Raw genomic sequence first — 57,671 nt, 5'->3', positions numbered from 1 at the left:
ATATTCCTGCGGAACCACCCCTATGGTTTTCTTTATGGCAAAGCTATTGTCTTTGTATGTATGCCCTTCTATAGTAAAACTGCCCGATGATGGCTTTATCAATCCGCACAGCATAGAAATAAGTGTGGTCTTACCTGCACCGTTAGGCCCCAGCAAACCAAATATTTCCCCTTTATTTACAGCCAAAGACAAATTATTAACCGAAAAAAAGTCGGCTTCTTTGTACTTCTTCGAAAGGGATTTTATTTCTATAACAGGATTGCTCATTAATTAAATCGCTTTTTTTAATTTCTTAAAAAACGCCTCTTCTTTATCGGCAATTTCAATTAGCATATCGGCCAACATGTTATATACATCGGGCTTATTGCTTCGCTTTTTATAAACACGGGCGGCCTCTACGGCAAAATCGCGCCACAGGTCGCCAATACCCGTCATTTCAAACGACAGCTCTTTTAACTGCGGATTCTCAAGTATAACCGATGCTTCCTGTAAAAAAGCGGCATATATAAACCTGAAGCCTCCGCCTCCGGTGCCTATCTCTTCCTGCATGCGCACAATTTGTGCCAAATAGTGGTTGGCTTTTCTTACGCCGTGCTTTAATGGCCATTTGCGGATGTGGCGTGCCACAAAGCGCATACCCCTTACACCAACAATAGGCACAGGAGCAAGCATGTCTCGGCAGGTAGCCTTAATGGCAGTAGTAATGGCCTTTTTGAAATCCAGTTCTTTAGGAATGTGTATAGGATAATACATTTGCCCTTTGGGTGCAAAAGCCCCTTTGGCAAAACGCACTCTGTCCAATTCTTGTGTAGTAAGGGTGGTAACGGTTTCCATCACCGGGTCGCTAACCAAATAATTATCACCCTCTTTGCCATATACAACAAGGTTATGGGCGTTAAAGTGAAAGCGGTAATCGTCAGGAAAATAAGTAAGATTATACACTCCTACCTGCAACCCTGATGGTATATTATTATTAAGGTTGTCCTGCAATGCCTTTTCGGCTGCAGCCGAACCCGAAAACTTTTGTCTCTTTATTTTAATGCCAAGCCTTTTGGCCACTTTGCCAAAAATAGAGCCCGGCAACGGGCGATAGCTAATAGCCGGCGCATGGTTTACTTTTAAAAAAGGCAGGTACACAAAAAACAGCCCTGACCCTATGCCAAAAACCATAGGCTCGCTAATATTGAGCCCGTTGTGTTTTAATAAATTAGATGCTACACCATTTTCGCAGTGTGCGGCCTGGTGATGCTTAAAATCAGTCGTCATTATATCAGCCCTTAAATTTTTTAAGTTGTTCTGTGGTTATCAAAAAAGCATCGGCATATTTTTTAAGCACTTTATCGCTAAGCCCGGCAAATACCGATGGCTTAAAATGCCTTTTTATGCGCCATTGCCACATACCCACATATCCTGCAAGTATGCCCACATCCATCTTATTAAGCTCCATAAAATATACAATGGGGCTTGCTTCATTATTTATTACCTGTTGCCTTGCAGCTTCGGTACGTTCTTTTATCTCTTCAATAGAGTTACTAAGTGCTATGGTTTTAGGTTCCCACCCACTGCTAAGCGCGGTGGTGTAGTTGCCTTTATCATCAGTGGCGTAGCATAGCTCGCGCATGTTTGTGCTCTCTATGTTACTACTGTCCTGTGGTACTTCGCTCTTTTTCATCGTTCCTGAATAAATAAATTTATCTCTCCTTCTAAAAGCAGTTCTCCGTTGCAATAGCTGCTGCAACTCATCATGCAGGTAATATAAGTCCCTGTATCAAATCTTGATACCAGCTTTGCCTTTGTAACAACATCGCAGCCTGTTTTAGGCATTGCATGTATCTTTACCGTTTTTATAGAACTTATAAAACCAATCACGTTTGCATTTGGTTTATGATTTTCCTCATCATCAACAAAATAAGACCTCGCTACTATCGAAGAGCAGGTTTGCGCTGCATTCTCTATAAGCCCCGCCTCGCATAGCTTGCCATTATCTATAAAAATGTTATCTTCTTTTACAGTAAAAATAGTTTCTACACTTTCAGCGTCCATAACCACTATACGGTCTACCATTAGCATGGGCTCGTGGTGTGGCAGGTAAAGGTGTATATCTATATCTTCTATCATAAGCATTATTTTGCCAAAACAGTTTTCATCTGGCTTTTAGCTATCTCTGTATCATTAAGTTTAGTAACAATATTTACCAGCGTAATGCCCATAAATTCCTGCAAAACGCTCACTTCGGTCACCAGTTCATTACCCACAACAGGCAATTTTTCTACCGTGACCTCTTTTATAGAACCTATATATCCCGTAGGTGCAGGTTCTTTTTTTAAGTAAAACTGATAGCCTGTGTATAAAGCCACCGTTTGTGCCATGTGCTCTATTATGCCGGGTTCTGTAAACCTGCCATTTTGCACAAAAATATTGTCTTCATGAATGGTAAACCCTGCAACAACATTGTTTTCTGCAAAGTGCAACAGCTTGTCTACCATTACAAAAGGAGCTTTTTGCGGTATAAGACTTTCTACAAAATTTTTATCGGTAACGGCTTCCATTAGCAAACAGTTAAATACGCAACCGAATAGGTAAATCTGCCGCTCTCTGGTACTACAAGCAATAGCTTTTCACCTTTTTTAAGCCTGCCCGAATACAACAACTCTTCTACCATAAGGTAAATAGAGGCACTGCCCACATTGCCAACACGGCTAAGGTTTATAAACCATTTTTCTTCGGCTATTGCAATACCACGGCCTTCTAATTCGTCTTTAAGCTTCTTAGCAAAAAAGTTAGACGACACGTGTGGTAATAAATAATCTATATCATTAGGCGTAATGCCATGTTTATCAAGCGCCAGTTTAACACTTAACGAACCTTTTTCCATTACAAATTCATCCAACAGCTTTACATCCTGCTTTACAGAGAAAACCGATTGTTTAAGCCATTCTTCTGTAGGATAATCCTGCCATGGCCTGATGCTGCCGTCTTCAAGTTTATCACCACCGGCATACATGCAGGCTTCCAATTCGTGAGCATAGGAATACGATTCCATCCACTCAATTTTAAGAGACACTTCGCCCCTTGGCTTGTTCTCTAACAAAAATGCTCCTGCCCCATCTGAAAGCATCCATCGCAAAAAATCTTTTTTAAAAGCTATGATAGGCTGCTCTTCCAAATTTTTAAGGTTAATCACCTCATTATTAAACTTATCGGCTATCATCCATGTAGAAGAACGTTCGGAACCTGTACATATGGCATTGTTGGAATTACCCGACTTAATACTCATAAAGCCATACTTTAAAGCATTCATACCAGCACAACACACTCCCGACGATGAATTCAATTCTACCGACTGATTGTCCATAAGTCCATGAACCATAGATGCATGCGAAGGAAAGAGATTGTCTGGAGAAGATGTTCCGCATGAAAGCAACTCTACATCTTTTTTTGTAAAATCACCGTCATACAGTTGCTCTATAGCAAGATGGGTAAGCTGGGCATTGTTATGCGTAATATTGCCTTTTTTATCTATAGCATAATACCTTGAGGTAATACCATTATTTCTAAGTACTATCCTGCGGGCTTTAGAGGCAGTGTCATTAATCAGGCCAAGAATTCCTTCCATTTCATCATTAGTTACCACTTCATTTGGCAAAAATTTCCCGGCTCTTGTTATGTAAACATCAAACATAATTGTTTCAGTCCTTTTTTATGCGCTTTCTACGCCTTTATAATATTTTATAATCCTTTTATTCTTATTAAAGTTAAAAGGATACATAATGAGGTGCAATATATATACAATTGGCGAAATAACCCAAATTGCAAGTACCAAATAAACAACAAAAATTTTTAGTAATTTCTTACGTTTTTCGGGATTTTTTGAAATAAATGCAGACCATTTGCTAAATATATAGTTACCTTTTGTATCTACACCCACAAGGTACGTATTTACACGTACAGCACCCTGTACCAACAATTTATCCTGCAAGTTACTAAAATCATCCTGTAAAAGCGCATGGTGAATGGTTAGCCCAAATTTTTCAGACTCAGTTATATCTTTATCGGATACACCTGGCAAAGGAAAAATCCCTAAATGCCTTGTTTTTTTCCCGCTAAACATCCATTCGACAATGGTTATAACGCTTATTAAGTTACCTGCCCTGTCTGTCAGGGCAATATTTCCTTTTAGTAAAGCTCCGTTTTGTTTGAGTAATACTTTTATTTTTTCCTGAGCTAAAAACCACATATTCCTGCTTCCGCTTATGGTTACAACAGGCGTATTGTTTAGCAGCAGTTTTGCTTCGGGGCTTTTAAGGAATGAATTTATTGGGATCGATGGCGATAAGAACCAAACCTGATAATGAAACAACACAAGGTCATACTTTACGTCTAATACATGCTGTGGCACAGGTTTTAGTTTCGCCGGAATTTGTAAAAAAGATTCAGGAAAAGCATCAAAAAACTGTTCTTTATTCCATGGGAAAGGAAACGGCTGCTCCATTTCTATTCTATGAAACACCACATTTACCCCCGGATCTGCAATAAATGGAGCAGCTATATTCTGCGCTATATCATGCAATTGTCCCGATTGTGTAAAATAGATTACAAGAACGTTCTTCATACTATACTTCTCCCCTATTGCTGTTATGCTGTTATTTCTTTAAAATTCCTTACTTTATCTTCTCTCTTTTTATGTACCCAATCAGGCCACGTAGAGGCATCATCGGCATCAAATATCCTTATATTTTGATTATCGTCGGTTATTAAAAGGTCATCTCTTTTGCATTGCAAAATTTTTGCCGCAGTCTCTACCCCCGAATATGTTGCACCAGCCACACCGTGAGATAAAGTACTGGCTCCCGTTAAGTAAAGATTATTTATTTCGGCTTTGTTTTTATAAGCAAACGGGCCTACATATTTTAAAGTTTTCTCTGTTCCATAAACATTACCGTTAGTACTGTTTATATAAAACTGGTTGGTTTTTGGCGTGCCCAGTTCTGCCTGTACAATATGCTGCTTAGCCCCTGGTATTAAACGCTCAACAGTATTTAAAAACTTGGCTATGATTTTTTCTTTAAAGATTGCATATTCAGGGCTACGCTCATCTCCTTCTCCCATAAACTGTTTAAGGCAATCATATTCTATATAGGTAACTATTTCAAAACTATGATATCTGCCGTTAAAGCTCACCGGGTCTTTTAATGTAGTACAGCTCATAAACAACGCAGGAAACTCGTCACCTTCCGTGAGTTCTTGCGTAATCAGGTCGGCAAATTGGGCATCAACATCAGCATCTCTAAAAACCCAATTATTGCCGCTGTCTATGCCTGCTGCGGTTACATCCATATCCAAAGTCAGGAAAAGTATAAGCGATGTTACCGAATATTTAGTGCTGTCCAATCTTTTAAGCAACTTTTTGCTCAAATGTTCCCTGCCAATAAGATCAAGATATGTAATACCCGGATCGGCATTAGATATTATGTTTTTGGCAAATATCTTTTGGCCTCCTTCTATTTCTACACCTATAGCAGTGTTGTTTTCGATCAATATCTTATTAACTCCCGAGCTTACTTTTATTGTACCTCCATGGCGTTTTAAACAGTTGGTCATGGCTTTTACAATGCCACCTCCACCGCCCATTGGGTAAAATCCACCATCGGAATAATGCCCCATTACAGACGAATGTACTATAAAACTTGCCTTTCCCGGCGGCATACCATGGTCTCCGCACTGTACATTAAGTACCGCCTGAACTAGAGGATCTTTTACATGCCTGTTGATTATTTTTTTTAAGCTAAAAAAGGCATTATGCACAAAATCTTTGGTTTTAAACGGTGCCGTGATTATTTGTTTAAAACCCTTTATTTTGGGCATCATTTGCATTTGTGCGTTTACTTTAGCTACAAGTGTAAGGTAATTTGCTATTTGTTTTGCGCTCTCGGGAAAACGTTTGCCAAGGCTAACGGCAAAATTATCGAGTCCGGCAGGAATATCAAATATTTCCGATCCAATATGGCAATGCTCAAAAGCATCAGGATTCATTCTGAAAAAAACAAGATCGTTTGCAATTCCCAGCCCCTTATAAAGGTCGCTTGTGGCCTGTCCTTCGTTAATTAGTCCAATATAATGCACTCCAGGGCTAAACCGCTGCCCGTTTAAAGTAAAGCTATGGCACCAGCCACCAGGCACATAATGCTGTTCCAGCACCAATACCTTTTGCCCGGCACGTGCAAGACAAATTGCAGTTGCCAGCCCTCCCGGCCCTGAACCTATTATAATAGCGTCTAAATCCGGTGGTGCCTGCAGCATACTTTTATGGGTTTATAATACAGGAAAAATTGCCTGTTAAATTTTGTTTATTTTTTAAATGCCTGCCAAAAATCAAAATAGTTAAACCACTGTAGTGGGTATTTTTTCAACATAGATTCCACACTTTCCACATAGGTTTTAAGTAATGCCTTTTCGTCGCGATGTTTAACAACAGCCTCGCGGGCATACAAATGGTAGTGAAGTTTTTTCTCTTTCATTACATAGACAAACGCAACGGGCACCTTTAGCCTTGATGCAATAAGAAAAGGGCCGGCCGGAAAATTTGCCTCTTTACCTAAAAAAGGTTCTGCAAGACATTTTACCCCTTCAAAATAGCGGTCTCCGGTTAGGCATATAAGCTCGTTATTAGCCAGTGCCTCATTGATCTCATAAATATGAGAAAGGTCTTCCTTGATAATTATGAATTTAATAGCCGATTTAGATGAGATACTCTCCAGATATTCCTTAATTGCCCTATGCTCCATATCGGAAGTTAAAAGGTTGATCTGGAACTTACCTTCAAGTTCTCCTAAAAAAAACTCAGCAATTTCAAAGTTTCCAATATGGGCACTTATCAAAACACCACCTTTTTTGTTGGCAAGCATTTCGTTAAGCTTTTCTATACCGTCAAACTCGTAAGTAAAACGATCTCTCATTCCGGCAGATATTGCCGTTTTATCTATAAGCGTTTGCCCAAAGGTATAATAGCTCATAAAAACCATTCTTCTGGCTTTAGAGCGCGAATAGCCCATGCGGTTATGCAAATAATAGAAAGTAACCCTGTTGGTTTTCCTTAAAAACAAAAAGTAATAAGAAGCTACAAAGTATAAAACAAAATAAGACGCCCTAACCCCAAGGTATTTTATACAAAATACAAATATCTTGTATCCTAAAAGCCCTCCTTTGGATTTACCATCCCATTCGCTCATTACAATGCGGCATTTACCTTATTGTCTATAAGGTTATAAAAATCATTAAATGTGGCAATACCTACAAAATCAGCCTCGCCAAGTTTCACTTTAAAGTTAGATTCTACACTAACCACAAGGTCTACATAATCAAGACTATCTAATCCAAGCGTATCTTTTAAATTGGCATCCGGTTCTATCGCATCGGCATCTACCTCAAATTCATCAATTAAAAAATGGTTTATTTTTTCAATAATTTCTGCTTTGTCCATGTGTCAATTTTAAACTTTTTTTATTACTAAGGCAGAGTTTGTTCCTCCAAACCCGAAAGAATTCGACAAAAATATGTTAATTTCTTTATCAATCGTATTTCCTGCCAAATTTAATTTAGCCGAGTCTTCATCAGGTTCATCAAAGTTAATGTTGGGAGCTACAAACGAATTTTGCATCATCAATACAGAATATATAACCTCGCTCGCTCCGGCCATCCAGCACTCATGCCCTGTCATCGATTTGGTAGAACTCACCAAAGGTTTATCTCCAAATATTTGGTAAATAGCCTTCGCTTCGTTAGCATCGCCTACTGGAGTGGAAGTAGCATGAGCGTTAATATAATCAACCTCAGAAGGTTTAATACCTGCCTGATCTAATGCTTTTTGCATGGCGCTTGCGGGTCCCTCTACGTTTGGAGTAGAGATATGCCCACCATTGGAAGAAAAACCATAACCAATTATTTCGGCTAAAATGGGTGCGCCACGTTTTACCGCCGATTCATAACTTTCTAAAATAAGGGTCGCCCCGCCACCACTTGGCACAAGTCCGTTTCTTGAAGAATCAAAAGGTCGCGAAGCTTTTGCAGGGTCGCCATTATCGGGAGAAAATACTCCAAGGCCGTCGAAACTGCCCATAGCATATTTATTAATTTCCTGCGCTCCGCCACACACGATGGTTTCCTGAAGGCCGCTTTTAATTAAATAATATCCCATACCCAATGAATGCGATCCGCTTGCACAGGCCGCGCTAACCGTAAGGTTAATTCCCCTAAGCCTGAAAATGGTGCTAAGGTTCATGGTAACGGTAGAGTTCATAGACTTAAAAATAGCCCCCGAACCTATAAGTGCAGTATCTTTTTTCTCGCGAATAATATCGGTAGCATCTATAATGGCTTTGCTCACACTGTCATTGCCATACATAATACCTACCTCATTATTATCAAGAAAATCGTCGTCTATACCTGCCTGTTTTAAAGCCTGTATAGTGGCCATGTAGGCATACTCAGTTTCTTCGCCAATGCTAATGCGCTGTCTCCTGCTAAGCAGGTCTTTGAGTTCCGGTTTTGGCACCATCCCTGTTAAACATGACCTAAAACCAAACTCCCTCCTGTCTTCGTCAAACTTTATACCTGACACTCCGTTGTATAAAGACTCCTTAACCTCATCAAGCGATGTTCCTATACAGGAATAAATTCCCATACCGGTAATAACCACCCTTCTTTCCATTGTAAATATTTTGGTATTTGTATATTTTTTTTAGGAGTAAATACCCCCATTGATATTTATTACTTCTCCGGTAATGTATCCTGCTTTTTTAGAAGCAAGAAAACCTACCAGTTCTGCCACCTCTTCGGCCTCGCCAAAACGGTTTGCAGGCACAAGCTTTATAAGCTCTTTTTCATCTAACGCTCCGGTCATATCGGTCCTGATAAAGCCCGGTGCAACAGCATTAACAGTAATGTTGCGTTTAGCAACCTCTTGGGCCAATGCTTTAGTAGCAGCAACAACCGCGCCTTTTGCCGCACTGTAGTTTACCTGTCCAGCAGTACCTTTTACACCCGACACCGAAACCATGTTAATGATCCTGCCGTATTTGTTGCGCAACAACTTTTGTATAAAGAAATTTGTTACGTTATAAAATCCGTTAAGACTCGTGTTTATTACCTGAGACCAATCGTCCTGGCTCATCCACATAAAAAGTCCGTCGCGGGTAATACCGGCATTGTTAACAATAACCTCTACTACAGCATCAGGATTATTATCCTGCCATTGGCTCAACACGCTCTTTACCTCATCGGCAATAGCAACGTCAAACTTTAATATTTCTCCGGTCGCTCCGCTTTCCTTCACTTTTTGAAGGGTTTGCTGCGCTGCCTCTTCGTTATTTTGGTAGTTAATTAATATATGATAATTACCCTCGGCTGCCAGTTTTTGACAAATAGCACTGCCAATGCCCCTGGAGCCTCCTGTTACTAATGCACACTTCATGTAAAATAGATTGTCTTAATTAAATAGTTCGGCATTTTCATACCATTGGTCGCCAAGTACTTTTCCGGTTGCATCAAGAAATCCCCATTTCTTTTCAAACTTCACTCTTGCAACGCCACCAATAAATCCTTTAGGCTCGCTTGTAAAAAGAGAAAGGCCTCCGGCAGTAATACCATATTTAGCAGGAATTACAAGTGTTCCTTTTGCATCTATAAAACCCCAGCTGTCGCCCACCTTTACAGGAGCAAGGCCAGCTTCGCTAAATACTTCAGCATCATTAAACGTCGGTTCTATAGCAAAAGCACCTGTAGTATTTATATAACCCCATTTTTTGTTTTCATAAACAGGCGCAAGGTTTTTAGCAAACTCGCGCACTTTGTCAAATTTAGGCTCTATAACCCAATTGCCTTTAAGGTCTATAAAACCAATCTTTTTGGCTTTGCGGGCATACGTTATATCCTGAGTAGCAAAATCCCATATTTTATCGGCACCGTCTACCACTTTAAATTTTCCTGCAATTACAAGCCCAAAAGACTCTCCGCTTCTTGCCCATGCAACTCCTTTAAAATAATTACCTATTTCCTGGTATTCAGGCTCAATTATTATTTTTCCGGATTTATCTATAATACCCCACTTATCGGCATTTTTTACACGGGCATAGTTCCCTTCAAACGATTTTATAACATCAAATTTTGGTTCGGTAACAACTTCACCCTTAGCGTTTATAAGCCCAACTTTATTGCCGCGCTTTATAAAAGCCACACCGTTTTCAAAAGTATAAAGCTTATCAGACTGCGGCATTTTTACCGTTTCGCCTTTTTTATTGATGTAAAACTGTTCTTTATCTTTTTCAACAACGCAAAGTCCACTGTTAAATTCGTTTATACCATCAAACTGGGGTTTAACAGCCCACTCGCCTTTTGTGTTTATAAACCCCCATTTGCCATTTTCGTTTACGGCAGCGAGGCCATCGCTAAAACTTTTAGCCTTATCATATTGAGGTTTTACTGCAAAATCGCCTTTTTTGGTTATATAGCCAAACTTTCCGTTTTGCCTTACAAGAGCCAGCTCCTGCGCAAAACAAATGTTTACGCACAGCAATAAAAACAAAGTAATTTTTTTCATGACTGTATAATTTTAAATGTTGGTTACTTCATAAGATATTCCTTAATAGCCTGAACATACGGATACATTGCCTGGTCTTTTTCAAAAACAGGCAGTATCGCCCTTATATCATCATATATTTTTCGCGTACCCGAAGATACTTCATTTTTATAACTTAATGCATCTATTGCCTGAACAATTGCCATTGCCTGTATGGCAAGTACCTCAAAGGCATTCTCTATTACTTTGGCTGTAATAACTGCAGCGTTTGTTCCCATACTCACAATATCCTGATTATCATTATTATTAGGAATACTATGCACATACATAGAGTTGGAAAGCATTTGGTTTTCGGCAGTTGTAGAAACTGCTGTAAACTGTACACCCTGAAGCCCAAAATTAAAGCCTAACGTGCCTAAATTAGTAAACGGAGGCAGTATTTCGTTAATTTTAGCATTCATTAAATAGTTAAGCTGGCGCTCTGCAAGCATAGAAAGCTTGGTAACCCCCAGCTTTAGTTTATCCATTTCAAGCGAAATATAATCGCCATGAAAATTGCCGCCATGATACACATGCTGGTTCTTAACATCTACAATTGGGTTGTCGTTTGCCGAGTTAATTTCATTTTCAAGCACCAATGCTGCTGAATTAATGGTGTCCAACACCGGACCCAATATTTGCGGCACGCAACGCAATGAATAATATTCCTGCACCTTTTCTTTAAATACGGTCTCAGTATTATCTCCCGTATAAAGGTGGTCTTCTCTTTTGCGCACCAGTTTACTGTCGGCAAGATGCTCCCTCATTCGGGCTGCAACCTCCTGCTGGCCTTTGTGCAGTTTTGTATTATTAAGTTCAGGAGAGAAAGAATCGTCATAAGCTTTAACGATCTCATTTAACGCTGAAGAAAAACGGAGCGAAATATCTAAAAGTTTTTTGGCATTAACGGCGTTTACAATACCAATACCGGTCATTACACTGGTACCGTTCATTAACGCAAGCCCTTCCCTAATTTCAACACTTATTGCAGTAAGACCTTCAGCAGCAAAAACCTCCTGAGTAGCTTTTCTTTCTCCTTTATAAAACACTTCGCCTTCGCCTATAAGCACAAGTGCAAGATGGGCTAACTGTACAAGGTCTCCGCTGGCTCCTACCCCACCGTGTTCAAATATAAGTGGGTAAATATCGCGGTTTATAAGTTCCTGCATAAGGTTTATTACCGACGGATGAACGCCCGAATTACCTAACGACAACGTATTTAGCCTCGCCAATATAGCGGCTTTTACCATTTGTGGTGCCAATGGTTTGCCCGTACCCGATGCATGGCTGCGAATGAGGTTATATTGAAGCTGTATCCTGTCTTCATCCTTAATACGGTATTGAGCCATAGGACCAAAACCGGTATTAACACCATAGATAATTTTATTAGCCGAAAACTCTTTTAAAAAGTCAAAACTTTGTGCTACACGTTCTAAAACTTCATCACTAATTTTAACACTACTGTTATCAAAAACTACCGTTTTAAATTGTTCAAGGCTTAAATATTCGTTTATTGTGGTCATTTATATTTAATTGTATTTTTTGTTGGTGCAATAATAATGTTTTTTTTACTGCAATTTGTATAACTTTACCGCCTGCAAATGTAAAATAATTTTAAGATAATTTTAAGAACCTCAAAACTTATAATGTTAAAAGAAAATGTAGACGTCCTGATAATCGGGGCAGGCCCTTCCGGGTGTGTTGCAGCTTCCTATCTTCACAATAACGGGATAAATGTAAAAGTGGTCGAAAGATCTAAATTTCCGCGTTTTGTTATTGGCGAAAGCCTTATACCAAGGGTAATGGATCACTTTGAAGAAGCAGGACTTCTTGATGCCCTTAACGCTATGGATTTCGAAAAGAAATTTGGAGCTCGTTTTTTGAGAGGTAAAGAGCTTTGTCTTTTTGATTTTAGCCAAAAATTTGGCGAAGGATGGGACTGGACATGGCAGGTGCCGCGCGCCGACTTTGATAATACTCTTGCACAGGAAGTTATTAGAAAAGGGATAGACCTTGAATTTGAAACCGAAGTGCTTAATGTTGTTTTTGACGGATCTGACTCTGTTACTACCGTTAGAGGTAAAGATGGGGAGTCTCGCGAAATACATGCAAAATTTATTATAGACAGTAGCGGATACGGCCGTGTATTGCCTCGCATACTTAAGCTGGATGCTCCGTCGTCTATACCCGAAAACTCTTCAATGTTTAGTCATGTAAAAGATATTAAACGACCGGAAGGTGTAGAGGGCACACAAATTACATTTGATATTTTAGAAACTAAAGTATGGCTTTGGGTAATACCTTTCAGCAACGGAAATACCAGTATTGGAGTTGTAGGACCTACAAGCTACATAAAGTCGTTAGGTGAAAATACTACCGAAGCCCTCAAAGCGGTTATAAAAGAATCTGATTTTTATCGTGATCGCTTTGAAGGTGTAGACTTTTTATTTGAACCGCACAAAATAGAAAACTACTCATGCTCTGTAACCAGGCTGTGCGGACCAGGCTACACCTTAACAGGAAACAGCTCTGAGTTTTTAGACCCGGTATTTTCGTCGGGCGTATGCTTTGCTACAGAGTCGGGCATGCTTTCAGCTAAGTTGTTCCTAAAAGAACTTAAAGGCGAAAAAGTAGACTGGGATACAGAATATACTGCTTACATGAGGCGTGGTGTAGACGTTTTTGCTACTTATGTAAAAGAATGGTACACCGGAAACCTGCAAACCCTGTTTTTCCACAGACCCGAAAACCCGGATGTTAAAGAAAAAATATGCTCTGTACTGGCAGGCTACGTTTGGAATGAGGAAAACCCGTTCGTTAAAAAACACGACCGCGTAATAAAATCTATGGCATACATGCTACAAAACGGTCAAAACGAAGAAAGCGCCCAATAGGGCGCTTTTTGATTTTATGCAGAGAAGTAACTAAACGAAATTATTTAACTTTTTTCTCGATCATTTTAGCAAGAGATTTAGCCGTTTTAGCAAAACCCTCACCTACTCTTGTTTCATTACTAAAGTTGCTACCCCACTGGTCGCCGGGAGCTTCCTTACTATCTATTTCTAAAACTACATTGCTTTTGTTTGCAGTTTCAACAAAACGTAATACAGTACTTACTTTTGCAGGCTGTTTCATTACTGCTGCGTCCCATCCCGGATAGATCCAAACCACATCAACAATTAATGTGTATTTAGCCGAAGTAAGACCTTCTTCTACTGTTACATTTTTTTCGGCACCATAATATTTATTAAGCAGTTCCATAAATTTAGGATTCCATATCCCCTCTTTACTTCCTGCCCATTTTTTTGCCCAGGTTGTACCGGTACCTTTCGTTTTTTTGTTAAGATCTTCGGTTCTTTGGTTAATATATTCCTCTTCTGTAAGATTCTCTTTTAAAAGTTTAAGCTCGCTGTAGTTAAATTCAACGTTAAGCTCTTTTTGTCCGCTTAAAAATTTAAAGTCTCCTTTAGTAACTTTCATCTTTTGCGCAAAACCTACTGTACTAACACATAGGAATGCCAATAATAGAATTTTTTTCATTAATTGATTGGTTAAAGTTTTTTCAAATGTACATTTTTATTTAAAAAACGCAACATGTATTCAACAAAAGAATATTAAGTTTTTGAAAATTTATTTACAATTCTTATAACACATAAAAAACTGTAACTATTTTATTTACATTTTCAAATATACCGATTGGTATATCGGGAAAAACCGATACATTTGCAGTATGGAACAGGTAGAAATATTCAAGGCATTGTCCAACAAGTCACGTTTGCAAATACTGGAGTGGCTAAAAGACCCGGAAAAAAACTTCCCGGATCAAAAACCTTATGGCTATGAACACGGTGTTTGCGTTGGCCAAATACACGGCAAAGCCGGGCTTACCCAAAGCACCGTTTCAGAATATTTATCTACACTGCAACGCGCCGGGTTAATAACCTCTACCCGGGTGGGGCAATGGACCTATTATAAACGTAATGAAGAAGCTTTTAAGCAACTAAGCATATTAATAGAAAAGGCTATATAATTTAAAAACATATATTTATGAGTACAGCAGGTTTGTTTGCACCGTTTACACTAAAATCCCTAAACTTAAAGAACCGTATTGTTATGGCTCCCATGACGCGTTCTTTTTCGCCAAACGGCATACCGGGCAGCAATGTTGCCCAATATTACCAAAAAAGAGCCGAAGGAGAAGTAGGCCTTATACTTTCTGAAGGAACTGTTATCAACCGTCCATCGGCCAGTAACGATGCAAATGTTCCTCATTTTTATGGAGAACAATCCTTAGAAGGCTGGCAGCAGGTAATCAATAACGTTCATGCAGCAGGCGGCAAAATGGCTCCGCAAATATGGCACATGGGCATTATGGACAACCACCATTCAGGCTGGGTGCCACCAGTAGCTTTTGAAGGTCCTTCTGGACTGAACAGGCCCGGCAACACAAACGGCACAGCCATGACTGCTAAAGACATAGAAGACACTATCATTGCATTTGGTCAGGCCGCTGCCGATGCCAAACGTCTTGGTTTTGACACAATAGAACTCCATGGTGCGCACGGCTACCTTATAGATCAGTTTTTTTGGGAAGGCACCAACCAGCGCACCGATGTTTACGGAGGTAAAACCCTTGCCGAACGCACACGCTTTGCAACCGATGTTATAAAAGAAGTACGCAGACAGGTGGGCCACGACTTTGCCATCATCATAAGACTGTCTCAATTCAAACCATCAGCCTATGATTACAAACTGGCTGCCAACCCACAGGAAATGGAAGCATGGCTTACCCCTCTTGTAGAAGCCGGTGCAGATATTTTGCATTGCTCGCAACGCCGTTTTTGGGAACCTGAGTTTGAAGGTTCTGACCTTAATTTTGCAGGATGGGCTAAAAAGATAACTGGAGTTCCTACTATTACCGTAGGTTCAGTTGGCCTGAGTGGCGACTTTTTTGGAGCTTTTGCGGGCGAAAGTTCGCAGCCAAGTTCTTTAGACGAACTTACAAGGCGTTTAGACAGAGGCGATTTTGACCTTGTTGCAGTGGGCAGACCGCTGCTGGCTGACCCAAATTGGGTTAAAAAGATCAAAAACAACCAGACCGATCTTTTGAAAGGTTTTACAAAAGAAGCGTTAGCCGAACTGGTTTTATAATTTAAACATTAAAAATCAACACATTACAATAAACCCTCTTTAACTTTAAAGAGGATTTATTGCTATATTATATTAATCCAGTCCATTACTTTTTCTTAAATATATTTAATAAATTTGCACCTCTAAACAACAACACGCAACTACTACTTTTTTTATGGCAAAATATCTTAACGAAACATCAAGAACATTTAGCGAATTTTTGCTCATACCGGGTCTTACAACTAAAGAATGTACCCCCGATAATGTATCTTTAAAAACCCCTTTGGTTAAATACAAAAAGGGTGAAAACACAGCCATAGAGCTTAATGTTCCATTTGTATCGGCAATTATGCAGTCGGTATCAGATGATGGCATGGCAATAGCCCTTGCCAAGAACGGCGGACTATCTTTTATATACGGGTCGCAATCAATAACAGAGCAGGCCAACATGGTGCGCAGGGTAAAAAGCCATAAATCGGGCTTTGTTGTAAGTACTGCCAACCTAACTCCAAACGATTATTTAAAAGATGTTATAGCCCTTAAGGCAAAAATGGGGCATAGCACCATTGCCGTTACACACGACGGATCGGCACATGGCAAGCTTTTAGGAATAGTGACCAGCAGGGATTATCGCGTTAGCACCGACGACCCTAACAGCAAAGTGAGCGATTTTATGACTCCATTCGAAAAACTGGTTACCGCTCCGGCAGGCACTACACTTAAAGAGGCAAACGATATTATATGGCAGCACAAGCTTAACAGCCTGCCAATTGTAGATGACGAAGGCAACTTTAAATATTTTGTTTTCAGGAAAGACTACGCAAACCACAAGGATTTTCCTTTAGAATTATCTGACGACGACAAGAAACTTATTGTTGGTGCCGGTATTAATACTAAAGATTATAAAGAAAGGGTTCCTGCCCTTATAGAAGCCGGGGTAGACGTTTTGTGTATCGACTCGAGCGACGGGTTCTCTGAATGGCAAAAAGAAACACTACAGTACATAAAAACCACTTTTGGAGACCACGTTAAAGTGGGCGCAGGAAATGTGGTAGATAAAGACGGCTTTTTATATTTGGTTGAAGCTGGTGCCGATTTTATTAAAGTAGGCGTTGGCGGTGGCTCTATATGCATTACCCGCGAAATGAAAGGTATTGGCCGCGGACAGGCTACTGCACTTATAGAAGTGGCTGCAGCGCGCGATGAATATTTTGAAAAAACAGGTATTTACATTCCTCTATGTAGTGATGGCGGAATAGCACAAGATTATCATATGGTACTTGCACTTGCCATGGGTGCCGACTTTTTAATGATGGGCCGTTATTTTGCCCGTTTTGACGAAAGCCCTACAGAAAAACTGCTTATTAACGGCAGTTATGTAAAAGAATATTGGGGCGAAGGCAGCAACCGTGCCCGCAACTGGCAACGTTATGAAATGGGCGACAGCACCGGAGGATTAAAATTTGAGGAAGGTGTAGACAGCTATGTTCCTTATGCCGGAAGCCTGAAAGACAACCTGAACATTACGTTAGGTAAAATAAAATCTACTATGTGCAGCTGCGGTGTTATAACCTTAGACACCCTTAAAGAAAAAGCAAGCATAACCCTTGTATCATCGGTTAGTATTGTAGAAGGCGGCGCTCACGATGTTATTGTAAAAGAATAAGTTTAGCTAAACTTACAAGTAATAAAAAACTCCGTTATGGCAAACCATAACGGAGTTTTGTTTTTAGGTTATAAACTGAAAAACAACAGTCTCACCAGTTTATACTTTACTAATTTTTAATAACCTTGTGCGAGGTAACTGTACCATCTGCACCCTCTACCGAAAGCAAATAAATACCTGCCAATAGCGCATTTAGGTTTAGCTGATAGCTACTTGCCTCAGCTGCCGACTGCCTTAAAATTACTTTACCCTCCAGACTAAGAACCGTAAGCGTCTTTATAGAGGCTCCACCCGAAATTACAGTAAGCTCGCCACTTGTAGGGTTAGGATAGATGCCTATGGCACTGTTAGCTGTCCTTTCTATAAGGTCGATAGTAATTTCTTTAGGTTGCTCTACAGGTTTAGTCGGTGCGGCAGTGCGTGCTACATAGTTGTTTGTAGTACACCCCTCTATATGAAACCTGTCTTTAGTGCCATACAATGCATCAAAACCATCAAGTAATACTACCTCTTTACCAGCCCTATAAACCACTTCGGTACCTGTACCGCTAATAGTATTATCAGCGTTTATACAGGTATAAGCCTGCTGGTTATCTGTACCTGTTGTAACATCCGTAGTTATAGTCAAGCAATAAGGGCATGGTGGTGATGGGATGCAGTTGTTGAATATTGCATCCGGACCAATATTAGCAGAGGTGTCTTCTCCAATAACGGTTTCTGTACCTAGCAAAAAAGTTCCTATAGCCTGGTACTCATATGAACCCGAAACCGCGTTACCAAAATCAGACTGATCTAATTCAAAACAGAACTGATTACCATCTACTGTAAAAGTATTTACTGTACCAACTACACTCCCCTCTTGTAAAATATTTAGAGTCATTGTTGTTAGAGTTCCTTCAACTGGTGGGTTATCATTATTTATAGGCAGTTGGAATATTCCACATACCTGAATTGGAAAATCAGGACAGTTTGGTACATTTGGATTTACATCAAGATGTACCATAGGAAAAACAGATCTACAGCTTTCAGAAACACAAATATCATCAATGTAAACAGTTCCATAATGTCCCCCTTGTCCACAGTCAGTGATTATAAACTCAAGAGTAGCTTCCTCTCCATTTTCCATACCATCGGTAAATAATCTTCCACATTGCCACCCTGTATATAAAAGTGGTAAATTACCATAAACTACACTATCAAAAGTTTCTGTATCAGATACATCTGCAACAATACACAAATCACTAACAATCTCATGCTGTGCATCATACAATCTAACCATAAAATGAGGCTGATCAATTGGAGTGTGATTAGAAGGGTTCGGATTCTGAAGAATTAATGAGTAGGAAAATGTGATAAAATCACTGTTGACAGGAAATCTTTTTGTCATACGAGTTACACCATAACCTCCAATATTATTGTTCAATTTTATTGCATTAGTACCAGTATGAACTCTTGATATATTTAGATTGGGGTATCCAGATAATATAGGGTCTTCACCATCATTTACCGATATATCATTATTTACCAATGTAATTTGATTATTAAAATCATTAATTGGTATAATTGAATTGGGAATAAATGGGTTCAAATTTAGAGTCTCCAAAGTGATATCGCAATCAAAGTCTAAATTAAGTCCCACATCTCTGAATCTGAATAAATACTCATCCGTAATACCATTTTCGAATCCTCCATTATCACATATGTCAGCCAAAATTGGTATTTCTTCATGATGTAAAGTTGATTTAGTTGTAGCTGAATAATAAAGTTTTCTAAGCTCTCCCTTCTTTGCTTCAAGCAATAAATTACTTAATTCATAGTTCTGAGAATCACCATGAGCTTTCTTCTCATGCTCAAAATCTTCCCTCAACCTCGCCACCCTCTCCGGAGTTAAATCATATTTATTAATATTAGCATCAATAAATGCCTGTATTTCTTTTTCTAAAGCCTGTGCTTTTAGTGTACGTTCTTTTTTAGGCTTGTATTGCCTTGTTACCTGAGCCGATAACTGAAAAAACAACAATAAAAAAGCCACAAGCCATAAGTGCTTTGTGTACTTTCTCATGATTATTGTTTTTTAAGCAGTTGCTGCATTTGGGCTTTTAAGGTTTCTATTTCTTTGTTCTGAGCTTTTAAAAACTCTATCTGCTTGTCCTGTTCTATAAGGTGTAGTGTAAGCTCTTCAATTTTTTCCTGTTGCAGTTTTACAATATTTCCCAGCTCTACACCATCAGCCTCAACCTCTGCCGCCGATGGCATGTTAGGCAGGTGCCCATTATTGGCAATATATTTTTCCGTGTCTTTTAGAGACATCAGTTTATAATCTTTTGCAAAAACATAGTCTGCCCAGCCTGTTTCAATACGTACCCTCATTTGATAGGCTAAGATACCTCCCCTAACAAACAGCCTGTAGGAAGCCGCATCAGAAAAAGTTATTGCCGGAAAATTCCCGAAAACCCCATTACTATCATATCCAATACCCACTTTTTGAGCATTGAATTTTAATTGGGCTGGAGTGGACGATTTGAATTCCCCATAAATAAGTGTACTTGTAGCTGAATTGGCTATATGCAGTTTATCACTACCCGTTTCTAACATACCAGCCCGATATCCTAAAAGCACATTCCTGAAACCCAAATGGGTATTTACATCTCCCCCACCTGCATTAGGCCCTACACAAACATTATAATCTCCTGCTGCATTGTTTCCTGCAAAACGTCCCATGAATACATTATAATTCCCCACATTGGATTGCCCGGATGCTCCAATAAAAGTGTTGTAATTTCCTGTTGAATTTGCACCCGATCCAACACCTAAAAAAGTATTGCTAAGTCCATTAGCATTTTTACCCGATTCGTTCCCTATAAAAATATTATTAACAGCCGTTTCACCTGTAGTGTTTGTAAGGTTACTAAATCTACCAGAGTCAAATCCTAAAAAAATATTATTGGAACCATTTACCGGCGTGCCTTGTGCCCCCTGGCCAGCCTGATATCCTAAAAAAAGGTTAGTACTGCCAGTAGCATATTGCCCGGCACCAAACCCTAAAAAAGTATTATTATTTGTTGTTGTGGTAGTACCTGCATCGCTTCCCACAATAGTATTATGAGTCCCGGTATCTCCACTTCCCGCATTACGGCCTATGTGAACACCATTTATTCCCCCACCTGTACCAGCTCCTGTACCTAAAACCGTTTGCCCATAACTCATGGCAGAGAATAACAGCCCTGCACTTAAAAGAAATTTTGTTTTCATGATAATCTTTATAAACAATTATTTACTTTAATTACAGCAAAACAACACTAAGTTAATACCTCCATTCCCTTTGTTTATTCAATTCCTCTTCCGTTTCTAAAATATCAAGCGGTATAACCTTTAAAAAGCTTGGGTGCTGCTCTATGGCAAATTCTATTTGCTCTACAATTTGCTCTACACTGTCGTTTTCATAATCAATTTTAAGGGGTTCCTTAATTATAAACGACTGCAATATTCCCTTCTTTTTAGTGCGCAGGCCTTTTTTATCGAACGAGCGTCTAAAACCGTCTATAACAATAGGCACAACCAATGGTTTATGCTGTTTTATAATATGTGCCGTACCTTTACGAATAGGTTTAAAAGGCTTGGTAGTACCCTGCGGAAACGTAATTACCCAACCATCATTAAGGGCAATTTTAATATTTTCAGTATCGTTAGGGTTAACATCGCGCTTTACATCAGCGCCTTTAGCCCTCCAGGTTCGTTCTACGGTTATTGCTCCGGCATAAGAGAGTATGCGGGGCAACAATCCGGCTTTCATTGTCTCTTTTGCCGCTACATAATAAATATTAAGCTTGGGTTTCCAAAGGTAACCTACGTTGTTTATATTGTCTTCGCGGCCTTTAAGGCTTGCATTAAACACATGAAACATAGCCACCACATCGGCAAAATAGGTTTGGTGGTTAGAAATAAATAAAACATTGGTTGGTGGCAAATCTCTTATAATCTCAGAACCGTCTATTTTAAGCTGGTTGAAACCACGGTACCGACGATGAGTTAAAGCTCCAAAAAAGAATATTAGCCAACGTTTTAAAAAAAGTATATGCCCGAAAGGATTTCGTTTAAATAAACCCATTATAATTTAAGTGTATAAGTGACACAAAATTACAAAAACCCTGCTATTTTAACGCTATTTTTATGGTTTCTTTAAGTTCGCTTAAAATCATTGCGGTGGCTCCCCATACTATATGCCCTCCCACATTAAAAGCTGGCACCACCACATTGGGAAGATATGATGTTTTCATGTCTACATTTACTATTATGGAGTCATCGAGCAAATCCTTTAAAGGTAGCTCAATCAGACCATCTACCTCCATAGGGTTTATGGTAAATACAGGCTCTTCAGTGGTTATGCCTAAAAATGGGGTAACTAAAAAATTACTTGGCGGTATGTATATTTCGGTAAACTGCTTTACAATATCAATCTCAGTTTGGGCAATACCCACCTCCTCCCAGGTTTCGCGTAATGCAGTATGAGACAAGTCGATATCTTCGGGCTCAGCCTTTCCTCCGGGAAACGATATTTGTGCCGAGTGTATGCCGGGATACGTATTGCGTTTTATAAGCACCAATGTAGCCTCACCATTTTTAGGATAGCAAAGCATCATTACCGCCGAGCACCGTGGGTTGGCTCCTTCCCTGAAATGAGGGTCTAATGAGGGTATCCTTTCCTGTGGAGCCATTTTAATGTGTGCATCAAGTGCAGGTAACGGCTGAGTTGTTATCTTTGGCAGATATTTTGTAAATGTATCGAACAGCATGCTGTAAAATGTAATATAATCCCTAAAGATACTTTATATTAAAACACTATAAAAGCAAAAAGATGTTTAGTAAAGCCGAAGCTCAAAAAATAAAGCACGAATTTTGGGTTGCCTTTGCAGAGGCCTATCCACGTAAATGGCTGTTGTATGACACCAAGATTAAAGATGTATCGTTAAAATTTTATGCCGATAATAAAAAGGCACAGGTAATGTTGGAAATTGCACCTAAAGAAGACCACCTGCGCACTATTTATTATGAAAAAATAGAATCGCTAAAGGCTATTTTGCTGGAAGACTTTTTGCCGGAAGCAGTTTTTGAAAAAGATTTTTACCTGGACACCGGAAAAGCCGTGAGCCGAATATGGGTTGAACTAAATGGTATAAGTATTTTTAATCAGGCAAGCTGGGCAGCTATATTCAGGTTCTTTAACATCCACATGGACCTGTTAGAACGCTTTTTTTATGAATATGAAGATTATATAAAAGATCTTGAGATCAATACATAAGGCAATAAACTAAAAATCCCGATAAGGCTAACCTTATCGGGATTTTATATTGTATGCAAACAATATTATATATGTATAGCCCTGTTCTCTGTAGCAGCAAGTGCAGCTTCTTTTACAGCCTCGGCATATGTTGGATGTGCATGAGACGACCTTGCAATATCTTCGGCAGAAGCTTTAAATTCCATAGCAATTACAGCCTCAGCAATAAGGTCGGCAGTACGTGCACCAATCATGTGTATACCCAAAACCTCATCGGTAGTCGCATCTGCAAGAATTTTCACAAAACCGTCAGTATCCATACTGGCGCGGCTACGCCCTAATGCCTTGAATGGGAAACTACCCGATTTGTAAGCAATGCCGGCTTCTTTTAGTTGCTCTTCGGTTTTGCCCACAGCAGCTACTTCAGGCCATGTATAAACTACACCCGGAATAAGGTTATAATCAATGTGTGGTTTTTGTCCGGCAATAGTCTCGGCAACAAATACACCTTCTTCTTCAGCTTTGTGAGCAAGCATGGCACCTTTTACAACGTCGCCAATGGCATAAATGTTAGAAACGCTTGTTTGTAAATGGTCGTTTACCTCTATCTGGCCTCTTTCGGTAATTTTAACACCTGCTTTTTCGGCATTAAGACCGTCTGTGAATGGACGACGCCCTACTGACACTAATGCATAATCGCCATCAAGCGTAATAGTTTCGCCTTTTGCGTTCTCTGCCTGTACCTGTACATCGGCACCGTTGCGCTCTACCGATTTTACTTTGTGCGATGTATAGAACTTCATGCCCTGTTTTTTAAGCACTTTTGTAAGTTCTTTACTCAATCCGCCATCCATACCCGGAATAATGCGGTCTAAGTATTCTACAACGCTTACCTGTGCGCCAAGACGAAGGTAAACCTGGCCAAGTTCAAGGCCAATTACACCACCACCAATAACGATAAGGTGCTTAGGCACTTCGGTAAGTTTTAAAGCTTCAGTAGACGTGATTATTTTTTCTTTGTCTATTTTAATGAATGGAAGTGAAGATGGTTTAGAACCAGTAGCAATAATACTATATTTAGCTTCTATGGTCTCTTCGGCACCATCGTTTTTGGTAACCTTAATATGGGTAGCATCTTCAAAAGATCCAACGCCTTCAAAAACAGTAATTTTGTTTTTGTCCATAAGGTACTTAATACCGCTCACATTTTGGTCTACAACGCCCTGTTTGCGGGCAATCATTTGCTCAAAGTTTACTTTAATCTCTCCGGCAATATCAATTCCGTGGTCTTTAAAGTGAGACGTTGCATCGTGGTAATGGTGAGACGAGTCTAACAGCGCTTTGCTGGGAATACAGCCTACGTTAAGGCACGTACCGCCAAGGGTTGGATATTTTTCTATAATAGCAGTGTTAAAACCCAACTGTGCAGCGCGGATAGCAGCCACATATCCACCAGGGCCAGAACCTATAACGACAACGTCAAATGAACTCATAATATGTGTTTTTTGTAATATTGATTTTTGTATTGCAAATTTAGCGAAGTTTTTTGTTTAAAGCAGACATAATACCCCACGGTTTTACCGAATTAAAATAAATATAAAATAAAGCATACCTTATTTGCTTAAATGAATATTTAACTGCTTATAATTTGTTTTTATTTAAACTAAAAGCAGCATTTGAATTAAAACTACTAAACCGTTTTAGTAAATAGCAATAAAACAAGTAGGGCTGCCTCTCAGCAGCCCTACTTGTTATTTTTTAGAATTGTAATAGTTCTCTAAAAAAATATACCGCTTGGTATAATGGTTTTTTAACAACTTAAGCTCAGTATTTATATCCATAAGCAATAAATCATTACCGGGTATGCTTACAGGCCAATCAGGTAGGCCTTTTTCGTTTGGATTGCCTGTTTTTATAAAGTTTGAAAAATAGGTCTGTGCATTTTCCGATACTTTTATATCTTCAGGTGTCCATGCATAGACAGGATTTGTCATGAGGTTACCTAAAACATATTCAATATCTGATGCATGGGCAGCACCTACCAATGCATCGGGCATTTTTTTGTCCTCTTTTTTCGCATCTTTTTTCTCACCATCCTTCTTATTGGCATCTTTGGTTATGCCTCCTGCAAGCCCTACTTTACTGTCTTTCCATTCCGGTTTCATAGGCGGCCTTGGCTTAGAAAAATTATAGGCAAACACAGGCGCATATTTACGATGGTCATCGGCCCATTTCCAGGTACTGTACACAATAAAAGTATCGCTGGCAAGTGCGGTTGCCGATGCTACTACCTCTCCTACCGTATTACCCGGATACAACGAAAGCAATTCATCCGATTTATCTCCAAATCTTTCTTTAACCACCTTTTTATAATTTTCGGGTGATGGAAACTGTCCCTGCATAAAAGCTGTATAAGGCATTTCGGCAGATGTCCACCCTACAAGCAGCGGCACTTTAGCCTGCTCCCCCACTGCAAAAATTGCCGATGGCAGGTTGGGTAAAAAATAACCGTCTACCACGGCTCTCGGCTTAAAGTCAATAAATGGATCAGAGCCTATTTCGAGCAGTTTTTCGGCAGTAACCTTACGCATCTCAGCAATGGAAGTAATTCCACTTTTTGCAAATACACGGTCACCAACAGCTTCGCCGTCAGATAGTAGTATTGCCTCGTATGTAGGATTAATCATGGCTCCACTCTGGCCTATCGCACCTGCAATCAGGTTTTTAGATAACGGTGAAACCATGTGAGCTGATACCGATATTGACCCGGCGCTTTCTCCTGCAATAGTAATCCTGTCAGGGTCGCCTCCAAAGGCTGCAATATTTTTCTTTACCCACAGCAAAGCAGCATTTTGATCTAAAAGTCCATAATTGCCCGATGACTGATTAGGCGATTCTTTTGTGAGCTCAGGATGAGAGAAGAAGCCAAAAATGCCAAGCCTGTAATTGAGTGTTACAGTAACGATCCCTCTGGTAGCAAGGCTCTCACCATCATACCTGTTCTCAGAACCATCTCCGGCAACAAAACCGCCACCGTAAAAATAAACCAGCACAGGTAGCTTTTCGGTTGGCTTTTTAGCTGGCGTCCATACGTTTAGATACAAACAGTCTTCGCTCATTTTTGGAGCCCTGAAGATCATATCGCCAAAAACATTTTTTTGCATAGGATAGTTACCAAAAACAGTTGCTTTGCGCACGCCTTTCCAGCCTTTAGGTGGTTGTGGGGCTACCCAGCGCAATTCGTTAACCGGAGGTTGTGCATAAGGTATCCCTAAGTAAGATTGCACTCCTGATGGAAGTGTTTTGCCTTCCAGAGTGCCCTGTGCTACTTTTGCCTGAGGGGCTTTTTGTGCCGTTAATGCCATTGTAAACTGAAACAGTACAGCAAGCAGCAAATATTTTTTTGTCATTGTAATTGTATTGGGTTTTAAACAAATATAATAATTTCAGTTAAGTGATGGTTTGGTGGCGACCATCAGTCTTTAAAGGCTAACGTTACAGTGCTGCCCGTTTGACTTACAGAAACGTAGCTACCCATTATTAAAGCACGGTTATCGGGAGTGTGCCCCGCAGGGAAACCAAAGTAAACAGGATAGCCAAACTGAGCCGTTTGCTCAAGGGTTATTTGATAAGCATCGCGCCCAAAAGGTATGGTAGATTCTTTAATATCAATAAGTGCGCCTACAACCAAAGCTTTGAGGTTAGTCAGCTTGCCAGCACGTTTTAATGATATAAGCATACGGTCGTAATGGTATAGATATTCATCTATGTCTTCTATAAAAAGTATTTTACCATCAGTATCTATTTCTGATCCTGAACCTATAGTTGCATACAGCATAGAAAGGTTGCCCCCCACAAGAGTGCCACTGACTGACTGATTTGCAGACCTGTTATGTTCGTGTGCTTTGAAGTCATAAGAAAGACTTTCTCCAAAAATAGCTTTACTGATACCTCCTATAGAGTCAGGGGTACTTTTTGCATAACCCTGTAGCATAACTGCGTGCAGCGATTGAATGCCAAAATTGTGAATATGGCTGTGCAGCAAGGTAATATCGCTGTAACCAATTAACCACTTAGGTTTTTGTTTAAACGCAGTGAAATCTATATCATCGATAATTCGTAGTGTACCGTAGCCGCCCTTTGTAAAAAAGACAGCTTTAATACTGCTGTCATCCAGCATTTTCTGAAGATCGGCAGCGCGCTCTTCATCTGTTCCGGCAAGAAAACCATCTGTACTAAAGGCGTGATTGCCAATAACAGGCTGCAAGTCCCATTTTTTTAATGTCGCGATGGCCTCTTCGATCTCTTCGGGCTCTGTGCGTTTGGCAGTGCTGACCACAGCTACTTTATCGTTTGGTTTTAGGTATGGCGGGGTTATCATTTTATCTAAAGTCTGATATTTAATATCTTTAAGTCTAATCTCTGAGGTCTGTCTTCTATACCCTGTTACAGGCAATCATTCGGTCGTTGCCATACATATCCTGCCTTAAAATCACATTACTGTAGCCGGCTGCTTCGAGCATTTGCACCGTTTCTTTACCTAAATATTGATTGATCTCAAAATACAGTTTGCCACCCACCGGAAGGCTATCTTTTGCCAGCGAGGCAATTTTCCTGTAAAAGATAAGTGCATCGTTATCATCTACAAACAGGGCAAGATGTGGCTCATATACCAAAACATTATGCCTTATTTCTGCCTTTTCAAGATTGCGCACGTAAGGCGGATTAGAAACAACAACATCGAACTGTTGCGGCAGAGCCTCTGCCTTAAGTATATCCTGTTGTACAAATGTTAGATTTACATTGTTTGTCATGGCATTTTTTTTGGCAAGGGTCAATGCTTCATTGCTTACATCTATAGCAAACACCTGTGCGTTAGGCAGGTTTTTAGCCAGCGATATGGCAATACAACCAGACCCTGTGCCAATATCTAAAATAGTGATGTTTGCCCTGTTCTTATTTTCATGAATGATCCATTCTACCAACTCTTCAGTTTCCGGCCTCGGAATGAGCGTACTGCTGTTTACTTCAAAATCCAGTCCATAAAAATGGGCATGTCCAAAAATATACTGTATGGGTTTTTGGCTTTCAAGCTGTTGCAGGACATCATTCCATTTTTCTATTTCATCCTGATGTAGTTCGGCCTGTGGATTTAGGGCAACATCTACCCTTTTCCAGCCTTTTAATTCCTGCAGGGCAATAGAAAAGAAACTCTCGGCTTCCATTACATCATATAAAGGAGCGAGTTTTTGTATAAAATGATCGCGGTATTGTTTAAGTAACATTTTAGTTTTTAGGCATCCGGCTATAATGCCCCGGATAAGGCAATGTACAACAAAATTTTAATACCAAAATATAAAAAAGTACGAAGAAAGTTGTTTTTATTGCGTCTGATAACAGGAAAACCATTGTTAATAAAAGTGTAATATTTTTGCAGAAAATAATAACAATAAAATTTGCAGAAAATTATATTTTGCAATAATTATGCAACCAACAAAAAAGCAATAATGCCCATGAAAATGCACAGGGACATCCTTGTTATAGAGGACGATGAAGACGACAGGGATATTTTGCAGGAAATATTTAGAGACCTTGGCTACAAAAACAATCTTGTTTTTTTTGCTGACAGTACCGAGGCACTGCAATATATAAGGAGGCCGGATATTGAACCTTTTATTATAATATCTGACATTAATATGCCCAAGCTTGGAGGTTTTGAGCTGCGCAATATTATTTTAGAAGAAGAGCTTTTAAGCGATAAAGACATTCCGTATATTTTTATCAGTAACGCACAGGACGAATACAGTATAAAGCAGGCAAACAAGCTTTCTATACAGGGCTATATTCATAAAGGCACTGACTACAATAAATACAAAGAAAAGATACGCAACCTTATAGACTACTGGAAAGAGAACATTAATAATTTCTCATCTAAGAATGGGTAAAATTATACTCCAAAATATTTCATATTGTAAGTTCCTGCTATTTCTTTAATCAAATAAAAAAGCAAAAGAGTGCATGTTCCATTTTTAAATTTCTCATTAAAGCGCAAAAAAGTTTTTACTGCTATTGGAGCATGTTTTTGAGTGAATGTTACTTTTTCATCGCCAATCGTTCCCCACCACTCAATATCATAGAAGCCATCGAAAGTATTCGTTTTCTTCCCCTTTAAGTCAATAAATAACTTAGGTAAAAACATATCTCCTCTGTAATTTCTTTTAAATATAAATATATCTTTTTTCATAATTTCGACAATTAAAATCAAAAAAGCCCTTTCGGGCTTTTTAAATTATACAGGCTCTACAACGGGTCCGTCCCACTCCATTATGCCGCCTTCAAGATTATAGGCTTTCTCAAAACCTAACTGGCTCATAATGTTGCAGGCATTACCGCTGCGCATGCCACTGCGGCAGTACACATAGTAGGTTTTGCTTTTATCGAGTTGCTCTACCTCATCTATAAAGCCCTGCCCTTTATAATAATCTATATGTATGGCTCCGGGAATAATCCCCTGGTGCCACTCTTCGGGGGTACGCACATCGAGTACTACAGCATCGCTGTCCTGCTGTGACTGATCCCACCATTGTTGCTGGTCTAAATTCATTTATAAAATATTTTTTCCAAAGGTATTATGCTTTTATAGAACAGCCAATAGCTTTAGTTTCTTTTACAGTTACATCTTTACCTTTAAGCAATGCATCTACGGCATTCTCTACATATTTTTGTTTTACTGCGGCAGCATCTTCATAGTTATCGTCTACAGCTCCTATGTATTTTACTACATTGCCTTTAGCCGTTTTTTGAAGCACATATACGTGAGGGGTTTTGGTAGCTCCATACTGAGGATATATTTTTTGACCTTCGTCAAACAGGTACGGAAAAGTAAACTGCTTTGCTTTTGCCTTTTCCTGCATTTTTGCAAAACTGTCTTCTTTTTGTTTCTCAGGATTGTTAGGGTTTATAGCTACTACAGGATATCCCAGTGCTTTATATTTTTTATCGAGAGCAATTATCCTGTCTTCATAAGCCTGTGCATAAGGGCAGTGGTTGCAGGTAAAAACCACTATGTATCCTTTGCTCGCCTTTACATCTTTTAAAGATACCATTTTGCCATCAACATTTTTAAGGCTGAAATCGGTAGCTATATCGCCCACTTTGTAACCTGCCGGAGCAGTGTCTGCTTTAAAAGCGGCAAGAGCACCCACTAATAAAAAAAGGGCGAAGAACTGTATTTTTTTCATTTTACGTTTATTTTGATTGTTATTTAAAGTTACTGATCTCTTTTTCCAGTTCGTCATAAGTAAACGAACGTTCATAAAATTTGCGGGCATCACTGTTGTAAATTACCGTTGCCGGTATTGCCCCGCTCCATGTGCTGTCTACTTTAGGTATCCACGCATCTGCATCGGTGTCACGCAGTAAAAGTACCTGGCTTTTTAAACGTTTTTCTGTTATAAATGGCAATAGTTTTTTTTCTATCATTTTAGCCATATCAAGGCTAACGAGTATAACCTTAACCTTATTGGCTTTATATTTAGCATTTATTTTTTCAAAATGAGGCAACTCTTCCACACACGGCACACACCATGTAGCCCAAAAGTTAACTACATAGGTAGTATCGTTCTTTTGCTTTAAAAAATATTCAAGCCCGGCATAGTCATAAGCAGGCACACTAACGGTATCATTAGTATATATTTTTAAAGGTGTTGGCAGTTTAGGTGCAACTATAGTGTCTTTGACTGCTACGGCTGTTGTATCCGGCTGTTCTTTTTCTTCTTCGCCGCTTTCTTTTTTGCAGCAAACCAAAGTCAGCACACTAAAAATCAGTACTGCAAACAGGCTGTATCTCTTTATATAGGTATCTAAATATATCATAGCCATAAAATTACCCCCTATTTAAAAGCACTTTTTTACATTAACAAAATATTAACAGGTATTTATATTGCAGATACTAAAAACCAACATACATTTGTATATACAAATATTGTAGATACAAATTTTACATTAGTAACTATAACAAATGTAACAATGAAGATTGAAGACGTAATAAAATCAGGTAAAATGACACTTTATAAAAAAGTGGTCATGAATGTTATGTACACCAACAGCATTGTTGCAGAGAATGTAAATGAGGCTATGAAAGGCTACGACCTTTCGCCAGAGCAGTTTAATGTTTTGCGCATTTTGCGCGGACAAAAAGGTAAACCTGCAAACATGTGTGTAATACAGGAGCGCATGATAGCCAAAACAAGCAATACTACCCGACTTGTAGACAAACTGTTGCTTAAAGGGCTTGTGAGCAGAGAGGTTTGTGCAGATAACCGCCGCAAAATGGAAATATCGATAACGCAAAAAGGCCTGGATTTGCTTGAAGAACTGGATCCGGTGGTTGAAGAAAACGAAATGAAATTTGCCAAGAACCTTACTCCGGAAGAATTAGAACAATTAAACATCCTGCTTGAAAAATACAGGACATTATAAATAATAAAGACCAAACCATTATGACACAGTATATAGACGGCCTTAACTGGCGTTATGCAGTGAAAAAATATGATACTGCAAAAAAAGTATCGGCACAGGACATAGATTTTTTAAAAGAGGCGGTTCGCCTTAGCGTATCATCTGTAGGATTACAGCCGTATAAAGTAATTATTGTAGAAACACAGGAGGTTAAAGAACGCCTTGCAGAAGCTGCAAGTGGCAACAACAAAAATCTTTTTGCCGATGCATCGCATCTGTTTATCTTTGCTAATGAGCTGAATGTGGGCGAAGGCCATGTGGATGCCTACATGGATAATGTTAGCGAACAGCGTGGTGTTGCACGTGAAGCGTTGAACGGCTTTAGCGATTATATCAATGGCTTTTTAAACACCCTTACCGAAGAACAAAAAAATATATGGACTGCAAAACAGTCTTATATAGCGCTTTCTACCCTTATAAATAGCGCAGCACTTTTAAAAATAGACGCCACCCCTATGGAAGGCTTTGATGCTGCAAAGGTAAACCAGATACTGGGTCTTGAAGACCGTGGCCTTAATGCAGCTGTTATTGCCTCTATAGGATACCGCCACGACGAAGACGCCCAGCAGCACGCAAAAAAAGTGCGTAAACCGAACGAACAATTATTTATTACTCTTTAATATATTTATCCTAATTTAATTTTAACAACAAGATGAAAAATTTAAAATCAATTGCAATTGCATTATTTGTTGCTGCTACTACACTTACAGCTACAGCACAGGACAAAAAAATCAACACCTCTAAAAGCTCTATTGCATGGGTTGGTAAAAAGGTAACAGGCCAACATAGCGGTACTGTAAACTTTAAAGATGGTGCCCTTACTTACAAAAGCAACAAACTTACAGGCGGTACTTTTACAATAGACATGACTTCTATTGCTGTGACTGACCTTAAAGCTGGTGAAGGTAAAGAGAAACTGGAAGGACACCTTAAAGCTGAAGACTTTTTTGGTACAGATAAATTTGCTACATCTAAACTTGTTTTCACATCTGTAAAACTTAAAGCTACTAACGTTTACACTGTAACTGCAGATCTTACAATAAAAGGCATTACTAAACCGGTAACTTTTGACCTTACTGTAGCTAAAAACACTGCAAAAACTACATTTAATATAGACAGAACTAAATATGACATCAAATATGGTTCTAAAAGCTTCTTTGAAGGCATTGGAGACAAAGCTATCTATGATGACTTTGAAGTTACTGTAAACTTACAATTCTAATTTTTAGGTTTAAATTTGAATTTGTTAAGGCGTCCAAAGTTTTGGACGCCTTTTTTGTTTAATCAATATTTTCAATGGTTTACGTAGATTATTATTAGTATTCCCGATATGATTTCATCTACTCGAAACAAAGTAGCACAATTCATTTCTACAAAATAATACACAAAAAAATTTGGTCAGTAAAGATCACTTCGCTAACTTTGAAATATGATTTTACGATCTCAAAATATCGCAACAAATTTTTGGTGGTGGCAGTCTACTTTTTAGTGACTGTTGCCTAACTATGTATATATACCTCATTAAGTACTAACGGCCTGTCACATATTGACAGGCCGTTTTCTTTTATCCAAAAATTACTCCACTAAAATGAATATACACACTCAAACTTATAACTTTAATGCCGACCTGCATACTGCCGTTGGGCTATACATGGGATTGCGCAATCACTATCGTAAGCCCTGCCTGCTGGAAGGAAACGATTATCATTCGCGTGCCGACAGTACTTCCTACATTGGGCTCGATCCTATTATAGAGATCACTGTTAACAACAACAGCATTACTGTTTTGGTAAATGGTACAAAAGCAGCACACCCTATTACAGACAGGCGAAAAGTTACCCAACAAATAAAAAAACTTATAGACGGCTATACATTTGTAAGTCCGTCTGCGCACAATGCTTTTTTAAGCTATTTTAGTTTCGAATATGCCCATTTTGAGGAAGCTATTACCAACGAAAACAGCACTGATAATGGTGTACCCCTCGCCCACTTCATCCTGTTTAAGTATCTTGTAGTACTCGACCATTTTCATGACACAGGGCATATACTTTATAATTCGTTTGACGGTATTACATTGCCTGACAGTCATTTTGAAGATATTTTGCGCAGGCAGTCTTTTACACTTTTGCCATTTGAAGTAACAGGTGAAGAAAAAACACCGATAAGCAACAACGAATTTATAGAGCTTGTAAACAAATCTAAAGAGCATATTTACAGGGGCGATGTTTTTCAGCTTGTGGTGTCAAGGCCATTCTCGCAACAGTTTTTTGGAGACGACTTCGAGGTATATCGCCAGCTTAGAAGGCTAAACCCATCTCCATACCTTTTTTATGCAGATATGGAATCATACCGCCTGATGGGTTCAAGTCCTGAAACCCAAATAAGCCTAAACAATGGCAAAGCATCCATACACCCTATTGCAGGCACGGTGCGCAAAAGCGGCGATGCCGCAGCCGACCTGCTCAGTACCCAGGCACTGCTCAATGACGAAAAGGAAAACGCAGAACACACCATGCTCGTAGATCTTGCCCGTAACGACCTTAGTAAATACTGCAAAGACGTGCATATAGAACTTTATAAAGAGGTACAGAATTTTTCGCATGTAATCCATTTAGTATCTAAGGTTACAGGCAATGCCGAAGATACCGATGCGCTTTCGCTTTTTGCAGGGACATTTCCTGCAGGAACATTATCCGGCACGCCAAAACCAAAAGCCTTACAGCTTATAAACCAGTACGAAAAAGAACAACGTGGCTACTATGGCGGTGCGATAGGTTTTTTAGGCAGCAATGGCAACATTAATCTGGCCATTGTAATACGCAGTATTTTAAGCAAAAACAACGAACTGCATTACCGTGCAGGCGCAGGTGTGGTAATAGACTCTGTACCCGAAAACGAACTACAGGAAGTAAACAACAAACTTGGAGCCGTTCGCCGAGCCATTGCAGCAGCAGGTTCCAAAACTTTATAAACTTTCAACTTTACAACTTTAGACATTTAAACACATTTTATGAAAGTAGGTGTAATAGATAATTTTGATTCTTTTGTATATAATCTTGTGCGCTATGTGCGCGAGGTAGACGGTGTAGAAGTAATAGTACAGCGCAACAATGATGTTGATTATGAAGAGCTTGACAGTTGCGATGCCATACTGCTATCACCCGGGCCGGGCATACCGAGCGAAGCAGGCGAATTGCTGAATGTAATTTCGCGCTATTCGGGCAAAAAGAAAATGCTTGGCGTTTGCCTTGGGCATCAGGCTATAGCCGAGGTTTTTGGCGGCACTTTAGAGCAGTGCCCCCAACCCGTACACGGAAAAGCCAGCACGATGCAGCTTTTAAAACCCGATTCGCTTTTTAACGGACTACCCGATGCTATGCCTGTAGGACGTTATCATAGCTGGAAAATTACAGCAGATAACAACCCGTTATTAGAAGTAACTGCACAAACAGAAGATGGTGTGGTAATGGCATTTCGTCACACGGTGCACGATACCAAAGGCGTACAGTTTCATCCCGAATCGATATTAACCCCTCAGGGCCGACAAATGATAGAGAACTGGATAAGGGAATAAAGCCTCACCCCCAACCCCTCTCCAAAGGAGAGGGGGCAGCTACACTCATACTTGCAACAAAATGTATTTGTACCTGTCATTTCCTACCCTCTCCTTTAGAGAGGCTGGGACGAGGCCTAAAAAGCAAATTATGAATTTTATATTACGATAAATACCCCAAAAATTACACTAAATAAGACATAAGTGTAGCTGCTCCCCTCTCCTTTGGATAGGGGCAGGGGGGTGAGGCCAAAACAAATTTTAAATTACGGGCTGCATTAATTAACCCTGTGTATCTCTGTGCCTCCTTTGTGAGGCTCTGTGAAATAACTACCATGAAAAACATACTCCAAAAAATAATAGGTCGTGCCCAACTCACTAAAGATGAGGCTTACCAATGCATGCTTGCCATAGGCAATGGCGAGCTGCACGATGCGCAAACCGTTGCTGTAATGGCCGGGATACAAATGCGTGGGCTGCAACTTGATGAACTTAACGGATTCCGGGAGGCATTGCTGGAACTCGCGCTCCCTATGCATTTTGATATTGATCAAAGTATAGATGTTTGCGGCACCGGCGGCGATGGCAAGAACACCTTTAATATTTCTACCAGTACGGCTTTTGTGCTGGCCTCTATGGGTTACAAAGTAGTAAAACATGGCAACTATGGGGTGAGCTCACTTTGTGGGTCGAGCAATGTATTAGAATCATTAGGCTACACATTTACAAATAACAAAGATGTACTGCAACGCCAGCTTGACCATGCCAATATATGCTTTATGCACGCACCTCTTTTTCATCCTGCGCTAAAAGCTGTGGCACCACTGCGAAAAGCTCTTGGTATTGCTACATTTTTTAACAGCATGGGGCCTTTGGTCAACCCTGCCCATCCCACGCATCAGCTATCGGGTACTTATTCGCTCGAATTGGCAAAGCAGTACCAGCACGTACTGCGTTCTGACCGTGAAAACTTTACCATACTGCACGGCATGGATGGTTTTGATGAGCTAACCTTTATAGGTGCAACCCGCATTTTAGGAAAGGAACGCGACGAAATAATTAACAACAGTCCAAAAGTTATCGGCATAGCGTTACAGCAAATATCAGGTGGAAATACCGTTAAAGACTCAGCTACGATATTGGTTAATGTATTACAGGGTAAAGGCACAGAGCCGCAAAATATAGTGCTTGCAGGCAATGTGGCACTGGCATTACAAACTTTTGATCCTGAAAAAAGTTTTGAAACTGCCTTTGCCGAAGCTCATGAAGCTATACTTACAGGCAGGGCTATAGATCACCTTAAAAAAATATCGGCATGAATGTATTAGAACAAATAGTGGCTAACAAACGTCGTGAGGTAGCCCTGCTGCAACAGGATTTTTCTGTTGATTATTTTCGTGAAAGTGAAAATTTCAGCCGAGAATCGGTTTCCTTAAAACAGAGCATTATAAATTCAGGTTTTGGCATAATTGCCGAAATTAAACGTAAGTCACCCAGCGGAGGCGATATTAAAACCGGATTAAATGTGGCTGAGCAGGCACTTTTCTATGAGCAAAACGGTGCTTCGGGCATATCAATATTAACTGATAGCGATTATTTTGGCGGAAGTATTAATGATATTACAACTGCCCGAAATAAGGTAAGTTTGCCCCTGCTACGCAAAGAATTCATTATAGATGAAATACAACTCTATGAGGCTAAAGCTGCAGGAGCCGATGCGGTACTGCTCATTGCTGCGGTATTGAATCATGACGAAGCCAATTTTCTTACCCTTACCGCTCATACCCTAGGATTAGAGGTTTTATTCGAAATACATACCGAACAGGAAATTGACCTGATACCTATGCATGCCGACCTTGTAGCTGTAAACAACCGCGATCTTAAGGCACAGCAAACATCTTTACAGCATTCTTTTAACCTTATTGGTCAGTTGCCAAAGCACATCCCGGTAATATCGGCATCAGGAATAAAAACACGCGAAGATATCGAGACTTTAAGAAAGGCAGGTTTTAGCGGTGCTTTGATAGGTGAAAGCATTTTGCGCGAAGGCCATTTGGCAGAACTAACCCGAAAACTATAAGTTATGATCATAAAAGTATGTGGTTTAGCCGATAATGAAAGTAGCAGGCAGGTAGCAAAGCTTGATGGAATACATTATCTGGGCTTTATATTTTATGATAAGTCCAAACGCTTTACAAATGAATCTTTAGAAACTGATAAACAAAAAGTTGGGGTATTTGTAAATGCTCCGTCAGAATATATTACAGAGCAAATACAAAAACACGGGCTGAATACTGTACAGCTTCACGGCAATGAAAATGCAGAATTTATAAAGCAACTACCCAAAACAGTCCAAATTATAAAAGCTTTTGGTATTGCTGCAAAAGAAGACCTTGATGCTGCAAAACTGTATGATGGTTTGGTTGATTATTTTTTATTCGATACTAAAAGTAACAACCATGGCGGTACAGGTACATCATTCAACTGGCAGGTTCTGGATAGTTATAAAGGCAATACTCCCTTTTTACTGAGTGGCGGTATAGGGTTGGATTCTGTTGAAAAACTAAAAAAGTTTAGCCATCCTAAATTGGCAGGGTATGACCTCAACAGCCGTTTTGAAACCGCACCAAAAATAAAAGATGTAAACCTGTTAGTTCAATTTTTAAAAGAAATGATTTTATGAAAAACTCTTATTTAGATACTGACTCCCTTGGTTTTTATGGCGATTTTGGCGGTGCCTATGTACCGGAACTTTTACGTCCCAATGTAGAAGAGCTTGATGCCGCCTTTAACTCATACTGCTTTACCGAAACATTTGAAAACGAGTTTAAACAACTGCTTAAAGATTATGTGGGTAGGCCTACGCCGTTATATTTTGCCGGGCGGCTGTCTGAAAAATATGGAGCCAACATATACCTAAAACGTGAAGACCTGTGCCATACAGGAGCCCACAAAGTTAACAACACCATAGGCCAGATACTGCTTGCCAAACATATGGGCAAAACCGATATTATTGCTGAAACCGGAGCCGGACAGCATGGTGTAGCTACAGCAACGGTTTGCGCACTTATGGGTTTGAACTGTATTGTATATATGGGAGAAAAAGATATTGAACGCCAGGCACCCAATGTACAGCGCATGAAAATGCTTGGTGCAGAAGTAAGAGCAGCAACATCGGGCAGTAAAACATTAAAGGATGCTACAAATGAGGCCATTCGCCATTGGATAAACCACCCCGATTCGTATTACCTTATAGGCAGTGTGGTGGGGCCGCATCCTTATCCAAAAATAGTGGCTTATTTTCAGTCGGTCATATCTAAGGAAATTGAAAAACAGTTGAGTGAAAAAACAGGCCAATCGTATCCTGATATGGTAATTGCCTGCGTAGGCGGGGGCAGTAATGCAGCGGGGGCTTTTTATCAGTTTTATGATAATGCTGATGTAAAGCTTGTAGCGGTAGAAGCTGCCGGACTGGGTGTAGATTCGGGTAAATCGGCAGCAACCAGCGTTCTTGGCACACCGGGAGTATTGCACGGCAGCCTTACCCTCTTAATGCAGGATAAAGACGGTCAGGTAACCGAGCCGCATTCTATTTCGGCAGGGCTGGATTATCCGGGTATAGGGCCATTACATGCTCACACCATTGCAACAGGAAGGGCTAAAAGCATTGCCATTACCGACGATGAAGCCCTGCAGTCGGCACTCGAACTCTCGCAACTTGAAGGTATTATACCTGCTTTAGAAAGTGCCCATGCATTAGCCGCCCTTACTAAATTAGCATTGAAAAAAGACGATGTTGTAGTGGTTAACCTTAGCGGCCGCGGCGATAAAGACATGAACACCTACCTTGAAAAATTTCCAAGCTTATGAATCCGTTTATAAAAGATACAAAACAAGTCAGCATATTTGTAACCGCAGGCTATCCGAAGCTGGACAGCCTTAAAGAGCAGTTGCTGCAATTGCAAGAACAGGGTGTTGATTTTATTGAAGTAGGCATACCGTTCTCTGACCCAATGGCCGATGGTCCTGTAATACAACAAACCAGCACCATTGCACTGCAAAACGGCATGAAGCTAGGGCTGCTTTTAGACCAATTGGATGAAATTAAAACCCAGGTACATATCCCTTTGGTACTTATGGGATACCTTAATCCGGTGCTGCAATTTGGGTTGGATGCCTTTTTAGAGCGTTGCAAAAAGCTAAACATAGCATCGCTTATATTGCCCGATCTTTCGGTAGAGCTATATGAGACAAAATATAAGGATGTATTTGAAAAATACGGTATTCCAGTAACTTTTTTGGTAACACCACTAACCCCCGATGCACGTGTAGAGCGCATTGCACAGGTGTGTAAAAACAGTTTTGTTTATCTGGTTGGGCAAAACAGCATTACAGGACAGGGCTACAGCATTAGCAATGATCTTGCTGCACGCTATACTCAGCTCAAAAAACTGTGTGGCGCTATTCCCCTGTTTTTAGGTTTTGGAATAGACTCTAAAGAAAAGAAAGAAAAGGCATTTACCAGTGTTGACGGTGTTATTGTGGGAACTGCCTATTTAAAAGCGGTTAAGGCCGGTGATGAGGATTTTGTAAAGGAGTTATTAGGATAATCCTTTACTAATGATACATAAAACAGGAAATTCCCCCACGCTACACTATGTGTGGGTGGCAGGAATTTCGGGTTTTATTTAATAAAGATCTCTTTGAGCTGGCCTATAATGTTACCCCCGCCAGATATGGTAATTTCTCCAATCCTGTCGGCAATTTTTTCAACATATTCCATCTCCTTAAGTTTCCACAACACTTCGTTTTCCTCCATAAGTTTGGCGGTATTAAGCAAGCTTCGTGTTGCGGCAGTTTCTTCACGCCTCATAATGCTGTTGGCCTGAGCTTTTTTCTCTGCTACAAGCACCTGGTTCATGATCTCCTTCATATCGCCGGGAAGAATAACATCCCTAATGCCCGCATCAAAAACCACTAAGCCAAGTTCGGCAATCTTTGCCTCAGTATTGGTTAGTATTTCCTGAGCAATAGTATCTTTCCTGCCAAGCAATTCGTCTAAGGTATAACTACCTGTAAAAGCCCTTAAAGCCAACTGCATTTGTACATACAATTGTTTTTCAAAATCTTTATTTTCTACCAAAGCCTTAACAACATTGGTTACCTGATACCTTGCAAAAAAGTTGATCCTAAGAGCGGCTTTATCTTTAGTTAAAAGTTCCTGGCCGGGAATTTCTAACTGCTGTTGCCTCGCATCTACGGTTTTTACCTCTATTGGTATACTGTTATTCCAAAAATAATGGTTTCCGGCAGCCAGTTCTCCCACCAATGTACCATTCTTAAATAGTAATGCTTTTTCATAAGCCATTACCTGAAAACGCCTTGTATAAGGACGAATCCTAACATTTTCGAACAACATGGTTGCAATATCCTCTGTAATTTCAGGTTTAGAAATATCAGCCTTTACAAACTCGTTTTTAACCAAACCTTTCCAAAAAGCATAACGGCCTGCCGTTAAGATCTCTTTAAAATTGCCATTTACAAACTGCAATACAATTTCGCCATCGGCAACTTCAACAACATCAAGCAAAGATGCTAAGGTTTCATTTTGTAATAAAATATTAAGTTCTACTGGTGCCACAAAAGGCAATACCATATCATAAATCAATACATTATTGTTGCCAAACAACCAATGGTTGCCTTCCTGTAAAACATTTACAAGTTTGTTGTTTTTAAATACCAATCCTACTTTATAGGCTTTAATGTTTACATTATTTATCATAACTTTTTAATTTTTATATTGAACGTTTAATAAGAAAACCGCCTGACCTATCCCGCCCAATATGCGGAAATATGTGTTACGCTTTTTGTTAGGGCATTGTTTACCAGCCCTATTTGTGTCAGGTTTTAAAAAAGCCTGAACGTCATGCTGTAAAGAACATCCCCTTCTAAAAGTTTAGTACCTATTTCAGGCTATGGTACGGTGCTTTTTGTTTATGTAATTATATTAACATCAGGCCGATAAGCGCAGGCACGTTTTCTTTGTTTGCATTTTTTTAAAGAGCTTATGCTGCTCTAATCAACAGATTTACAGTCTGTTAACGACAACCAATCGTCATACCGAGGAAGAGTCGGTAGCAGGATTCGAACCTGACTTTTCTATTGTTCTAACCTAACTGAACTATCACATACCTAAAATGTGAGCGGGATTCGAACCCACGACCTATAGAGTAATGGTGGGGCATTTTTTGGTAAACACCCCGAAAACCTCCAGGCCTGGCTGGACAGGAACGCCTGATACCCAACAGGGCAAAGCATCCTGCAATAGTGCCATACAGAAACACCCAACATGGCCTGCCTGATATTTTTAGATTTTATAAATACTATTTAGTCTCTTTTACATTGCAAAGGTTTGAACACTACTACGCAACTAATTTGCGCAGTAGTATTTATTATAAAAAAAACTTATAATCCCATCCTTTCTCGGTGTTCACGGTCGCGGCGGTCTATCTCCCCAAAGGGACTGCCTTTACAATAGCCTATGTTTTTAAAACCGTTCTCTTCGGTTATAAGCGATTGTTTTTTAGTAACGGCACCTGTGTACTTGGAACCATAACTACCTGTAATTTTCTTAGTAGCCGGATCCAGGTCTCCCCATTCAGGGGTTTTGCCGTTGTAAATAGGCTCCACAAAATAGATTATGCCCGTATGCCTTGATTTCATCAGGAAGCGTCCCGTTTCATCAGTATTGGTCAAAAATCGTTTTAAAATGTCCTGTCTCATGGTTACATGGTTTTAAAAATTAAACATCATTTACATTGCGGAACAGACCCGAATTGAACGGATACCTCTTGTGCTTCAAACAAGCGTGCAACACCTTGTACACCACTGTTCCTATTTTCGTACAGGAAGGGTCCCGATAGCTATCGGGACGAACTCCCAAAATACTGATCCTAAATCAGCCGCGTATACCGTTCCGCCATTCCTGCATTTTGTGGAAGTAGCAGGATTCGAACCTGCTAAGTACTTAAACAACAGATTTACAGTCTGCCCCAACTCTCCCACGTTGGCGTACTTCCAATAATTTTGTCCGGGAAGCATCCCGATAGCTATCGGGAGAACCTGTGGCCTCCTGCATCCAAAGCAGGCAAACAACCACCGTTATCTTCCCGGATTGATTTTGGGTGTTTTCGGGAATCGAACCCGGTTCTTCAAATCCACAATTTGAGGTTTTACCAAATAAACTAAAAACACCATGGCGGCTCATACGGGAATCGAACCCGTTTCTCCCGAGAGACAGTCGGAAAGGTTAGCCACTACCCCAATGAGCCTGTTCCTTTCTGAGAACTGTAATTTTTGGGCATAAAAAAAGCACCCGGTTAAAGGTGCTTTATAACATTACATAGAATATACTACTCTATGGTATGTGTTTATACACCTGTTCTATGTATGGCAGATCCAGCCCGTAAAACGGAAGCAGTATGCTGTATTGGCTGCGATCTGATCTATATGTTGTATGCATTGATTTCATAATATTGTTTTTAATAAGGTTGAAAACCGTTTTATTGTTCCAGATTTTCTTCGGCAAAGATAAACACGAAAAAACTTACCGTGCAACTATTTTTTAAAATTATTTTATTGAATATCAAATAGTTAAACAAAAGTAAAAGCATAAAAATCCCTGTCCGCCATAGTGTGCAGATCCTTATTTTCATCAAATGACTGTCTCTCATCCGGTTACTTTTCAATGCTATTTTTTACTATTTCGATTAATCATTAAACATTTTCAAAAATTATTTTTCAATTATTTTAAAATCCGCCTCATATTATTGTTTTCAATATGCCTAAAAACAAAAAAAGCGCCCTGTTTAAAGGGCGCTTGTGTATTGTATTACAATTAATATCCTGCTATATAAGATACAAATCATTAAAAAACACAGCATGCCCATTCGGTTTAAACGGCTGGTAACCGTTAAAACGATCGCTTATCATTCTTGCTGAAATGTGGCTATGTAGGTTTAAATTTTTCATATCGGCAGCAAATGTAATTCTTTTTTTGTTAAAAGAAGTTATTTTTTTTTAACTTTCATAGCCATCATTTAAACATAAAACACTTACCTTTAACTACTTAATACAAATCAACCATCATAAAACCAATTCAATGAAACAAAAGCCTTTTCGCATAGGGCTGTGTATGGCAGGAGCCGTATCAGCCGGCGCTTATACGGCAGGTGTAGTAGATTACCTGCTTGAAGCCTTAGCCGAGTGGGATAAACATCGTGGTCAGCCCGGCGTACCTACACACAACGTTACCATACCCATAATGGGAGGTGCATCGGCCGGGGGAATGACTGCAATGCTAACCGCCACTACCCTTAACAACGCCATTACACCTGTTGATTTGCCTGCGCCAGGAAAACTTCTGGACGAACATCCGGAAAACAAGCTGTACCATAGCTGGGTAGATCTTATTGACAGAGATATGTTTCCGCACATGCTCAATACCGGAGATATACAATCCGGAAAAATAATATCGGCACTTAATTCTAATTTTATAGATGAAATAGCCAATAGAATGATCGCTACCGATAAAGTAAACTGGAAAAAAACGCCTTCTTACTTTGAAGCACCCGTTAAAGTGTTTAGCACACTTACCAACCTGGAAGGGTTTTATTATTATGCCGACCTCAACTCGGCACGTGCAGGACAGCGAAAGGAAAAATACTATATGTCTGTTCATAACGATTATGCATGTTTTGAAGTTATGGATGGTGTTGCCCCGGCTACCGGGGGGCCATGGATGCCGCTCGATTTTAGAACTGAAGCTTATTTGGGCACAGCCAAAGATGCTGCAATGGCAACAGGTGCTTTTCCGGCTGGGCTTAAGCCCAGGATACTGGTTCGCGAAAAAAAATATGTAGAACAGATACCGTGGCTTGACTATGTATTTAAAAATACACCTCTTGATAGTAATCAGGAACTTGTAACCACGCTGAACGTAGACGGCGGTATGATAAACAACGAGCCTTTTGAAAAAGTACGCGACCTGTTAAATGATATTTATGTAAAAGAGAACAATAAAACATATATCAATAACGAACAGAAAGAGCGGGAGCTGTCCAACATAAATTGTAATTATGATACTTTTGAGAATACCGTGCTTATGGTAGACCCTTTTCCAAGTGTGCAGGCCGACCCGTTTGTAATGGATGAAGATATTATGAGCGTACTTCCCAATACTGTGGGCGCCATGCTATCGCAAATGCGTGCTAAGCCAAAAGAATATAAGGATGCAATGGTATTTAATGATGGCAGCCGTTTTATCATTTCGCCATCGCGAATAATAAAAAATCTAAAAGGAGCTGACGAAGAGGTTTTTGGAGAAAAGGCCATTGCCTGTGGGCACCTTGGCGGTTTTGGCGGATTTTTAAATAAAGAATTCCGAATACACGATTATTATTTGGGCAGATACAACTGCGAGATATTTTTACGCGACTATTTTACTGTTCCTGAGTCGGCGCTGTATAATAATGAAATATTTAAGGATGGTTATAAAGATGCCGACTGGGGCCGATTCGCATCAGGAGCTACAAAGCCCGATGAAGAAAAGGAGTATCAGATCATACCTTTGTTTACCCCCCGTCCCGAAAGAGGCACACTAAAAATGCCTGTATTTTCATGTGGGGAGAATTGGCCACGCATTACTGAAGATGACATTGACCGCTTTAAGAAGCCCTTAAAGAAGCGTATAGAAAAACTGATACTCAATGTTGCCGAACTACCCAAATATCAGCAAATATTAATGTTGGGAGGTACGCGTCTATGGCTTAACAGTAAACTGGCAAATAAAACCATTTCCATTATCAAAGATTCGCTCTACGAGTGGTCTCTGATAAAAGGCTATACTTCAGAAAAAGCAGTAGCGAAAGAAAAAGCAGTAAACAACAATAAAACCACATAACCATGTCAAGATCAAAAGTTTTAGAAACAGCAAAAGCAGAACTGGGAACTATTGAAAGCCCGGCAAACAGTAACAAAACCAAGTATGGTGTATGGTACAACCTGAACGGTGTAAAATGGTGCGCTATTTTTGTGAGTTGGGTTTTTGATAAAGCCGGAGTGCCGTTAGGCAACATACAGTCTGCAAAAGGCATACACCACTGCCAATCGGCACACAATTATTACAAGTCTAAAGGGATGATTACCACCGCACCCGAACCCGGAGATATAGTGATTTATGATTGGGAAGGTAACGGGCATGCCGACCATATAGGCATATTTATTCGCTGGAAAAATACTGCCAAAACCATACTGGAGGCTTATGAAGGCAATACCAGCCAGGGTAATAACAGCGATGGCGGCAGGGTAATGCTGCGCGAACGGTCTCGCAATATTGTAAAATCGTTCATTAATCCGGGGGTGTACACTGATGCCTCTATAGAAAAACCAGCCGATGTACTTAGGAACGGCGACAGAGGTTCGGCGGTTACCGTGCTGCAAAAATACCTGTTCGACCTTGACTATGCTATTGAGGTAGACGGGTGGTTTGGCGGCCAGACCGAAGGTTTTTTAAAAGAGTTCCAAAAAGAAAACAACATGCCCGAAACAGGAGAAGCCGATACGGTTACCATAGGCGCATTGCAGGAGGCGGTAAATGATAAAAAGATGGCGCTTGCAGAATTAAATTCCGGCAGCTATCTTAAAAAAGGAAGTAACGGTTTTCTTGTTATTGAAGTCCAAAAAGCACTGAATGCAAAAGACCCACAATTAAAACTTCCTGTAACAGGTACATTTGCCGATAAAACACATAATGCGGTAAAAGCATTCCAGCTTAAAAATGGCCTTGACGATGATGGTGTAGTAGGCCCGCTTACCTTTGCAAAGTTGGGGATTGGGTAGTGAAGAAAGAGTGTTGATTAGCAAAGAAATATAAATTCTTATGCATAAAAAACATTATAAGTGCTTTCAGATTTGGAAGCACTTATAATGTTTCAATTCCAATTTGTCTTATTAATCAATAATTACTTCTTCGCTTGCAAAAATTTTAGCACTTCTAATACTTTTGGAATATCTTTTACGCGGGCCTCTGTCCAAAAATATTTATCATGATAATTGGTATTATTCAGTATAACTGAGAAAATTTGCTTATTATCATAAACTTCAAACTTTAGCATAATCTCTTTGGAATTAAATATATACTTGATAGTTTTCTTTTTACCCACAGCTTGCTGTAAATTAGGTATAACATAATTTTCAAGCCAGGTTATCATGTCTCCAATTTCTTCAATTCCAACCCAAGCTGTTTCCTTAGCCTGTATATTACTCATACCCTGTTGGCCTATAATGAATAACGATTCTATAGTAAGCCCAATCATTTTTTCATTTTTTTTAAGGTCTATTATTTCTGCAGAGTAAAAGTCTACAGTTTCACCAAAACCCGATTTAAAAGTAGCCTTTTCATTTTCATCCATATTAATTTGGACATATGAGGAACGCTCAATAAACTCAGATGCACTTGATAAACTTTTTTCCTGAGCAAAATTTTGTATAACAGTACATAACGATATTAGTAGTAAAAATCTTTTCATTGTTTGAATTTAAGTTTCTAAGCAAAGCTAAAGAAAAGTTAAAATAAAATAAAACACTATAAACAAACAAATTAACAACCAACCAAACAACCTCTATACCACCATAGAAAAAAATTATCATAAATTTTTGAAACCATATTTATAAACGTCTTATCTTTGCCTAACGTTGTTAAACGATTTAATGCAATTACAATGGCCAGCAAAGACAGAATACTAAGACAAAAGGAAGAGACCAGGTGCAATATCCTGACCGCTGCCTATGACATAGTGAAAGAAGAAGGATGGCTTGGCTTGAATATGCGTAAAATTGCTGACAGGATAGAATATACCGCCCCTATTATTTATGAGTATTTTTCTAATAAAGATGCCATACTTAATGAGCTTACCAAAAAAGGCTTCTTAGAGCTGACTAAAAAAATTAAGGCTGCCAAAGAAAGTTCAGCCGACCCGGAGCAGGCACTTGAAGCCATGTGGCTTGCCTTTTGGGATTATGCTTTTAGCGACAAAGAGCTTTATCAGGTAATGTTTGGGGTAGAAATGACCTGCTGCTACGGGCAGTGTGTAGAGGCCGACTCACCTTACATGCTGTTTACCGAAGTGATCTCTGAGGTTATGGGACACCCGGGAAGTGAGATTGTAAAGCAAAAGTATTTTACATTCTTTTCTATAATTCACGGGCTTATATCCATCAACATGACAGGAAGTGGCTTACCTACAGCAATGAATACGCAAATATTAAGGGATGCCATTAACGGTATTATCAGTTCGCTAAAAGTACCGGCATAATTTTTTTAGCTTTCACTTAACGGTGTTAGATAATTTACAGGCAATAATCTTACGGTTTGCCTTTTTTTAGAACAACAACTTAACGCTGTTAAGTAATTAAACGGTGTAGCACGAGGGATGATATCCCATTTTTTTGAGAGATTTACTTAACACTGTTAGAAAATCTGAGAGGCGTTAAAAGAGAAAGTTTTTTGACTTTTTTTTAGAATAAAACTTAACGATGTTAGATTATTAAGAGCTGTTAATTACACCTCCAAGGTCTTCCGAACACCTGTGCCTCGAAGACCTTGTAGGTTTTAAAAAGACAAAGGTTTAGAAAACTGATAATTTTAGGAGAACACGGCAACCTTAACTTAACACCGTTAAACCATTTAATAAATGTAAAACATGAAACAATTTAACCATTTATAGCGCAAATGCTAACCAACATAAAAACAAACCTGAAACCCATAATCCACTAAACAGAAATAAGTCATGAAAACAGAAATATCACCTCAATATAATTTAATCTTCAAAATCCTCGACAGTATGAAAATCATCCTTCCCCTTGCCATGCTGCTTGCAGCGCTAACCAGCTGCGGCCCTAAACACGAAAGCCAGCAGGCCGCTGCTGCTGCCCCTGCCCTGCCGGTTGTTACTATAAGCAGCGCAACAGCTGTAACTCAACAGGAATATCCGGCCTCTTTACAGGGCACTGTAGATATTGAAATTCGCCCGCAGGTAAATGGCAACCTCGAAAAAATATTTGTAGACGAAGGTGCCTACGTAAACCAAGGTCAGCCATTGTTCAAAATTAACGAACAGCCTTACCGTGAAGCCCTTAACAATGCATTTGCCAGCTACCACGCCGCCGAAGCTGCCCTAATTAATACCCAGCTTGAAATAGATAAGCTTACACCGCTTGTGGCTAACAAAGTGGTATCTGATTACCAATTAAAAAGTGCCAGGGCATCGCACAAAGTGGCACAAGCCAATCTGGAGCAGGCAAAAGCTATGGTAGGCACTGCTAAAATCAACCTGGGTTATACAACCATTACCGCTCCCGTAAGCGGTTACATTGGCCGCCTGCCTAAAAAACAGGGAAGCCTTGTTTCGGTTGCCGATGTTGAGGCACTTACCAAACTCTCTGACGTGCATGAAGTATATGCCTACTTTTCGTTAGGCGAAGCTGATTTTATCCGCTTTAAAGCCCAGTACAACGGCAATACTATAGACGATAAAATTAAGCACCTTGCACCGGTATCGCTTGTATTGGCTGATAACAATGACTACCCGGTTACCGGAAAAGTAGACATGGTAGACGGGCAGTTTGACAAAAACACCGGAGCCATTACACTAAGGGCAAAATTTGCCAACGCAAAAGGACTTTTACGCTCGGGCAATACAGGTAAAATACGCCTTAGCCTGCCACATGACAATGCCATAGTTGTGCCACAGGAAGCTACTGTAGAAGTACAGGACAAAATATTTGTTTTTGCAGTAGACAATACCAACAAAGTAACCAAACAGCCTATTACAATTATTGGAAAATCGGGTGCTAACTACTTAGTAAGCAATGGTGTTAAAAGCGGCGACAGAATAGTGTTTAAAGGTTTTGACAACCTTGCCGAAGGTACCGTGATCACTCCCGAAAAAATGCAGCCTGCAACGCTGGCTAAAAACTAATTGTACACACTAACCTTTATAACAAAAAGATGTTCAAAAAATTTATAGACAGGCCGGTACTGGCAACAGTTATCTCTGTCCTCCTTGTAATTGTGGGTATATTGGGGCTCACAAAACTGCCCCTGCAAATGTTTCCGGACATTGCACCCCCGGCCGTACAGGTAACGGCTTTATACCCTGGGGCTAATGCCGAAACGGTATTGCGCTCTGTAGCCCCATCGCTCGAAGAGTCGATAAATGGTGTTGAAAATATGAGCTATATGAGCTCTACCGCCAGTAACGACGGTTCGCTAACCATTACCGTTTACTTTAAACTGGGCACCGACCCGGATCAGGCAGCCGTAAACGTACAAAACCGTGTAGCACAAGCCACAAGCCAGCTTCCGGCAGAGGTTGTACAGGCAGGTATTGGTACTTCTAAACAGCAAAACAGTTTGCTTATGGTGGTAACGCTTTTCTCTGAAAATGAAAAAGAATACAACCAAACGTTCCTTGCCAACTATGCACAGATAAACATTATCCCTGAAATTAAAAGGATTCAGGGTGTGGGTCAATCCATCATATTTGGTGCAAACAAAGACTACTCCATGAGGGTATGGCTTAACCCTGGGCAAATGGCTTCTTACAACCTTACCCCTAAAGAGGTAATGGCGGCAATACAGGACAAAAACCTTGAGGCTGCACCTGGTAAATTTGGCGAAAGCAGTAAAGAGTCTTTCGAATATGTAATTAAATACAAAGGGAAGCTGAACAAGCCTGCCGAATATGAAAACATAGTTATCCGTTCTAATGCAGACGGTTCTGTGCTTCGCTTAAAAGATGTTGCAAGGATAGAGTTTGGTTCTTACACCTATGGCGGTACTACCAGCAACAACGGCAAAGTGGGCGTAAACATTGCAGCCATGCAGCTTGCAGGTAGTAATGCCAACGATATACAGATAGCCATTGGCGAATTTATGAAAAAAGCATCTAAGGATTTCCCTAAAGATGTAAAATATGAGATACTGTATAACACCAAAGATTCGTTAGACCAGTCTATACACCAGGTAATATCAACATTGATTGAGGCTTTTATACTGGTGTTTATAGTGGTGTACCTGTTCCTGCAGGACTTTAGGTCAACACTAATCCCTGCCATTGCAGTTCCGGTTGCCATACTGGGTACGTTCTTTTTCATGCAGCTGTTCGGGTTCTCTATCAACCTGCTAACCTTGTTCGCGCTTATCCTTGCCATTGGTATTGTGGTAGATGACGCCATTGTGGTGGTCGAGGCCGTGCATGCCAAGATGGAACACAAGCACCTGCCGCCTAAACCTGCAACCATATCGGCCATGAGCGAAATTACAGGTGCCATCATCTCAATCACCTTAGTAATGGCGGCAGTATTTTTACCGGTAGGTTTTATGGAAGGCTCTACAGGGGTGTTTTACAGGCAGTTTGCCTTTACCCTTGCCATAGCCATTGTAATATCGGCAGTAAATGCATTAACTCTTAGCCCTGCCCTTGCAGCGCTGTTCTTAAAAGAGACACACCATGCACCGGGTACCTACAAACAGACAAACTTTAAAGATAAATTCTTTACAGGCTTCAATAAAAGTTTTGATAAACTAACCAACAACTACTTGGGCAGTCTACGCTTTTTAGTACGCAACAAATGGCTGAGCATAGGCGGTTTGGCAGTAGTTACGGCAGCAACCATATTTATGGTAGGCAATACAAAAACAGGTTTCATCCCTTCAGAAGACCAGGGCTTTATAGCCATATCTCTATCTACCCCAGCCGGTTCGTCTTTAGACAGGACCACCAAGGTTATGAACGAAGCCGAAGCAGTTTTAAGCACCCTACCATCTGCTCGTACGGTAAATGCGCTATCAGGCTTTAACGTGCTTACGCAATCATCGAGCCCGTCGGCAGGTGTAGCGTTCATACTGCTAAAACCGGCCAAAGAACGTGGCGAAGTACAGGACATCAATGCTATTATGGGGCAGGTTAACCAAAAACTTGCAGCAGTAAAAGGCGGTAGTTTCTTTGTGTTTACGTTCCCTACCGTTCCCGGTTTCAGTAACGTAGACGGCCTTGACCTTGTATTGCAGGACAAGACTGGTGGCAGCCTTGGCAAGTTTAGCGAAGTAGGCTATAAATTTATAGGCGAGCTTATGAAACGCCCTGAAATTGCCGTTGCTTTTACCTCTTTTAAAGCCGACTATCCGCAATATGATATGGAGGTAGACGATGTAAAAGCAGAGCAGCTGGGCGTTAGCGTTAAAGATGTGCTGCAAACCATGCAGGCCTACTTTGGTAGTGCTCAGGCATCTGACTTTAACCGTTTTGGTAAATACTATCGTGTTATGGTTCAGGCCGATCAAAGCGCGCGTACCGAAGCTGCTTCTATGGATGGTATTATGGTTAAGAACAGGCTTGGCGATATGGTGCCCATAAACACCCTTGTAAAACTAAAAAGGGTTTACGGTCCTGAAACTGCCTCGCGCTACAACCTGTTTAACTCTATAGGCATCAACGCCATGGCAAATGCTGGCTACAGCTCCGGTGATGCTATTAAAGCAGTAGAAGAAGTTGCAGCACAGCAGCTGCCATCGGGCTACGCGGTTCAATTCTCAGGTATGACCAAAGAAGAGCTTTCATCAGGCGGACAGTCAACCGTAATATTCATACTATCGCTGCTGTTTATTTACTTCCTGCTTTCTGCCCAATATGAGAGTTATATATTGCCTTGGGCAGTAATCCTGTCAATCCCTACCGGAGTATTTGGGGTATTCTTGGCCATTGGCATGACAGGCATAGAAAACAACATTTATGTACAGGTAGCACTGGTAATGCTTATAGGGCTTTTGGCTAAAAATGCCATCCTTATTGTAGAGTTTGCCTCGCAGCGCAGGCAGGCAGGCAAATCGCTCATTGCGGCATCGCTCGAAGCTGCTAAGCTAAGGCTAAGGCCTATCATCATGACATCGCTTGCGTTTGTAGTGGGCCTAGTACCTATGATGAGTGCCAAAGGGCCATCGGCTATGGGTAACCACTCCATCAGTATAGGTGCAGCAGGCGGTATGATAACCGGGGTAATATTAGGCTTGTTCATCATCCCTGTATTGTTCATCATCTTCCAATACCTGCACGAAAAAGTAAGCAGCAAGCCAAAAGCAGTAGTTAATAACGAAGCCGCTGTTGCCGCTGCATCCATTTAATCATCAACCATGAAAAAGTATATATCAACCTACGCAGTATCGCTATTGCTGATACTTATAACATCCTGCAAAGTATCTAAAGATGTAGAGGCTCCTAAAGATGCCCTGCCCGAAAGCTACAGGGATGTTACCGCAACCGACACTACAAGTGTGGCTGACATTGACTATAAATCGTTTTTTGCAGAACCTACACTGCAAACGCTTATAAGCAATGCGGTTACTAAAAACAACGATTTGCAGGTAGCGCAAAAAAACATAGAAGTAGCCCGCCTGCAATTAACCCAGGCCAAGTGGAACAATGTGCCTACGGTAAACCTGCAGGTAACGGCAAACTCTACCAACCCGTCTGCTAACAGCCTTAACGGCATTAGCCTAAGCCAGTTTTTAGGCCAAAATCATATTGATGACTTTACCACTTCGGCAAGTTTATCGTGGGAGGCAGACATTTGGGGTAAAATAAAGAACCGTAAACGCAGCGCACTGGCACAGTACCTGCAAACCGAGGAGGCTAAAAAGGCGCTGCAAACCACAATAGTTTCTACTGTAGCAAAAGGTTTTTACAATTTGCTGATGCTGGATGCGCAGCTTGAAATAGCCCGCAAAAACGTAGAATTAAACGATAAAACCCTTACCATTATTGGCCTGCAGTATGATGCCGGGCAGGTAACATCGCTGGCTAAGCAACAGGCAGAGGCACAGCGGCTGGTTGCTGCACAACTGGTACCGCAATTAGAGCAGAATATCATTATTCAGGAAAATGCCCTAAGTATTCTTGCAGGTGGTTTTCCTAAAGCAATAGAGCGCAAGGTACTCCTTAACTCTATTGCTGCAGGAACCAATACTGCAGCAGGTGTACCATCATCGTTAGTAAGCCGCCGGCCCGATGTTAAGGCCGCTGAGCTTGCCATACTTGATGCCAATGCAAAAACGGGTATTGCCAAAGGCAGCCTCTACCCTTCTTTAGTAATATCTGCAACGGGTGGTGTTAATGCGTTTGAGGCCAGTAAATGGTTCAACATCCCTGCATCGTTGTTTGGCATAGTTGCCGGTAGCGTGGCACAGCCCTTACTAAACAACAAAAGGCTGAAAACGGAATATGAAATAGCCAAAGTGCAGCGCGAAAAAACAGTGATAAACTTCCGCCAACAGGTATTGGTTGCCGTGGGCGAAGTATCAAACGCGCTTACAAAAATAGAAAAGCTGGAGCAAAGCTATAATATTGCCTCACAAAGGGTAACAACACTGCAAACAGCGGTTACCAATGCCGATATGCTTTTCCAGAACGGCATGGCAAACTACCTTGAAGTGATAACCGCCCAGGGTAATTTACTGCAAAGCGAACTGGAACTGGTATCGCAAAAACGATCAAGGCTTGAAGCCGATGTAGAGCTGTACCGCTCTCTTGGCGGAGGCTGGAAGTAAATTTTGGAGGTTTTTTTGTTTATTAGGTGAAGAACGGCAGCCCGGCAACAGGCTGCCTTCTTTGTTTTTAAAGAAGATATATTTAAAGAGTTAAATCTGCTGCCACAGTAAAGAGGCCGCAATTGCTTATAATTACTTTTCGTATTTTAGCAAATAACTAAAAACACAATCATGGAAATAGGTATAGACAGCTTTGCAGCCGCTCACAACGAGTCGAACAACACTGTTAATAGTGCCGATGCATTGGCACAACTACTGGACAGAATAGAACATGCCGACCGTAGCGGGCTGCACGTTTTTGGAATTGGAGAACACCACCGCAAAGAATTCTTAGATTCGGCTCCGGCAGTAATATTAGCCGCTGCCGCTGCAAGAACAAAAAATATAAAGCTTACGAGTGCAGTTACCGTATTGAGTGCTGCCGATCCTGTGCGTGTTTTTCAAAATGCTGCCACACTTGATCTTATTTCAAACGGCCGTGCCGAAATGGTAGTAGGCCGCGGTTCTTTTACCGAATCGTTCCCTCTATTTGGATTTAACCTGCAGGATTATAATGAACTCTTTACAGAAAAACTCGGACTGTTGCTACAAATACGCGATAACGAATATGTAACCTGGAATGGCAAATTCCGTGCGCCGTTACACAACCAGCCCGTATATCCACGTCCGGTACAGGATCCGCTTCCGGTTTGGATAGGTGTTGGTGGTACTCCCGAATCGTTTGCCCGTGCCGGATATTTGGGTCTGCCACTCATGGTAGCGGTTATTGGAGGCGAAACCCATCGTTTTCGTCCCTTAGTAGACCTCTATCGTGAAGCCGGGGAAAAGGCAGGGCATGCACCTGAAAAGCTTACGGTTGGATTACACTCGTTAGGTTATGTAGCTCAAACATCTGAAAAAGCAGTTGCTGATTTCTTTCCGGGTTATGCCGAGACTTTTACACGCATTGGCCGTGAACGTGGCTGGCCAGCTGTAACACGCCCCCATTTTGATGCCCAAAACAGCACGCGCGGTGCCTTGCTGGTGGGAGGCCCCGAAGAAATTGCCGAAAAGATCCTAAGACACAGCGAAGCACTGGGAGGTATATCAAGACTCACATTCCAGATGGATAATGCCGGATTAACCCACGAGCAATTGATGGAATCTATAGCGCTCATAGGCAGTAAAGTAATTCCGCTTGTTAACGGGTAACATAAACTTTACCTGTTTTTAACGTTTTTTTATGATACATCAATTAAACCCTTGCACGTTTATTGTGTCATAATGGCGAATTAACTTACTATAAACTTTCATGAAGTATTTAAAAAACATTGCCGTCCTTACTCTCTTACTCACAGCGTTTACGGCATTTTCACAAAATCCCGGTGCCCCCCGGGGTAACACTGTAAAAGTAACCGGGCAGGTTATTGAGCAGGAAACTAAACAACCCCTTGAATTTGCCAATGTTATAATACAAACTGCTAACAATGTTACAGTCGCCGGTGGTCTTACCGATGCGTCGGGTAAATTTGATCTTGCCGTTGCACCCGGAACCTACACTATAAAATACGACTTTATATCGTTTAAACCTGTGGTTATTACAGGAAAACAAATATCTGGCGATACTAACCTTGGCACAGTTGCCATGGCTCCTGATGCTACCGTACTGAATGCTGTAGAGATTACTGCTGAGCGCTCTACCGTAGAAATAAAACTAGACAAGCGTGTATATACCGTAGGTAACGACATGATGGTAAAAGGCGGTACTGTAAGCGATGTATTGGATAACGTACCTTCGCTATCGGTAGATGCTGAGGGCAATGTGGCACTGAGAGGCAACCAAAGTGTTACCATACTTATAGACGGACGACCAAGTAACCTTGCGGGCAGCAATGTTGCCGAGGTGCTTAGGCTTCTCCCTGCCGACTCTGTAGATAAAGTTGAGGTTATTACTAACCCATCCGCGCGCTATGATGCTGAAGGCGGCGGCGGTATAGTAAACATCATCCTTAAAAAAGGTAAGGCTAACGGCTTTAACGGATCGGCTGTTTTAAGTACCGGAGACCCTGCCAATCATGGCATTAGTACTAACTTAAACTACCGAAGCAACAATTACAACCTGTTTAGCAATCTCGGTTACAACTATCGCAAAAACCCGGGCAACTCGTTTACAAACAGCGAGTATCTTGACAAAGACACTAACGAAACTACCAGCTATACTAATGAGCGCAGAACAAACGACCGTCTGCGAAAAGGCTTTAATGCCAGCCTTGGTGCCGAATGGTTTTTAAATGAAACCACTACATGGACCAACTCTGTTAGCTTTAGAAGCAACAAAGGCGGCAACCCTGCCAAAACATTTTATGACAACTTTGATGCTGATAATGTTTTTACAAACAGCCGTTTGAGGTTTAGCGACCAAAAAGACGACGAGACTAATATGAACTACAGCACTAACCTTGTTAAAAAGTTTAATGACAACGGCCATGAGCTAAGGATAGATGCATCGATATCGCATAGCGATGAGGATGAAGATACAAACATTAGCGACGAATTTTTAAATACCGCCGACACATCGCGCAACAGCTATGAGCGTACCTCTAACGACCAGCTTGAAAAGCGCGGGCTTGTACAGGCTGATTATGTTTTGCCTATTGGCGAAAAAAGCCGTTTCGAGGCCGGATATCGCGGTAGCTTTACATCGATGAAAACAGATGCCGTTGCCGAAACGCTTGTTGATGGTGAATATGTAAACAATACCAACTACAGCAACTTTTTAGAGTATAAAGAAAAAGTAAATGCGCTCTATACGCAATATGGATCTAAGGCAGGTAAATTCTCATACCTTGTGGGCTTACGCTGGGAAGATTCTAACATAGATGTAAACGTGCTTACCACAGGTTCTTTTAACAACAAAAGGTATAACAACTTCTTTCCAAGTGCCTTTTTAAGCTACGAATTTTCGCAAAGCAGTAATGTGAGCCTTAGCTACAGCAGACGTATTAACCGTCCGCGCGGCAGGTTCTTAAATCCATTCTCCGGTCTGCAAAGTAATATCAACATCTTTAGAGGTAACCCGGACATCAACCCTTCTAAAACACATGCTATAGATCTTGGTTATCTTAAAAAATGGGATAAGCTAACCCTAAGCACATCTGCTTACCTTAATATTACAGATGATACATTTCAGTTTGTAAGGCAGCAAAACGGCGACTATGTAACACAGGTTGTGGGCGGTGAAGATATTACAGACCCAACTACAGGCGAAGTTACCATTGTAGACGGGCAGGACATCCGCACTCCGGTAACGCTTACTACACCAATAAACCTTAGCAAAGAATACCGTTTTGGTTTTGAGTTTAATATTAACTACAATCCGTTTAAATGGTGGAGGATTAACAGCAATTTCAACTTCTTCAGGAACCAAACGAAAGGTGATTATACCTTTACATATGTTAACGAAGATGGTGTAACTATTAACGACTATCAGGACTTTAACAATACAGCTTATGCCTGGACTACAAGGCTTAACAGCAAAATAACGCTGCCATATAAAATAGACTGGCAAATAAACGGAAACTACGAAGGTCCTCAAAGCAATGCGCAGGGAAGACGTGTAGGCGTTGCCAGTGCAAACACAGCACTTAGCAAAGACATTCTTAAAGATAAAGCTACGATATCGCTAAATGTACAGGATATTTTTAACTCACGAAAAATGAAGAACGAAACCTACATTCCTAACCAGGTGCGTTCGTACAGCGAAATGCAGTGGAGACAAAGACAGGTAACACTATCGTTTACCTACCGCTTTAATATGAGTAAGGCCGACAGGCAAAAAGAACAGCAGCAACGTGGCCAGGATGGTGGCGGAGATGAGTTCATGGGTGGATAAAAAAAGTTGTCTATAAATATCTCTCTCTAAGAGGTTGCTGTAATGGCAACCTCTTTTATTTTACAAATACTTTCATCTCCTGATATTTATCATTTTTTAGGCTCCTGCCCCGCCCTACTTTTGACCTATTGAAAAATGATTTTATGGAAAGTTCTATATTGCAGAAATATAATGTACCGGGACCAAGATATACCAGCTATCCTACCGTACCGTATTGGGACAACAGTGGTTTTACGGCAAATAACTGGCAGCAAAGCCTTGTAAGGGCTTTTAATGAAAGTAACAATATTCAAGGTATAAGCCTCTATATACACCTGCCCTTTTGCGAGAGCATGTGCACTTTTTGCGGATGCAATAAACGCGTTACACGCCGCCAC

The 57,671-nt window shown here is 40.4% G+C and carries 55 protein-coding genes and 3 tRNA genes (2 of these 58 running past the window's edge); 25 read left to right on the top strand and 33 right to left on the bottom strand.

Features of this window, described 5'->3' with window-relative positions; genetic code table 11:
* The 14 genes in view from GR160_RS02095 to hutH are tightly spaced (at most 47 nt apart) and all read right to left on the bottom strand, a layout consistent with a single transcriptional unit that may run on beyond the window.
* Nucleotides 1–267, bottom strand: the beginning of a protein-coding gene (locus GR160_RS02095; protein WP_160748175.1) for an ABC transporter ATP-binding protein. The gene continues 486 nt to the left of window position 1, outside the view; 267 of the gene's 753 nt are visible here — the first part of the coding sequence; it begins with the start codon at nucleotides 265–267; its stop codon lies beyond the left edge, outside the window.
* A 3-nt stretch (nucleotides 268–270) separates the two neighbouring features.
* Nucleotides 271–1,266: a BtrH N-terminal domain-containing protein gene (locus tag GR160_RS02090; protein WP_160748174.1), complete on the bottom strand. Its 996-nt coding sequence runs from the start codon at nucleotides 1,264–1,266 to the stop codon at nucleotides 271–273.
* A gap of 4 nt (nucleotides 1,267–1,270) precedes the next feature.
* Complete coding sequence (locus tag GR160_RS02085; RefSeq protein ID WP_160748173.1) at nucleotides 1,271–1,672, bottom strand: hypothetical protein; 402 nt, start codon at nucleotides 1,670–1,672, stop codon at nucleotides 1,271–1,273.
* Nucleotides 1,669–2,118 carry an ABC transporter permease gene (locus GR160_RS02080; protein WP_160748172.1) on the bottom strand — a complete coding sequence of 150 codons (450 nt, stop codon included), beginning with the start codon at nucleotides 2,116–2,118 and terminating at the stop codon, nucleotides 1,669–1,671. Before GR160_RS02080 ends, GR160_RS02085 begins: the two co-directional genes overlap by 4 nt.
* A gap of 5 nt (nucleotides 2,119–2,123) precedes the next feature.
* A complete protein-coding gene (locus tag GR160_RS02075; RefSeq protein WP_160748171.1) occupies nucleotides 2,124–2,549 on the bottom strand; it encodes a hypothetical protein in 426 nt (141 codons plus the stop codon).
* Nucleotides 2,549–3,682, bottom strand: coding sequence for a beta-ketoacyl-ACP synthase III (locus tag GR160_RS02070; protein ID WP_160748170.1), 1,134 nt, complete (start codon nucleotides 3,680–3,682; stop codon nucleotides 2,549–2,551). Before GR160_RS02070 ends, GR160_RS02075 begins: the two co-directional genes overlap by 1 nt.
* A gap of 18 nt (nucleotides 3,683–3,700) precedes the next feature.
* Nucleotides 3,701–4,612 carry a dialkylrecorsinol condensing enzyme DarA gene (locus GR160_RS02065; RefSeq protein ID WP_160748169.1) on the bottom strand — a complete coding sequence of 304 codons (912 nt, stop codon included), beginning with the start codon at nucleotides 4,610–4,612 and terminating at the stop codon, nucleotides 3,701–3,703.
* Between the two features lie 23 nt (nucleotides 4,613–4,635).
* Entirely contained in the window at nucleotides 4,636–6,300 is a 1,665-nt protein-coding gene (locus tag GR160_RS02060; RefSeq protein WP_160748168.1) for an NAD(P)/FAD-dependent oxidoreductase, read from the bottom strand.
* Nucleotides 6,301–6,347: 47 nt separating this feature from the next.
* On the bottom strand, nucleotides 6,348–7,229 hold the full coding sequence (locus tag GR160_RS02055; protein ID WP_160748167.1) for a lipid A biosynthesis acyltransferase: 882 nt from the start codon (nucleotides 7,227–7,229) through the stop codon (nucleotides 6,348–6,350).
* Nucleotides 7,229–7,480 (bottom strand): acyl carrier protein, encoded by a 252-nt coding sequence (locus GR160_RS02050; RefSeq protein ID WP_160748166.1) that lies wholly within the window; start codon nucleotides 7,478–7,480, stop codon nucleotides 7,229–7,231. Before GR160_RS02050 ends, GR160_RS02055 begins: the two co-directional genes overlap by 1 nt.
* 9 nt (nucleotides 7,481–7,489) lie before the next feature.
* Nucleotides 7,490–8,707 (bottom strand): beta-ketoacyl synthase, encoded by a 1,218-nt coding sequence (locus GR160_RS02045; protein WP_160748165.1) that lies wholly within the window; start codon nucleotides 8,705–8,707, stop codon nucleotides 7,490–7,492.
* Between the two features lie 30 nt (nucleotides 8,708–8,737).
* Complete coding sequence (gene fabG, locus GR160_RS02040; RefSeq protein WP_160748164.1) at nucleotides 8,738–9,469, bottom strand: 3-oxoacyl-ACP reductase FabG; 732 nt, start codon at nucleotides 9,467–9,469, stop codon at nucleotides 8,738–8,740.
* Between the two features lie 15 nt (nucleotides 9,470–9,484).
* The gene (locus tag GR160_RS02035; RefSeq protein WP_160748163.1) at nucleotides 9,485–10,594 is read right to left on the bottom strand and encodes a WG repeat-containing protein; all 1,110 of its coding nucleotides are present in this window, start codon (nucleotides 10,592–10,594) and stop codon (nucleotides 9,485–9,487) included.
* A gap of 23 nt (nucleotides 10,595–10,617) precedes the next feature.
* Complete coding sequence (hutH, locus tag GR160_RS02030; RefSeq protein WP_160748162.1) at nucleotides 10,618–12,135, bottom strand: histidine ammonia-lyase; 1,518 nt, start codon at nucleotides 12,133–12,135, stop codon at nucleotides 10,618–10,620.
* 123 nt (nucleotides 12,136–12,258) lie between these two features.
* Between hutH and GR160_RS02025 the strand changes: the two genes are divergently transcribed.
* Nucleotides 12,259–13,506, top strand: a complete 1,248-nt coding sequence (locus GR160_RS02025) for an NAD(P)/FAD-dependent oxidoreductase (RefSeq protein WP_160748161.1) — start codon at nucleotides 12,259–12,261, stop codon at nucleotides 13,504–13,506.
* A gap of 40 nt (nucleotides 13,507–13,546) precedes the next feature.
* Here the strand turns inward: GR160_RS02025 and GR160_RS02020 are convergent, their stop codons facing one another.
* On the bottom strand, nucleotides 13,547–14,152 hold the full coding sequence (locus GR160_RS02020; RefSeq protein ID WP_160748160.1) for a hypothetical protein: 606 nt from the start codon (nucleotides 14,150–14,152) through the stop codon (nucleotides 13,547–13,549).
* 190 nt (nucleotides 14,153–14,342) lie between these two features.
* Between GR160_RS02020 and GR160_RS02015 the strand changes: the two genes are divergently transcribed.
* The 3 genes from GR160_RS02015 to GR160_RS02005 all read left to right on the top strand — a co-directional run bounded on the left by GR160_RS02015 (nucleotide 14,343) and on the right by GR160_RS02005 (nucleotide 17,408).
* A complete protein-coding gene (locus GR160_RS02015; protein ID WP_160748159.1) occupies nucleotides 14,343–14,642 on the top strand; it encodes a helix-turn-helix transcriptional regulator in 300 nt (99 codons plus the stop codon).
* A 17-nt stretch (nucleotides 14,643–14,659) separates the two neighbouring features.
* A complete protein-coding gene (locus GR160_RS02010; protein ID WP_160748158.1) occupies nucleotides 14,660–15,763 on the top strand; it encodes an NADH:flavin oxidoreductase in 1,104 nt (367 codons plus the stop codon).
* Nucleotides 15,764–15,917: 154 nt separating this feature from the next.
* Nucleotides 15,918–17,408 (top strand): IMP dehydrogenase, encoded by a 1,491-nt coding sequence (locus GR160_RS02005; protein ID WP_160748157.1) that lies wholly within the window; start codon nucleotides 15,918–15,920, stop codon nucleotides 17,406–17,408.
* Nucleotides 17,409–17,517: 109 nt separating this feature from the next.
* On the opposite strand, the gene GR160_RS02000 is transcribed toward GR160_RS02005, so the two are convergent.
* From GR160_RS02000 to GR160_RS01985, 4 genes are read right to left on the bottom strand one after another with little or no spacing between them, the layout of a single operon-like run.
* Complete coding sequence (locus tag GR160_RS02000; protein WP_160748156.1) at nucleotides 17,518–19,470, bottom strand: T9SS type A sorting domain-containing protein; 1,953 nt, start codon at nucleotides 19,468–19,470, stop codon at nucleotides 17,518–17,520.
* A 2-nt stretch (nucleotides 19,471–19,472) separates the two neighbouring features.
* Nucleotides 19,473–20,660 carry a hypothetical protein gene (locus GR160_RS01995; RefSeq protein WP_160748155.1) on the bottom strand — a complete coding sequence of 396 codons (1,188 nt, stop codon included), beginning with the start codon at nucleotides 20,658–20,660 and terminating at the stop codon, nucleotides 19,473–19,475.
* 52 nt (nucleotides 20,661–20,712) lie between these two features.
* Nucleotides 20,713–21,516: a 1-acyl-sn-glycerol-3-phosphate acyltransferase gene (locus GR160_RS01990; protein WP_160748154.1), complete on the bottom strand. Its 804-nt coding sequence runs from the start codon at nucleotides 21,514–21,516 to the stop codon at nucleotides 20,713–20,715.
* 43 nt (nucleotides 21,517–21,559) lie between these two features.
* Nucleotides 21,560–22,201: a CoA pyrophosphatase gene (locus tag GR160_RS01985; protein ID WP_160748153.1), complete on the bottom strand. Its 642-nt coding sequence runs from the start codon at nucleotides 22,199–22,201 to the stop codon at nucleotides 21,560–21,562.
* A gap of 62 nt (nucleotides 22,202–22,263) precedes the next feature.
* On the opposite strand from GR160_RS01985, the gene GR160_RS01980 reads away from it, so the two are divergent.
* On the top strand, nucleotides 22,264–22,707 hold the full coding sequence (locus GR160_RS01980) for a DUF4268 domain-containing protein (protein ID WP_160748152.1): 444 nt from the start codon (nucleotides 22,264–22,266) through the stop codon (nucleotides 22,705–22,707).
* A gap of 65 nt (nucleotides 22,708–22,772) precedes the next feature.
* On the opposite strand, the gene lpdA is transcribed toward GR160_RS01980, so the two are convergent.
* The 4 genes from lpdA to prmC form a co-directional block, all read right to left on the bottom strand.
* A complete protein-coding gene (lpdA, locus tag GR160_RS01975) occupies nucleotides 22,773–24,179 on the bottom strand; it encodes a dihydrolipoyl dehydrogenase (protein ID WP_160748151.1) in 1,407 nt (468 codons plus the stop codon).
* 258 nt (nucleotides 24,180–24,437) lie between these two features.
* Nucleotides 24,438–26,096: a carboxylesterase/lipase family protein gene (locus tag GR160_RS01970; RefSeq protein ID WP_160748150.1), complete on the bottom strand. Its 1,659-nt coding sequence runs from the start codon at nucleotides 26,094–26,096 to the stop codon at nucleotides 24,438–24,440.
* 65 nt (nucleotides 26,097–26,161) lie between these two features.
* Nucleotides 26,162–27,067: an LD-carboxypeptidase gene (locus GR160_RS01965; RefSeq protein WP_160748149.1), complete on the bottom strand. Its 906-nt coding sequence runs from the start codon at nucleotides 27,065–27,067 to the stop codon at nucleotides 26,162–26,164.
* Nucleotides 27,068–27,122: 55 nt separating this feature from the next.
* Nucleotides 27,123–27,971 carry a peptide chain release factor N(5)-glutamine methyltransferase gene (gene prmC / locus GR160_RS01960; protein ID WP_160748148.1) on the bottom strand — a complete coding sequence of 283 codons (849 nt, stop codon included), beginning with the start codon at nucleotides 27,969–27,971 and terminating at the stop codon, nucleotides 27,123–27,125.
* Nucleotides 27,972–28,199: 228 nt separating this feature from the next.
* Here prmC and GR160_RS01955 point away from each other — a divergent pair, with 228 nt between their 5' ends.
* The gene (locus tag GR160_RS01955; RefSeq protein WP_237421156.1) at nucleotides 28,200–28,631 is read left to right on the top strand and encodes a response regulator; all 432 of its coding nucleotides are present in this window, start codon (nucleotides 28,200–28,202) and stop codon (nucleotides 28,629–28,631) included.
* A 2-nt stretch (nucleotides 28,632–28,633) separates the two neighbouring features.
* Here GR160_RS01955 and GR160_RS01950 read toward each other — a convergent pair whose 3' ends face one another.
* The 4 genes from GR160_RS01950 to GR160_RS01935 are packed head-to-tail and all read right to left on the bottom strand — an operon-like array spanning nucleotide 28,634 to nucleotide 30,567.
* Nucleotides 28,634–28,930, bottom strand: a complete 297-nt coding sequence (locus GR160_RS01950) for a hypothetical protein (protein WP_160748147.1) — start codon at nucleotides 28,928–28,930, stop codon at nucleotides 28,634–28,636.
* A 45-nt stretch (nucleotides 28,931–28,975) separates the two neighbouring features.
* Nucleotides 28,976–29,290, bottom strand: coding sequence for a rhodanese-like domain-containing protein (locus GR160_RS01945; RefSeq protein WP_160748146.1), 315 nt, complete (start codon nucleotides 29,288–29,290; stop codon nucleotides 28,976–28,978).
* A 25-nt stretch (nucleotides 29,291–29,315) separates the two neighbouring features.
* Entirely contained in the window at nucleotides 29,316–29,927 is a 612-nt protein-coding gene (locus GR160_RS01940) for a thioredoxin family protein (RefSeq protein WP_160748145.1), read from the bottom strand.
* Nucleotides 29,928–29,946: 19 nt separating this feature from the next.
* Entirely contained in the window at nucleotides 29,947–30,567 is a 621-nt protein-coding gene (locus GR160_RS01935; protein WP_237421155.1) for a TlpA family protein disulfide reductase, read from the bottom strand.
* Nucleotides 30,568–30,714: 147 nt separating this feature from the next.
* Between GR160_RS01935 and GR160_RS01930 the strand changes: the two genes are divergently transcribed.
* The 10 genes from GR160_RS01930 (at nucleotide 30,715) to trpA (ending at nucleotide 39,369) form a co-directional block, all read left to right on the top strand.
* Complete coding sequence (locus tag GR160_RS01930) at nucleotides 30,715–31,167, top strand: MarR family winged helix-turn-helix transcriptional regulator (RefSeq protein ID WP_160748143.1); 453 nt, start codon at nucleotides 30,715–30,717, stop codon at nucleotides 31,165–31,167.
* A gap of 20 nt (nucleotides 31,168–31,187) precedes the next feature.
* On the top strand, nucleotides 31,188–31,826 hold the full coding sequence (locus tag GR160_RS01925) for an NAD(P)H-dependent oxidoreductase (protein ID WP_160748142.1): 639 nt from the start codon (nucleotides 31,188–31,190) through the stop codon (nucleotides 31,824–31,826).
* Nucleotides 31,827–31,858: 32 nt separating this feature from the next.
* Complete coding sequence (locus GR160_RS01920) at nucleotides 31,859–32,428, top strand: YceI family protein (RefSeq protein WP_160748141.1); 570 nt, start codon at nucleotides 31,859–31,861, stop codon at nucleotides 32,426–32,428.
* 366 nt (nucleotides 32,429–32,794) lie between these two features.
* Complete coding sequence (locus GR160_RS01915) at nucleotides 32,795–34,177, top strand: anthranilate synthase component I family protein (protein WP_160748140.1); 1,383 nt, start codon at nucleotides 32,795–32,797, stop codon at nucleotides 34,175–34,177.
* A 39-nt stretch (nucleotides 34,178–34,216) separates the two neighbouring features.
* Nucleotides 34,217–34,780, top strand: a complete 564-nt coding sequence (locus GR160_RS01910; protein ID WP_160748139.1) for an aminodeoxychorismate/anthranilate synthase component II — start codon at nucleotides 34,217–34,219, stop codon at nucleotides 34,778–34,780.
* A gap of 314 nt (nucleotides 34,781–35,094) precedes the next feature.
* Nucleotides 35,095–36,078: an anthranilate phosphoribosyltransferase gene (gene trpD / locus GR160_RS01905; protein ID WP_160748138.1), complete on the top strand. Its 984-nt coding sequence runs from the start codon at nucleotides 35,095–35,097 to the stop codon at nucleotides 36,076–36,078.
* Entirely contained in the window at nucleotides 36,075–36,839 is a 765-nt protein-coding gene (locus GR160_RS01900) for an indole-3-glycerol-phosphate synthase (RefSeq protein WP_160748137.1), read from the top strand. Before trpD ends, GR160_RS01900 begins: the two co-directional genes overlap by 4 nt.
* Before the next feature lie 3 nt (nucleotides 36,840–36,842).
* The gene (locus GR160_RS01895) at nucleotides 36,843–37,442 is read left to right on the top strand and encodes a phosphoribosylanthranilate isomerase (RefSeq protein ID WP_160748136.1); all 600 of its coding nucleotides are present in this window, start codon (nucleotides 36,843–36,845) and stop codon (nucleotides 37,440–37,442) included.
* Entirely contained in the window at nucleotides 37,439–38,629 is a 1,191-nt protein-coding gene (gene trpB / locus GR160_RS01890; protein ID WP_160748135.1) for a tryptophan synthase subunit beta, read from the top strand. Before GR160_RS01895 ends, trpB begins: the two co-directional genes overlap by 4 nt.
* Nucleotides 38,626–39,369 carry a tryptophan synthase subunit alpha gene (trpA, locus tag GR160_RS01885; RefSeq protein WP_160748134.1) on the top strand — a complete coding sequence of 248 codons (744 nt, stop codon included), beginning with the start codon at nucleotides 38,626–38,628 and terminating at the stop codon, nucleotides 39,367–39,369. Before trpB ends, trpA begins: the two co-directional genes overlap by 4 nt.
* Nucleotides 39,370–39,443: 74 nt before the next feature.
* Here the strand turns inward: trpA and GR160_RS01880 are convergent, their stop codons facing one another.
* From GR160_RS01880 to GR160_RS01860, 5 genes are all read right to left on the bottom strand, one after another.
* Nucleotides 39,444–40,541 (bottom strand): slipin family protein, encoded by a 1,098-nt coding sequence (locus GR160_RS01880; RefSeq protein WP_160748133.1) that lies wholly within the window; start codon nucleotides 40,539–40,541, stop codon nucleotides 39,444–39,446.
* A gap of 683 nt (nucleotides 40,542–41,224) precedes the next feature.
* Complete coding sequence (locus tag GR160_RS01875) at nucleotides 41,225–41,542, bottom strand: hypothetical protein (RefSeq protein WP_160748132.1); 318 nt, start codon at nucleotides 41,540–41,542, stop codon at nucleotides 41,225–41,227.
* Nucleotides 41,543–41,580: 38 nt separating this feature from the next.
* Nucleotides 41,581–41,654 (bottom strand) — tRNA-Phe (locus tag GR160_RS01870).
* An 8-nt stretch (nucleotides 41,655–41,662) separates the two neighbouring features.
* A tRNA-Leu gene (locus GR160_RS01865) sits at nucleotides 41,663–41,748 on the bottom strand.
* 267 nt (nucleotides 41,749–42,015) lie between these two features.
* A tRNA-Asp gene (locus GR160_RS01860) sits at nucleotides 42,016–42,090 on the bottom strand.
* Nucleotides 42,091–42,920: 830 nt separating this feature from the next.
* Between GR160_RS01860 and GR160_RS01855 the strand changes: the two genes are divergently transcribed.
* Both GR160_RS01855 and GR160_RS01850 read left to right on the top strand, forming a co-directional pair.
* Nucleotides 42,921–44,720 carry a patatin-like phospholipase family protein gene (locus GR160_RS01855; RefSeq protein ID WP_160748131.1) on the top strand — a complete coding sequence of 600 codons (1,800 nt, stop codon included), beginning with the start codon at nucleotides 42,921–42,923 and terminating at the stop codon, nucleotides 44,718–44,720.
* Nucleotides 44,721–44,722: 2 nt separating this feature from the next.
* Nucleotides 44,723–45,658, top strand: a complete 936-nt coding sequence (locus GR160_RS01850; protein WP_160748130.1) for a peptidoglycan-binding protein — start codon at nucleotides 44,723–44,725, stop codon at nucleotides 45,656–45,658.
* A gap of 122 nt (nucleotides 45,659–45,780) precedes the next feature.
* On the opposite strand, the gene GR160_RS01845 is transcribed toward GR160_RS01850, so the two are convergent.
* Nucleotides 45,781–46,347, bottom strand: a complete 567-nt coding sequence (locus GR160_RS01845; RefSeq protein WP_160748129.1) for a hypothetical protein — start codon at nucleotides 46,345–46,347, stop codon at nucleotides 45,781–45,783.
* 192 nt (nucleotides 46,348–46,539) lie between these two features.
* Here GR160_RS01845 and GR160_RS01840 point away from each other — a divergent pair, with 192 nt between their 5' ends.
* The 7 genes from GR160_RS01840 to hemN form a co-directional block, all read left to right on the top strand.
* Nucleotides 46,540–47,133: a TetR/AcrR family transcriptional regulator gene (locus tag GR160_RS01840; protein WP_160748128.1), complete on the top strand. Its 594-nt coding sequence runs from the start codon at nucleotides 46,540–46,542 to the stop codon at nucleotides 47,131–47,133.
* A 528-nt stretch (nucleotides 47,134–47,661) separates the two neighbouring features.
* Nucleotides 47,662–48,798: an efflux RND transporter periplasmic adaptor subunit gene (locus tag GR160_RS01835; protein ID WP_160748127.1), complete on the top strand. Its 1,137-nt coding sequence runs from the start codon at nucleotides 47,662–47,664 to the stop codon at nucleotides 48,796–48,798.
* A 29-nt stretch (nucleotides 48,799–48,827) separates the two neighbouring features.
* On the top strand, nucleotides 48,828–52,001 hold the full coding sequence (locus GR160_RS01830; RefSeq protein ID WP_160748126.1) for an efflux RND transporter permease subunit: 3,174 nt from the start codon (nucleotides 48,828–48,830) through the stop codon (nucleotides 51,999–52,001).
* A gap of 9 nt (nucleotides 52,002–52,010) precedes the next feature.
* On the top strand, nucleotides 52,011–53,423 hold the full coding sequence (locus GR160_RS01825) for an efflux transporter outer membrane subunit (protein WP_160748125.1): 1,413 nt from the start codon (nucleotides 52,011–52,013) through the stop codon (nucleotides 53,421–53,423).
* Nucleotides 53,424–53,594: 171 nt separating this feature from the next.
* Nucleotides 53,595–54,614, top strand: coding sequence for an LLM class flavin-dependent oxidoreductase (locus GR160_RS01820; RefSeq protein WP_160748124.1), 1,020 nt, complete (start codon nucleotides 53,595–53,597; stop codon nucleotides 54,612–54,614).
* A gap of 100 nt (nucleotides 54,615–54,714) precedes the next feature.
* On the top strand, nucleotides 54,715–57,294 hold the full coding sequence (locus tag GR160_RS01815; protein WP_160748123.1) for a TonB-dependent receptor domain-containing protein: 2,580 nt from the start codon (nucleotides 54,715–54,717) through the stop codon (nucleotides 57,292–57,294).
* A 143-nt stretch (nucleotides 57,295–57,437) separates the two neighbouring features.
* Nucleotides 57,438–57,671, top strand: partial view of an oxygen-independent coproporphyrinogen III oxidase gene (gene hemN, locus GR160_RS01810; protein WP_160748122.1) — the beginning only. 1,131 nt of this gene lie beyond the right edge of the window; the window shows 234 of its 1,365 coding nt (coding positions 1–234); the start codon lies at nucleotides 57,438–57,440; its stop codon lies off the right edge, out of view.

Origin of the sequence: Flavobacterium sp. Sd200 (genome assembly GCF_009826935.1) — a bacterium.
GTDB lineage: Bacteria > Bacteroidota > Bacteroidia > Flavobacteriales > Flavobacteriaceae > Flavobacterium.
The sequence above is the reverse complement of the archived record's forward strand: the minus strand, read 5'-3'. Positions and strand labels throughout refer to the sequence as shown.

Bases quoted from the DNA above. Each gene is read 5' to 3' on its own strand.
- GR160_RS02060 (WP_160748168.1), bottom strand. From the start codon at position 6,300: ATGCTGCAGGCACCACCGGATTTAGACGCTATTATAATAGGTTCAGGG.
- GR160_RS01875 (WP_160748132.1), bottom strand. From the start codon at position 41,542: ATGAGACAGGACATTTTAAAACGATTTTTGACCAATACTGATGAAACG.
- GR160_RS01985 (WP_160748153.1), bottom strand. From the start codon at position 22,201: ATGCTGTTCGATACATTTACAAAATATCTGCCAAAGATAACAACTCAG.
- GR160_RS01835 (WP_160748127.1), top strand. From the start codon at position 47,662: ATGAAAATCATCCTTCCCCTTGCCATGCTGCTTGCAGCGCTAACCAGC.
- GR160_RS02070 (WP_160748170.1), bottom strand. From the start codon at position 3,682: ATGTTTGATGTTTACATAACAAGAGCCGGGAAATTTTTGCCAAATGAA.
- GR160_RS01910 (WP_160748139.1), top strand. From the start codon at position 34,217: ATGAAAGTAGGTGTAATAGATAATTTTGATTCTTTTGTATATAATCTT.
- GR160_RS02075 (WP_160748171.1), bottom strand. From the start codon at position 2,549: ATGGAAGCCGTTACCGATAAAAATTTTGTAGAAAGTCTTATACCGCAA.
- GR160_RS01840 (WP_160748128.1), top strand. From the start codon at position 46,540: ATGGCCAGCAAAGACAGAATACTAAGACAAAAGGAAGAGACCAGGTGC.
- GR160_RS01965 (WP_160748149.1), bottom strand. From the start codon at position 27,067: ATGATAACCCCGCCATACCTAAAACCAAACGATAAAGTAGCTGTGGTC.
- trpA (WP_160748134.1), top strand. From the start codon at position 38,626: ATGAATCCGTTTATAAAAGATACAAAACAAGTCAGCATATTTGTAACC.
- GR160_RS01925 (WP_160748142.1), top strand. From the start codon at position 31,188: ATGACACAGTATATAGACGGCCTTAACTGGCGTTATGCAGTGAAAAAA.
- GR160_RS01855 (WP_160748131.1), top strand. From the start codon at position 42,921: ATGAAACAAAAGCCTTTTCGCATAGGGCTGTGTATGGCAGGAGCCGTA.
- GR160_RS01970 (WP_160748150.1), bottom strand. From the start codon at position 26,096: ATGACAAAAAAATATTTGCTGCTTGCTGTACTGTTTCAGTTTACAATG.
- GR160_RS01830 (WP_160748126.1), top strand. From the start codon at position 48,828: ATGTTCAAAAAATTTATAGACAGGCCGGTACTGGCAACAGTTATCTCT.
- GR160_RS01940 (WP_160748145.1), bottom strand. From the start codon at position 29,927: ATGAAAAAAATACAGTTCTTCGCCCTTTTTTTATTAGTGGGTGCTCTT.
- GR160_RS02010 (WP_160748158.1), top strand. From the start codon at position 14,660: ATGAGTACAGCAGGTTTGTTTGCACCGTTTACACTAAAATCCCTAAAC.
- GR160_RS02035 (WP_160748163.1), bottom strand. From the start codon at position 10,594: ATGAAAAAAATTACTTTGTTTTTATTGCTGTGCGTAAACATTTGTTTT.
- GR160_RS01825 (WP_160748125.1), top strand. From the start codon at position 52,011: ATGAAAAAGTATATATCAACCTACGCAGTATCGCTATTGCTGATACTT.
- GR160_RS01980 (WP_160748152.1), top strand. From the start codon at position 22,264: ATGTTTAGTAAAGCCGAAGCTCAAAAAATAAAGCACGAATTTTGGGTT.
- GR160_RS01850 (WP_160748130.1), top strand. From the start codon at position 44,723: ATGTCAAGATCAAAAGTTTTAGAAACAGCAAAAGCAGAACTGGGAACT.
- GR160_RS01950 (WP_160748147.1), bottom strand. From the start codon at position 28,930: ATGAAAAAAGATATATTTATATTTAAAAGAAATTACAGAGGAGATATG.
- GR160_RS01995 (WP_160748155.1), bottom strand. From the start codon at position 20,660: ATGAAAACAAAATTTCTTTTAAGTGCAGGGCTGTTATTCTCTGCCATG.
- GR160_RS02055 (WP_160748167.1), bottom strand. From the start codon at position 7,229: ATGAGCGAATGGGATGGTAAATCCAAAGGAGGGCTTTTAGGATACAAG.
- GR160_RS01920 (WP_160748141.1), top strand. From the start codon at position 31,859: ATGAAAAATTTAAAATCAATTGCAATTGCATTATTTGTTGCTGCTACT.
- GR160_RS02090 (WP_160748174.1), bottom strand. From the start codon at position 1,266: ATGACGACTGATTTTAAGCATCACCAGGCCGCACACTGCGAAAATGGT.
- GR160_RS01895 (WP_160748136.1), top strand. From the start codon at position 36,843: ATGATCATAAAAGTATGTGGTTTAGCCGATAATGAAAGTAGCAGGCAG.
- GR160_RS01935 (WP_237421155.1), bottom strand. From the start codon at position 30,567: ATGGCTATGATATATTTAGATACCTATATAAAGAGATACAGCCTGTTT.
- GR160_RS01930 (WP_160748143.1), top strand. From the start codon at position 30,715: ATGAAGATTGAAGACGTAATAAAATCAGGTAAAATGACACTTTATAAA.
- GR160_RS02020 (WP_160748160.1), bottom strand. From the start codon at position 14,152: ATGAAAAAAATTCTATTATTGGCATTCCTATGTGTTAGTACAGTAGGT.
- GR160_RS01990 (WP_160748154.1), bottom strand. From the start codon at position 21,516: ATGGGTTTATTTAAACGAAATCCTTTCGGGCATATACTTTTTTTAAAA.
- GR160_RS01915 (WP_160748140.1), top strand. From the start codon at position 32,795: ATGAATATACACACTCAAACTTATAACTTTAATGCCGACCTGCATACT.
- prmC (WP_160748148.1), bottom strand. From the start codon at position 27,971: ATGTTACTTAAACAATACCGCGATCATTTTATACAAAAACTCGCTCCT.
- GR160_RS02045 (WP_160748165.1), bottom strand. From the start codon at position 8,707: ATGGAAAGAAGGGTGGTTATTACCGGTATGGGAATTTATTCCTGTATA.
- GR160_RS02050 (WP_160748166.1), bottom strand. From the start codon at position 7,480: ATGGACAAAGCAGAAATTATTGAAAAAATAAACCATTTTTTAATTGAT.
- GR160_RS01945 (WP_160748146.1), bottom strand. From the start codon at position 29,290: ATGAATTTAGACCAGCAACAATGGTGGGATCAGTCACAGCAGGACAGC.
- fabG (WP_160748164.1), bottom strand. From the start codon at position 9,469: ATGAAGTGTGCATTAGTAACAGGAGGCTCCAGGGGCATTGGCAGTGCT.
- GR160_RS02015 (WP_160748159.1), top strand. From the start codon at position 14,343: ATGGAACAGGTAGAAATATTCAAGGCATTGTCCAACAAGTCACGTTTG.
- GR160_RS01955 (WP_237421156.1), top strand. From the start codon at position 28,200: ATGAAAATGCACAGGGACATCCTTGTTATAGAGGACGATGAAGACGAC.
- GR160_RS02005 (WP_160748157.1), top strand. From the start codon at position 15,918: ATGGCAAAATATCTTAACGAAACATCAAGAACATTTAGCGAATTTTTG.
- GR160_RS02080 (WP_160748172.1), bottom strand. From the start codon at position 2,118: ATGATAGAAGATATAGATATACACCTTTACCTGCCACACCACGAGCCC.
- trpB (WP_160748135.1), top strand. From the start codon at position 37,439: ATGAAAAACTCTTATTTAGATACTGACTCCCTTGGTTTTTATGGCGAT.
- GR160_RS02085 (WP_160748173.1), bottom strand. From the start codon at position 1,672: ATGAAAAAGAGCGAAGTACCACAGGACAGTAGTAACATAGAGAGCACA.
- GR160_RS01900 (WP_160748137.1), top strand. From the start codon at position 36,075: ATGAATGTATTAGAACAAATAGTGGCTAACAAACGTCGTGAGGTAGCC.
- GR160_RS01880 (WP_160748133.1), bottom strand. From the start codon at position 40,541: ATGATAAATAATGTAAACATTAAAGCCTATAAAGTAGGATTGGTATTT.
- GR160_RS02025 (WP_160748161.1), top strand. From the start codon at position 12,259: ATGTTAAAAGAAAATGTAGACGTCCTGATAATCGGGGCAGGCCCTTCC.
- hutH (WP_160748162.1), bottom strand. From the start codon at position 12,135: ATGACCACAATAAACGAATATTTAAGCCTTGAACAATTTAAAACGGTA.
- GR160_RS01845 (WP_160748129.1), bottom strand. From the start codon at position 46,347: ATGAAAAGATTTTTACTACTAATATCGTTATGTACTGTTATACAAAAT.
- GR160_RS02065 (WP_160748169.1), bottom strand. From the start codon at position 4,612: ATGAAGAACGTTCTTGTAATCTATTTTACACAATCGGGACAATTGCAT.
- trpD (WP_160748138.1), top strand. From the start codon at position 35,095: ATGAAAAACATACTCCAAAAAATAATAGGTCGTGCCCAACTCACTAAA.
- GR160_RS01820 (WP_160748124.1), top strand. From the start codon at position 53,595: ATGGAAATAGGTATAGACAGCTTTGCAGCCGCTCACAACGAGTCGAAC.
- lpdA (WP_160748151.1), bottom strand. From the start codon at position 24,179: ATGAGTTCATTTGACGTTGTCGTTATAGGTTCTGGCCCTGGTGGATAT.
- GR160_RS02000 (WP_160748156.1), bottom strand. From the start codon at position 19,470: ATGAGAAAGTACACAAAGCACTTATGGCTTGTGGCTTTTTTATTGTTG.
- GR160_RS01815 (WP_160748123.1), top strand. From the start codon at position 54,715: ATGAAGTATTTAAAAAACATTGCCGTCCTTACTCTCTTACTCACAGCG.